Source organism: Variovorax ureilyticus, assembly GCF_037889935.1.
Taxonomy (GTDB): Bacteria; Pseudomonadota; Gammaproteobacteria; order Burkholderiales; family Burkholderiaceae_C; genus Variovorax; species Variovorax ureilyticus.
The window spans coordinates 224,260-279,339 of sequence record NZ_JBBKZU010000008.1 but is presented as its reverse complement, the minus strand read 5'-3'; the positions used below and the strand labels follow the sequence as shown (position 1 = coordinate 279,339).

Sequence of the window (55,080 nt, the reverse complement as noted above, 5' to 3'; positions counted from 1 at the left end):
CGATGCCTCGAACAACGAGCGCCGGCTGGTGGTCGACATCGGCGGCCGCTCGACGGAGATCATCCTCGGCCAGGGGCTCGCACCCGAGGCGATGGAGTCCTACCGCGTGGGCAGCGTCGCCTGGTCGATGAAACATTTCGCGAACGGCCTGTTCACGCCCGCCACCTTCCGCGCCGCCGAGGTCGCGGCGAAGGCAGTGCTCGATGACGCGCTCTCCACCTACGTGCCGGACCGCTGGGACGTGGCCTATGGATCGTCAGGCACCATCGGCGCGGTGGGTGACGTGCTCGTGGCCGCCGGCAACCAACCCGGGCTCGTCACGCGCGAGGGGCTGGACTGGCTGCTCGACAAGCTCCTGAAGGCCGGCAGCGCCGACCGCCTGCGCATCGATGGAATGCGCGAGGACCGCAAGGCAGTGATCGGCGGCGGTGTGAGCGTGCTGCGCGCGGTGTTCGACCTGCTCGAGATCGAAGAAATGCGGGTGGCCCAGGGCGCCCTTCGGCACGGCGTGCTGTATGAATTGCTGGAACGCGACGACGTCGTGGCCGATCTGCGCAGCTCCACGGTCGGCAGGCTGGCGAACCGCTTCGCGATCGACGCCGCGCAAGCGCGACGGGTGGGCGACACCGCGGCGGAACTCTTCCTGCAACTGGAGCCCCGCGCGCGCGGCGCGAGCACCACCAGCCGCCCCGGCCGGTCCCTCCGCAAGCTCGGCTGGGCGGCCAGGCTGCACGAGATCGGCACGCATGTGTCGCACAGCGACTATCACAAGCACGGCGCCTACATCCTCGACCACACCGAGGCACCCGGCTTCGCGGTCAACGAGATGCACTGGCTCAGCCAGCTGGTGCTCGGCCACCGGGGCAAGCTGCGCAAGCTGGAAATGGTCCTGGACGACGAGGCCTTCGTGTCGCAGTTGCTCGCCCTGCGCCTGGCCGTCATCCTCTGCCACGCTCGGCGGGACCCGGACCTCGAGGGGCTGAAGATCATTCACACCCCCGGCACCCGGCAGTTCACGATCACCACGCGGCCGGACTGGCCCGAGCTGTATCCCCAGTCGAGCCACCTTCTGCGGGAAGAGGTGGTCGCGTGGCAGCGGACCAACTGGCGGATCGATCTGGCCGGCGGACTCAAGGCGGCCGCCTGATGCGGCCCTGGGGATCGATCTACAGCAATTCCGGCGCCTGAACCGTCACCACGACGGTCTGAACGTCGCCGTCGCGTTCGCGGGTGCGGATCCACCAGACGGCGCCCTTGCGCACCGGACAGCTGTCCTGCTGCAGCCCCAGCAGCAGCGAAATCGCCTGCCCGAGCGAAGGCTGGTGGCCGACCATCAGCACCACGGACCTGCCGTTGGGCCAGCCCGCGGCGGAGAGCAAGGCATCGGGTGTGGTGTCGGGCGCCAGTTCGCTGCGCAACTTGTACTTGCGGCCCAGGGCAAGCACCGTCTGCTCGCAACGGCGCGCCGGACTGCAGACGATGCGGGTGCCTTCCGGCAGCTGGCGGTCGAGCCACGCGGCCATGCGCTTGGCCTGCTTTTCGCCGCGCGGCGTCAGCGAGCGCTGCATGTCGTCCATGCCCTCGACCCACTCCTCGGCTTCGGCGTGGCGCCAGAAAATCAGATCCATGGTGTCAGCTCCGTGGTGCGGCGCGCCGGAACCCGCGCGACGCATAACGATTCATGAGCGCCAATTGGGCGCCGTGCGCTTCGACATTGCGCGATGCCCCGTCCTCGCCTGCGTGGGTGTCCTTGTAGACACGGTGATAGACACCGTCGGAATCCAGGTTCCATGCATCGCGCCCGTCGTGCAGGTAGGCGACCAGGCATTCGTCGATGAGCCGCTGGCGCAGCACCGGATCGGTTACCGGCCAAGCCAGCTCGATCCGCCGGAGCATGTTGCGGTTCATCCAGTCGGCGCTCGACAGATAGAGCGATTCGTCGTTCCCCTGCCGGAAATAGAAGACGCGCGAATGCTCCAGGAAGCGGCCGATCACCGAACGCACCCGGATGTTCTCGGTCAACCCCGGCACCTTCGCCGGCAGGGTGCAGGCGCCGCGCACGATCAGGTCGATCTTGACGCCCTTCTGGCCCGCCTTGACCAGCGCGGCAATCAGCGCCTCGTCCGTCAGGGCGTTCATCTTCGCGACGATGCGCGTCGGCTCCTCGGCCGCTGCGGCCACACCCAGCGCGTCGATGCGTGCGATCAGGTTTCGGTGCAGGTCGAACGGTGCCAGCCACATCCGGTTGAGCTTGGGCAGACGGCTCTGGCCCGCCATGTGGACGAACACCGCCTCCATGTCCGCGGTGAGCAGCGGATCGGCCGTCAGGTGGCTGATATCGGTATACAGGGCGGCAGTTCGCGGGTTGTAGTTGCCCGTCGACAAGTGGCCGTACCGGCGCATCTGCTTGCCCTCGCGGCGCGTGACCAGCAGCATCTTCGCGTGGGTCTTCAGTCCGACCACGCCGTAGACCACCTGCGCGCCGATCGATTCGAGCATCTCGGCCCAGTTGATGTTGGCCTCTTCGTCGAAGCGCGCCTTGAGTTCCACGACCGCGGTCACTTCCTTGCCCCGGCGCACGGCCTCGCGCAGCAGATCCATCATCTGCGAATCGGCGCCGGTGCGGTAGATGGTCTGCTTGATCGCGAGCACCTGCGGGTCCTGAACCGCTTCGCGCAGGAACGCGAGCACGCCCTCGAAGCTCTCGAACGGCTGGTGGATCAGCACGTCGCCCTGCTGCAGCCGCTCGAAGAAGGACTGCCCCGGCGACAGGGCCACCGGGTACGACGCCTGATAGGGCTGGAAGCGCAACTGCGGCTCGTCCAGCAGGTCGATCATCTGCGCGACCCGCGCGAGATTCACCGGCCCGTGCACGCGATACAGCGCCTGCGGCGGGAGATCGAACTGCGCCAGCAGGAAGCTCGCGAGCGACTCGGCACAGCTCGACGACACCTCCAGCCGCACGGCCTGCCCGAAATGGCGATGCTGAAGTCCTTGCCGAAGCGCCGTGCGGAGGTTCTTCACGTCCTCTTCGTCGACTGCCATATCGGAGTGACGCGTCACGCGGAACTGGGAGAACTCGCCGACCTCGCGCCCCGGGAACATGCTCGACAGGTGCGCCCGCACCACGCTCGACAGCGCGATGAACAGCGTCTTGCCGCCCGAGACCTTGGCCGGCATGCGGATCATGCGCGGCAGCACGCGCGGCACCTTCAGGATCGCGATCGGGTTGTCGCGACCGAAGGCATCCTTGCCGCTCAGACGCACGATGAAGTTCAACGACTTGTTGGCGACCTGCGGGAACGGATGCGCCGGATCCAGGCCCACCGGAATGAGCAGCGGACGCACCTCGCGCTCGAAGTAGTCGTGCACCCATTTGCGCTGGATCGCATTGCGTTCGCCGTGCGAGATGACGTGGATGCCCTTGGCCGCAAAGGCCGGGATGAGCTCGTCGTTGTACAGCGCGTATTGCCGGCCCACCAGCGAATGCGCGGCGTCGGCCAGCCGCTCGAACGAATCGACGTTGTAGTTGCCCTTGCGCTCGCCGGCGATGTGCGCGGCCAGGTGCGGCGCGGCGCGAACCTCGAAGAACTCGTCGAGGTTCGAGGAGACGATCGTGAGATAGCGAAGCCGCTCGATCAGCGGCACTTCGGGGCGGTGCGCCCAGTCGAGCACACGCTCGTTGAAGGCCAGGATGCTGTGGTCACGATCCAGCAGCGTGAGCCCGGGTTTGACGGGGACGCTCAGGGTCTCGCCGGTTTCCGGCAACGGGGCAACGAACTCAGGATCAGCCGACACAAATACAACCATAGACCAAAACGCAACAGCTTATGACAGTTGCGTGACAGTCATGTGACTTTGTCGCACCGGCCTCAATCGGCCGGATTGCCCAGGAAGTGCTTGCGATAGCGCACCGGCAAATCCTCGATGCGCATCAGCATCGGCAGGTCGGCGGTGTTGAAGTCCGGGTCCCAGGCCGGCGGTCCGAGCACCTTGGCGCCAAGGCGCAGGTAACCCCTGATCAGCGCCGGCGGCTCGATGTCGAGTGAATCGTCCAGCCGGTGCACCGGCAGCGGCAACCGCGGCTGCACGTGATATTGAATTGGCGCGAGGTGCGTCTGCGACAGTTGGCGCCAGATGCTCGCCGCCGCGTCGCCGCTGGTCACGCCGTTGTGCCACATCGGGATGCTGGCGCAGCCGATCATGGTGTCGAGCCCGTTGCGGTTCATGAAGCCGGCCAGCGCGCCCCAGAGCGCGAGGATCACGCCGCCCTGCCGATGCTCCGCATGGACGCAGCTGCGTCCGAGTTCGACCATGCGCTGGCGCAGGTCGCGCAGCCGGGTCAGGTCGAACTCGGTGTCGCTGTAGGTGCTGCCGACCCGGCGGGCCTGCGCGGGCGTGAGCACGCGGTAGGTGCCGATCACGCGACCGGTGGCGTCGTCGCGCACCAGCAGGTGCTCGCAGAAGTCGTCGAACAGGTCCACGTCATGGCCTTCGACCGGCGTCGAGAGACGCGCGCCCATTTCGCCGGCGAAGACGTCGTAGCGCAGGCGCTGCGCGGCGCGCACTTCGTCCAGATGACGAGCCCAGGTCACGCTGATGCCGCCCGCCGCTTCGTTCGCCGCCGGCTGCACAGGCTGCGGCACGGTGATTGCATCGGAACGCTGCGAGGGGGTCTGGGCAGGCCAGAGCGCGGCACGCAGGCCGAGTTCCGAGAACGGAAACGTCGGTGTGGGCAGTTCTTTCATGCGGGGTCCCTTTCTTGCGGACGGAGTCTCGGCACCCGCGGTGAAACAAGCGTGTCAGTCCAGTGGCATTTGCGTGACTCGCACCAAAGCGGCCACATCGGCGTTTAATGCCGGGGATTCGCTCGAAGGAGCCTTGGAGTTTTCATGGCCAATGAAGTACGCATCGAGGTCGAGACGCGCCGCCATCAGATGTTTCCGGTGCTCGGCGCCGCGGACATCGAACGCATCCGCCGCTTCGGCACCATCCGTCACTATGAGGACGGCGCCTGCCTGTTCACGGCCGGCGAGCCCGGGCCGGGCATGTTCGTCGTGCTCGAAGGCGTGGTCGCGATCACGCAGCGCGACGGCCTCGGCCACGTGGTGCCGATCGAACGTCAGGGCCCGGGCCAGTTCCTGGCCGAAGTGGCGCAGCTTTCCGGACGGCCCGCGCTCGTCGACGGCCACGCCGAGGGCCGGGTCGAGACCCTGCTGGTGCCGCCGGAGCAGTTGCGCGCGCTGATCATCGCGGAAGCCGACCTCGGCGAGCGCCTCGTGCGCGCGATGATCCTTCGGCGCGTGGCGCTGATCGAATCGGGCGCAAGCGGGCCGGTCCTCATCGGCCCGCCGCAATCCGCGGCCCTGCTGCGGATCCAGAACTTCCTCGGCCGCAACGGACACCCTTACCACGTCGTCGATGCGACGCAGGATCGCGATGCCGCGGCCCTGCTCGAACAGTACGGCGAGGCGGAGCTGCTGGTGGTGTGCCCCGATGGCACCGTCTCGGTCAATCCGTCGGAGAACGCGCTGGCGCGCTGCCTCGGCATGGTCGACACCCTCGAGCGCCAGGAGCTCTTCGACGTGCTGGTGGTCGGTGCTGGTCCGGCCGGCTTGGCGACGGCGGTCTATGCAGCGTCCGAAGGACTGCGCGTCATCGTCGTCGATTGCCGCTTCTTCGGCGGACAGGCCGGCGCCAGCGCGCGCATCGAGAACTACCTGGGGTTCCCGACGGGCATCTCCGGTGGCGCGCTGGCCGGCCGGGCCTATGTGCAGGCGCAGAAGTTCGGCGTGGAGATGCTGATTCCGGCCCAGGTGTCGTCGCTCGACTGCACCATGGCGGAATCGAAAGGCGAGATCGCCGTGGAGTTGGTGGATGGCCGCCGGCTGCGTTCGAAGACGGTGGTCATCGCCAGCGGCGCGCGCTACCGCCGGCCCGAGGTTCCGCGCCTTGCGGACTTCGAGGGGCGAGGCGTCTGGTACTGGGCCTCCGCGCTCGAAGCGAAGCTGTGCGCCGAACAGGAAGTCGCACTGGTCGGCGGCGGCAACTCGGCGGGACAGGCCGCGGTGTTCCTCTCGCAGCACGCCGCCAAGGTCAACGTGCTGGTGCGCGGCCCGTCGCTCGCGGCCACCATGTCGCGCTACCTGATCGACCGCATCGAAGCCACATCCAACATCGCGCTGCGGCCTCACACGGAACTCGTGCAGTTGCATGGCGAGCCGGCCACCGGCCTCGACGGTGCCACCTGGCGCGACCGCCGCAGCGGCGAACAGCACGACTGCCCGGCCCGAAATCTCTTTCTCTTCATCGGCGCGGTGCCGGAGACGGATTGGCTCGGAGGCTGCGGCGTCGCGCTCGACAGGCACGGCTTCGTGCTGACCGGAGCGCAGGCGCGCGGGGGCTTTCCGGCCAAGGTGGCCGCGCCGCTCGAATCCAGCGTGCCCGGTGTGTTCGCGGTCGGCGATGTGCGCTCGGGCTCGGTCAAGCGCGTGGGCGGCGCCATCGGCGAAGGCGCGGCCGTCGTGGCGCTCATCCATCAGCATCTGGCGGCGAGCGAGGGCGCGGTGGCCTGAAGGCATCGCCTGCACGATCCGGCGACGGCGGCTATGCTGGCCGGCCCGTCATCAAACTCTGGATCCCGAGACATGTCTCATGCACCCATCGACGTCTATTCGTGGGCCACGCCGAACGGCCACAAGGTTCACATCATGCTGGAGGAATGCGGCCTCCCCTATCGCGCGCATCCGGTCAACATCGGCAAGGGCGACCAGTTCGAGCCCGCCTTCCTGAAGATCAGCCCCAACAACAAGATCCCCGCCATCACCGATCCGGAGGGGGCGGACGGCAAGCCGATCTCGCTCTTCGAGTCGGGCGCGATCCTCGTCTACCTCGCGGGCAAGACCGGCCAGTTCCTTCCGCAGGAAGACCGCGGCCGCTTCGCCGTGCTGCAGTGGCTCATGTTCCAGATGGGGAGCGTCGGGCCGATGCTCGGGCAGACGCACCACTTCCGCAATTACGCGCCGGAGAAGATCCCCTACGCCATCGACCGTTACTCGAACGAGACCAAGCGCCTCTACGGCGTGATCGACAAGCAGCTCTCGACGCACAAGTTCATCGCGGGCGACAGCTACACCATCGCCGATATCGCCATCTTTCCGTGGCTGCGCAGCTACGAGAACCAGGGCATCACGCTCGAGGACTTCCCGTACCTGAAGCAATGGTTCGACGGCATTGCGGCGCGGCCGGCGGTGCAGCGCGGCGTCAAGGTGCTTGCGGACCTGCGCACGCCGATCACGGGCGACAAGGAACGCGAAATCCTCTTCGGCAAGACGCAATATCAGCGCCGCTGACCGATTGAATCCGGAACGCCCCTTGAGTCAGGTTAGAATAGAAGGCTTGTCGGGGTGTAGCGCAGCCTGGTAGCGCATCTGCTTTGGGAGCAGAGGGTCGCGAGTTCGAATCCCGCCGCCCCGACCAATAAAAACAAGGACTTAGCGGAGTCCATTAAGCAACCGAGAATGCTCCGGGTAACACTGGGGAAACATCGGACCTCGCAAGATGGCTTCGCGGTTCGTCAGAAGTACCCTACGCGTGCTTCTCGACCTGCTAAAGAGTCATAAGCGCCCGCTCCACACAGCGCGCCAAACATCGTAGTTCCCTCCAAGTCCAAGAAGGCACCCTCGCCGCGTGGCGCTCCACGGCTTGGCGTCGCCTCCCCTGAGGATCCAGCCGCACGGACCCTGCGCCGGTAGACAAGGGAGTCGAGTTGGCGAAAACATCAGGGTCCTCAACTCGACTCAACAAGATTGAGCGCAGTTGCGAGCCCCCGCGAGTGGCTGGGCTGGACTTTCTGGAACGGCGACTGAAACCTCCTGTACATTCCTGCAAACAAAACTGGAGAGAGCGATGTTTAGAGCGGTTCGCCAAATTGTGATCCCGATGCTGGCAATGATTGGGCTTGCAGCCTTTGCCGAGCCAATACCGTTGATTTGCAGGAGTCCATCCGGCGACCACGAAATGTCTGTCGTCATTGACCCCGCGCGCCAGACAGTCCTGATGGATGGCTGGGCGGTCGAAAATGTGCATTTTTCCGACCAGAACATCTACTTCAGCTTCACAACGAAAAGCGGCCAAACCTGGTCGCACAACATCAAGCGTGCCACGGGCACGATGTCCATCATGGGATCGGACAAGTCATCCCCGCCCCCCTACCTGTGCCAGCGGGCCGCGCCAAACAAATTCTAACTTTCGGCCCTCGGGAATATGAGCACCGGCTACCGCAATTTCGTCGTGCACGATGACCAGACGATCGAGCCGATGTCCCAAAAGACGTTCACCGCCTTCTTCTTCCGGAACGAGCCCGCGCTGCCGCAGTTCGCAAACCAAGCGATCAACCTGGCCACCGTCTTTTACAGGCTCAAGAACCGAAAGCCAGAGCAGATCATCCAGCTCGAAAACCAACGATTTCACGTCACGGCGGACGGCTCACTGGATCAGGATCGCATCAACGAGGCGATCCTCCTCAAAATGAACCGAGCTGGTTGGGGCTCATCGTCAGGAGCTCCGACGAACCAAGGCCCGGTGATAGATGCCAGCGCCAGGTTCGACGAGAGGCGTTTGGCCCAGTACTACCCGCAGTTGTCTGGGCCAGCGCTGGGGCGCATTCTTCAAGCGCTGTTTGGCCGCGCAAGCAACTGAGCACGGCTTTTTTTGCTACGAACCCCAAAAGGGACGCTACAAAAGCTACAAAAGCCCCCGCGTCCACCGACAGGCAACCGCAGTCAACCATTGGCAACCATTGGCAAGTGGGCTGCCTGGTCCGCGATCACAGACGCTCAAGGTCGGCGATTCGCGCCTTGTACGCTGACACCAAGCACACCGCATCAGTGCACCGATTGCGCTCTTCTCGCAACCAGCGCTGCTGTGCCTTCTTGAGTTCCTGCCGATCGTCGGCCCTCTGCGCAGCCGAGCTGTAGCTTTCCGCTAGCACGGTGTCCAAGCGCGCGACCGCCGCATCGCTGCAGATTAGTTGCTCCACTTGGCTCCTCGCCTCTGCGCAATCGAAGCTCGGGCGAATCACTTCTTGACCGGTGGCGGCTGGAAAAGTTGGCGCGGATGGGGCGACAACCACCGTCGGTGCCTGCACTGTGGGACGCGGCTCATCTACTTGCGAAACTGGAGCTTGGACGGTCTGCTTTGGCTTCGGCACGAGCTTGTCGAACTCTTTATCAACGCCGGGCTTCGGGGCAAGGCCATCCGTGGAGGCGGAAACCTGCGGAGTCGGTTTGCAGGACGGCATCGCATTCAAGAGCGGCATCCCATAGAACCAAAGCCCAGCCAGATAGGCGACGCAAACCCAGAAAAACAAGAAACCGCGAAAGGTGCCAGGTGGCGCGGTCATGCTCACGACGTAGTTTTCAAAGACCGTCATCCGGTTCATAGCCATCACCTTAAGGAATGGCACGCTCACCCGCAGAATGGCAACTATGGCAAGCAGGAGAGCAACGCCGGCCAACAACCACGCCGCATAGCCAGGGCTGCAAAACAGATACTCGTAAATCGATGCCATTCTTTTGATCGTGATTGAAAGTCGGGATGCATCGAATGGTAGCCGCCCGCGTGCTTGGCAGGACGCGATGGCCTATGCCTCGCCGATCTGATCGACTCACACCGGCCTTATGGCGTGACCTCTATCACTGTCCCTATACGATCGTCTTGGGCGTTTCTCGAAGTTCGCCTTAGCTGGTTTCCATCCCTGAAGAAATACACGCAACCACGGTCGCCAGTGTTGAATGTCGCGCACAAGGCTCCGTCGTCCTTCAATTCCCAACGACCAGTTCCGGTGCTTGAAACGGAATAGTTGGTTGAGTACAACTCACCGTTTGCACGAAGATCCCATTTGAGTGAGCCAGACTCGCCTTTGAAGGTGTGGCTTCGACCCACAAGAAGTTGCTCAACTTCTGCCTTGCTCAACATCGCGCGCTGTTGCGACGGAACGCTTGAGTCTCTGGGCGGCCCCAGCCTTGCGAGCGGGCCATCCACATACTTGACGATCTTGTAGCGGATCTGCTTCCTGCCGAAGCTCTGCCCCGTCGCTACCGACATCTGTCCCTTGGAGTTGTAGGCAGTGCCAACGCCGACGCTCTGACCTTGTGACCAGCCGTCCTGAACGATCGCGGCGTCTCCGCCGGCTTTCTTGATCTCGGCAGGAATGGCAGACCGCATGCGCTGGTTGCCGAACAGGTTGTCGAAGTCCTCGATGGTCGCCACGCCGATGACCTGGTAGCGCCGAGGTGGGTCGCCGTTGTCCCAGATCTCGTAGCCGTCGATGACCTCCTTCGTCCCGCCTTGGCCCTCGACGATGTTGGCGCCCCGGCCTTCATAGGTTTGGTAGTTCGTCTGCGCGCAGCCGGCCGCAATGAGCGCGCACGCCAGGATGACCATTCGCATGTGGGAGCTCCTCCGAGTCTTGTTCGTGTTACGGGGATTCTCTGCGGTCCGATAAGCACGGACAAAACTTTTTATCGGTCGTTTTCGCAGGCTATCAATTCATCTGCGCCCCACACGCCTACTACATCATCATTCGAGCTAGGCGGAAGCCATGGGCCGTCGCGAGAACATCGCGCAGGTTGTTCGGTCCGCACAGATGGCCCGCGCCGCAAAGCACAAGAGTGCGCTTCGGCGATTTCGCCTCCCGGGCGATGATCTCAGCCCATTTTCGATTTCGAACCTCGAACAGGGCGCGACGCATTGCCTCCGTGGTGCCGATCCTCGCAATCCTTTCGAGCTTCGCCAGGTCATGCACCCGCCAAGCCCGCGCCTGAGCCTCAAAGTTTCTGGCTCCCTCGGCTGCATCTTGGCTGAGCACGAATCGGGTGGAGAAAAGCAAATCGTCGAGGGGAACGTCGTGCGCCGCCTGAACGAAATCTTCCGGCGTTTCCAGTTCAAGAACATCGCCCGATGAACCGAGCCACGCCCGCACCGCTGCCTCAATGCCATCTACCTTGGTTGGCGGCATGGCAAGGTTGTTTGCGAAAAGGCACACACTAAGGGCGCTGCAATGCTCCATATCGCCCAACTGCTCACGCGGCCAGTGAGGTTCGACGGAAGCACGGAGGTCGGCAGGGAGATCGCGCGCCATGAGTCGGGCTGGCTGCTTGAATATGTCGAAGCCCCGTTCGGCCTTCATCTCCACATAGATGCGCTCAGCCCATCCATAGATTTTTCGGACTGGCTCAACCCACCTTTGCGGGCCGGCTGGAAAGTAGTGCATCGTTCCAAGGATGCGGGCATTCGTGCCCGCGATTTCGTAAAGCATGCCCCCTCCGAAGTTTCAGCACCAGACTATCACCTGCCCTGTTGATCCACGCCGGGTGCGATGCGGAAAAACTAACGAATACCCAGTTCAATAACCAGTTGAACGCGGCCCTCCGTGGCTCTCTGGCTTCGGCTGGGAGATCTGTCTTTCCTTGGTGGGCGACAATCGACCCAAGAAGAAAGTGGATGGGTCTCCCGATGGAAAGAACTATAGGAGGCGCGCTTCCGGCGCAGCCTCGTGCCCGTGCGGCATCGCCGGCACTGGCATATATCCCGAGTCTTGATGGCATTCGAGGAATCGCGGTACTGCTCGTCATGGCAAGCCATGCCCTGGGGGTCTTCGGCGGCATGCTCGGCGTCGATGCCTTCTTCGTGCTGAGCGGGTTCCTGATCACGACGCTGCTGATTCACGAGTTCGACACCGGCACGTCGCTGGCTGTCTTCTACTGGCGCCGCTTCCTGCGCCTGATGCCGGCGTTGGTGATCGTGGTGCTCGTCGTCTATGCCGCGTACCCGCTGCTGCCCGGCACCGGCTCCGCCTCCCGAGAGTGCGAACTCTTGGCGCCGCTGATGGGGGTCGCGAACTGGACGATGCCGTTCGGGCGCGACTGCCCGCTCTACATGGGGCACTCGTGGTCGCTCGGCGTCGAGGAGCAGTTTTACCTGCTGTGGCCGGTCATCCTGTTCGTGTGCCTGCGCGTCGTCGGGAAAAAGGGAGCCATCGGCATCGCCCTGATGCTGGCCGGCGCGTGCGCTGCGTGGCGGGCATCCCTGAGCCTGAATGACGCGCCGATCGAGCGGATCTACTGGCCGTTCGACACCCGCTGCGACGGCATGCTGGTCGGCGCGGCTGCGGGCCTGCTGATGACCACTGAAGCGGCCGAGCGGCTCTTCGAGCTGGCGCGCAAGCTGTGGTTGCCTGCGACCATCGGAATCGGGGCGATGGTTGCGCTCGGGGTAGGGCACGAGCCGTTCTTTCGCGGCGGGTACACCGTGTTTGCACTCCTGTGCGCGATCGTGATCGTCGCCGCCTCGAGGACGACGAACGGGGCGCTCGATCGAGCACTCAGCTTCAAGCCGCTGGTCTACCTGGGCACGCTCTCCTATGGGTTCTACCTCTGGCACTACCCGGTGGTGCTGTACATCTCCCGCCAGGCCGGCGCCTTCTGGCCCAAGGTCGGCGTCATGTTCCTGCTGACACTGGGCGCTTCGTACGCATCGCGCCGGTTCGTAGAGGTGCCAATGCTCCGGCTGCGAACCGCAGTGCACCGCCGGCCTTGGCTGGGTTGGGTCACAGCGACCAGCAGCGCGCTCCTGATCTTGCTTGGGCTGTCGATCTTCTGGCCCTAGGCGGCCGGCGCTGAGCCCAATGAGACTCATCCCACATCAGCCGCGAACCAACCGTGTTATCGGGGCTTCTTGTTTGCCGGCTTCTTCGGCACCTTAGCGAGCTTCTTGAGGGCTTGCTGCTGCCTGAAGTCGAGCAGGCCGGGAACACGAGGGGTGCTGGGCTTCGGTGTCTCTCTGAACATAGCTGGCCTCCGTACTAGTTGGGTGCCGCGCCGGCTTCGCTACCTGCCCGCGGCGGGAACGGAACCAGGCTGACCACCATCAGATTGACGCCGGCAGCGCGCAGGGCAGCATGCTCGGCTTGCTGTTCCGGTGTCCCGTCTCCAGTCACCAGACGCACCGTGATCGATTCCGCCTCCTTCATATCGGCTTCCAGCGCCTCCAGACGCCGTTCAATGCTTGCTGCCAAGGTGTTCCCCTTCTACATCTACGACGACCCGTCGAATGAGGATGACATCAGCCCCGGGAGGAAGGCCAAGGCGCTTGAGAGCTTCAGCCGATGTCTCACCGACCAACATCCGGTAGGCACGCCTGTAGCCATAGCCGGAACGCTGCTCCAACTCGGCGATCCGCTTTCTCAGTTCCATGGGAGGACCTCACTTCTTCGCGTCTTCGAGGGCCGCGACGCGGCGTGCAAGCTCGTCCACCTCGGCCACCTTGGCAAGCGAACCAAGCGCCGTCATCAGGCTGGCAGCATGGGGCGCCGGAATCTCACCATCGGCAGCCGCCTGCAGCAGTGCATGCCCTTTCGCCGTCAGATCACCACCCGCGGGAAGCGCAATCGACTGAGGCAGCTCCATCGGCTTGATTGCGGGCAGCACGCGTTCGAGCAGAAGACGCGCCGCGCCGACATCGCCACCCTTGGCCTGCTCCATCAGCTTTGTAACGACATCAGGCACGCAGGCCCGGATCTGCTCGCGCAGTTCGTGCGCCTTGCTAGTACCTGGCGGGCGCCCCGCGGGGTTGCCAGACTGGCCCGGCTTCCACAGGTGAGCTTTCTTGTCTGCTGCCGGCAGTGCTTTATCAGCCTCCTCGCTGGTCTTCTTGGTCATTGGTGCTCCACCGCGCTTGCCGAGTCCCAACGCTGCAAAACGGGATCTGTCCAGACGGAGCTTTGGGCCTCTTCCCACTCGCGGCCGATCTGTGAGAGATCGCCGGCAACATAAACCAAGGGCCGGGCCTGCTCGAAGTAGCGCGCCTTCCGCTGGTCAAGGTTCGCTTTGGCCTGTGCGAGATCAAGGACGAACCCAATAGCCTCGGGCGTACCCTCGATCGAGGCGAAGACTTCCCGGGCACGGTCTGCGTCTTCGTCAGGCAGGTTCTTGGACGACAGAAGACGATCGATCACCGCGAGCTGAAACGCCCGAGCGTCGGAAACATGGCGGCAATCCGAGGAAGTCGCGCCCAAGCCGACCAAGACGCCGATAGACGCTGCCCTATGGCTTAACCCCCATTCACCAGCGAGATCGAAGGACCTGGCCGCATCAATGCTTCGCTGAAGAACGAGCGCTGTCCTGCCTGCCTCTCGAATCGGTGTCAGCGTGTTCTTGATCCACCTGTCGTTGAGGGCAATTGCCGCCTCGATATGGGGAAGAACGGCGGCACAGCCGGCACACTGCAAGCAAAGCGGCGCAATCTGCGCCTCGTCGGCTTTCACGCAAGCCTCCATCATGCGCGTCCGCCGTACAGGTTGTAGGGGTCGGCCCCGCCGTAAGCCAAGTACTCCTGCATGTCGCGATACTGCTGGGTTCCAGGCATCGGCATCGCTTGGCCATACTTGAAGGTGCCATAGCCCGCACCCCCTGCCGACTGCTGGAATGCTTGCAGCCATGCATCCGTGCCGGCCGAGTTGGTTCCGGCCACGCCGATACCGTTCGGCGACAGGAGTTGTCCGTAGTAGGCGTTCATCGGGTTCGTGACATCGAGGTTCACAAAGCTGGACTTCGGGGCCTCTGGCGCAGGAGCTGGAGCACTGGCATTCAAGTTCAAAGGTTGCGCCGGAGCGCTTTGCAGACTTCCAAGGAGCCCGCCGCTGCCGCCGTTCGAGCCAACACCATCGAAGTTGTAGGCGGTCGGCCGGGCGTTCGGATTGCTGCGATCAAAGCCCACTTGCTGGCTGCTCATCTGACCCAGGAGTGAGGGAATCAGCCCTCGCATGTACGAGGACTGATTCGCTTGGTTCTGGTACGCCTGATTCTGCGAGTCGCTGAACGGCTGCGCCGAGTACCGGTTTTGCAGCGCTTGCCCCGAGGTCAGGTTGTTCATGATCCACGGCTGCGCCTGAAGCCATGGGGACTTGTCCGTGGTCTGCGTGCCGGCGCCGCCGCCAGACGATCCGCCACTATTCAACGCGTGATTTGCAACGGAGCCGACGACGGCCCCTACTGCTGCTCCCCAAGGCATTTACCTACCCGTCCTTTCTGTGCGGATGCACACAATCATGGTGATTCGGTCCTTCTGGCTCTCGTTCGTCACCCAGTGGGAATGCGAGTTGTCGAACCAGAACACGTCGCCGGGCTTGGTCACCAAGGACTGCCCCTCGAAATGAAACGCTTGTTCCGGTGCGGCCTCGATCTGAATCGCAAACTTGTCGTAGTAGCGGGCATGCCAGCCCGGGTCCGTATGCGGTTTGCAGATCTGTCCCGGTTTGATGCGTGTGATCAGGACGCCGCCAAGGCGCTCGCCCTGGACTGCCGCCATCAGGGGAAACACAAGCTCTCGAACCGGCAGAACATCGGCGGACGGGAACCAGACCGGAGTCATGCGATCCGTCCTCACGCATCGTGGCTGGATCGGCATGTCTAGCCCAGATGTCGGAAAGGCCATGGTGTGGCGATTCCTCAGGCGCTGTACGCGCCGTGTTCTGGTCCCACAGTTCAGGATGGACCGCGAGCGCTTCACGCATAGGCGCGACATCAACCCCGGTCCACAACGGCAGGATTGGACTCATTGCTTTACTCCTGGCCGCTAGCGAGCCATTGCGACGTGATTGCGCTATTGGTGCCAATGCCATCGCTCACCCCCTCACCAAGACGGTGATGGAACTACCTGATTGCCAAGTTGAGTTAACCGCCGAGTTGTTGTAGCCAACAAAGGTCGCGTAGTGATAGCCTTCCGAGGGGTTCAACGGGCCGTTTGGAAAGACGTTCGCATAGTTCCCCCCAGCAAAACCCTGTCCCAATGCAGTCGTGATTGGAGTGCTCGTACCGTCGAGTCCAACTTGAGAAATGGCTACGACCGACCCAGAGGTAATAACAACGAAGTTGCTGCTGCAATAGCATGGGTCATTGGCGAAGCAGAGAAACTCCACGCGGCCGCCACCATTTAGCTCGATTGGAGTCGTTGTGGAGGTAGGCCCCGCATTCGAAGGAAGCGTGTTGTAGGCAGTGATTGTCCGAGGATTGAACCAAGACAGAACAAAACGCTGAGCTGCCGTATCAACCCAAGCCGGACCGGTGACGATCCGAGCCATCCCAACAAGGGTCCGAGAAGCATCCGCGGACTTGATCTCCATCCCGCTTGCCGTGTCGGTAGCGTGCGTGGTGGTCGATGCCTCAAGGGTCATCGTCCCCGCATTCATGTACGCATAAATGTAGTAGGTGGTTCCCACCGAAAGCGCAGCGGGAGCCAGCGTGACGCCTGCGGCAGGGATGGCATACGCAACCCCGTTGATGGTCAGGCCGTTCCCGCCATGCTTCCCGGCCTTGATCGTTAGGCATGCCGGTCCGGTCAGTTCTGAGCGAACTCCATCGACCAGAAGTTCGACAGTGCCCGAAGCCAGAATCGAGAGATGATCGTATTCGTGCTTGTGCTGAACCACGATCATGCCGGCGGGTATGCGCGTCTCTTTCGAGTACACGCCGCCACCGAAGTGATGCGTGATCGGCAGGTCGGCAAGCGAAGGGGTCTGATTCATGCCTACTAGGCTATGAGCCAGACCCGTCTATCTCCATGCTGTTGGGTGTCGATTGCTGCACCCTTAGTGCCGATGAATGGCGTTGCTCTACCAGCCCTCGCGCCGTTCCTCCAGCCAGGCTGCGAGATCCATCAATCGATAGCTCACACGAGAGCCGTTGACCGGACGGTTGTAGTAGATGGGGGCACCGCCCATCTGCCGCAGGTTCTTCAGCGACCCGGGCGCGTACCCGATCAGCGCCGCGGCATCCTTCTCGCTGACGCGCAGGTCTGCACTCATGACGATGTGCCGATCAGTCGCAGCCTTCAGGAGCATGCGCATCGTGCTTTCGACGAGCCGTTGCCGTTCCTCGGGAGATCGTCCCGGAAAGTCCCGCGCACTCATGCTGCAGCCTCGAAACCGGCGCACCGCTGGGGTAGCCTCACCAAGGCTTGAACGATGGCGCCAGCGCCCGCTATGGCCGGCACAGCACAGGTTTTGCCTCGCAGGTTGGCGCACTCCAGGCATAGACGCCGGTCGTCCATTTCCCGATCGCGCCGCATCAAGCTGTCCGACAAGGCTTCGGCGTCGGCGACACGGAGCCCCCTAGAACTGAATAGAGCCTGTCGCGCCAGCATGAGTTCGATCTCAGCGCCGGTCATGGCGCCGCTATGCGGCCAGCACCAGCGATCCATGTCCCCGGCGTCAAACGCCGGATCGTTCACCACGTCCGCCGACACCTCGAAATTCTGCAAAGGTGCCGGGGGTGGGGCTACAAAAGCTACGAAAGGGGCTTCTGTAGCTTTTGTAGCGTCCTCCTGGGCGCTCGTGCTGGTTTTCTTGAGCCTCGCCAGCCAGTTCATGCCACACCTCGCGGGTTGACTTCGTAGCGCTCGCTCGGCCTTCCTCCGGTCTGGACGACATCGCGCCGCAGCCAGTCATAGTCCGCCAGTACCTCGGCAGCCTTGCGCACAGCATCCGGAGTTGCCAGCCCGGCCCAATGCTTCACCGCCACCTCACGAGGCGTGAAGGATGACCCCAGGGCCCCCGCCCGAACCTTAGCCAGGAGGGTCTTGGCTGCGCCGGTCTCCGGGACCACCGCGGCGCTGTAGAGCCGTTCGGCGTGACTGCGGAGATAGTCGCTCCAGGCCAGCGCCCGCAAGAGATGCGCCTCGGCGATCGTGCCGGCGTCCGGCGAATCGATCATCGCAAACACCAGAGCAAGCGCCGGGATCAGCTTCCGATACTTGGAAAGGTGCGCCACCAGCGCCGGATGCATGTCCCCGCTCCGGATCTCGCGCTCGAACGGCTCGCGCCATTCGCTGAAAACCTCCTGCGCCTCGGCATCAAACCTCCATACCCTCGGCTCGTCGGTGGTCTCGATTTCGGCAAGCCGGTCGAACACATCGCCCGCCATCTGCTTTGCCGGCGTGTCGGGCCACTGATCAACGTTCTTGAAATCGCCACCGATGTCCGGCCACACCGCGAGCGCGAAGCGCTGTAGCAATCCGTCATCGCTAGAACCGCCCGAGACCGCATCGCGGACGTAGCTCTGGATCCGTCCCGGCTGGATGCCGCCGAGCATCGCAAGGCACACACGAGGAATACGCACGGTGCCTCGTCCGATGCGATCGAACGTGTATCCCTGATTGCCATCGTAGGCCTGCAGGTAGAACGCCCTGGCGCCCTCCTGGCCTTCCCGGTCCATCCCTTTGAGCAAACCATGGATCTCGTCGCGATAGGCCATGAAGCCCCACGGGTTCGACCTCATGAGTTCGCCCAGCTTTTCGACGGTTGCATCGTTGACGATGAATCGACGTTCTGCCGGGCACGGTGGCACCTCAGCAGGCTTGAGGAGCGCACGGGCCTTCTCCGGGTCCTTGGCTGCGATCTTGCGCGCCTCCTTGTCGTTGGCGTCGTTCGTCATCTCGGCAACCTTGGCGTCCAGCTCCCATGCCTCCTGCTCGGCCTCCCATTTCTCACGGGCGGCGGCTTCCAGGCGATGCAACGGGCGTAGCGATTCGCTCAGGGCTGGAGACTTCATCACGCCGGGGCTTCCGATGATGAGCCCCCAGAGGTTCGGCACTACCTGCCAATCGTCCTTGGCCTTCGGCTGGACGACAGCACGAGCACCGATCAGACTGGAGATTGCCGTGATCGCGCCGACTGCCGGAAAGTCAGGGGGGCATTGCATGCGATGCGCGATGTCCATCACCCATCCTCGGATTTGCTCCGGAAGAAGGTCGGGATCGAACGCCATCACGGGCGGCAGCGTGTCGGGCAATGCGGCCGGGATTGGCCAGCCTTCGAGCGAAGGCAAGGCACCATCAATCGAGCTGCGCACGATCGCGAGATTTTCTGGCGCAAGGTATGCATTCATGCCGGCACCTCCAGATTCACAGCGCCAGCCAGGCATGCAACATCGTTGAAGTCCGTATGCTTCGGGCCTCTCGGCAGTCCAGTGAAATCGGGGACCGCGACCAGTCCACCGACAGCAGCAGCAGCAGCGCGAGCAGCGGTCAATCCGGGGTTCATCGGCTCGCCGCTCTTCGGGTCCCGTGTCGCGTGATCGTCGTCGGCGGCAATGACGATCGGGAGGCTTGGATACTTGGCCCGCAGAGCGCGTGCCACCGGCTCAAGGTTGCCCGAGTTGAACGCCACAGCTACCGCGTCATTGGTTGCCTCATGCACCGTGGCCGCGGTTGCGTATCCCTCCGCGATGATGAGGCGTGCAGTCGGCCGCCCGATCGAGTGGTAGCAGGCTTTCACGTCCACCGGCCAGAAACAGCTTTCCGCCTTCGGCGTCGATTCCCTGCAGGCTCCACAGCTTGCCGGTGGCGTCTCGCATCGGTACCAACAAGACGTTCTCGATGTTCGAGATCTCGCCGGTCTCTCGGTCCCACTTTGGCCACTTGCCGACGCGGAGACCGTATGCCTTCGCGCACTTCGCCTTCAGGTACGGATGGCCAACAGCGGGGATGCCGAACGCCCACAACGAAGCAGCCTTCTCCGCCGCGTCGAGGTTTCGCTGCGCAGTCACTTGGTCGCGCAGGAGTTGCGCAGCCCTGATGCGTTCCTTGATGGCCTGGCGTTCGCCCGGCGTCAGCTCGTTGTCGGTCTTGGCGCACCAGTTCTGCGCCTCACCAGAGCGCCAGTTGCCGAAGGTTCCGGCGGGGATGTTGTCCATATGCAGGACATACCATCCGGCATCATCCTTGCGCTTTCCAGTTGGGCTGAAGCGGTGAAGCCGGCCGTCTGCGTGGATGTCATCAGGGGGCGTCATGCCCGCCGCGTCGATAGCACTACGGAAGAGGTCTACAGGGTCAGTCATTTGCTGCCTTTGATTTGTTCGAGGAGTTGGCGGGCCTGATCGAGATCGCGGATTGGGCGGAGCCAGCCCCAGCGGGTCACGTAGTAAGGGGCTTGGGTATCGCCGGGTGTCGCCCGGATCAGTGCATGTCCGAGCAGCGCGTATTCCGCCGCGAGCGTCGCGAATTGCTTGGTCTCGGTCATCGACGACCTCCAGTCCGCTTCAGGATCCGCTTCTCACGGCTGATCTCAGACGCAGTGAGGACGCGGCTCCCACACAGACCGCAATGACGTGTGAAGAGAGGCAGTGCCACCCCGCAGCCATCGCAATGCGTCACCGATTTGCCGGAACGCGCGCGCGTATCCAGCGCCGCCACAGCGGCTAGTCGAGCGAAGGGCATCAGTTGCCCCCAGTCGTGCTATCGGCTTTGCGCCAGTTATCGAGAGCGGTGGACTTGGGGTCACACATGGCTGAGCCCCCCGCGCTGGATAAGCCAATCGGCCGTGCCATAGGGCAACCAGCCCCGAAGCGCCAACACCACAATGGTCGCTTTCAAGATGCGCCGAGCGATGAGAAAATAGCCGTTCTGCTTATTACCTTGTGCCGCCTGGGCGTTGCCGCTCACGGCGGCTTTTTCTTGGGAGGTCATCGCGCATCACCTCCGTCCGGCAGGTTTCGGAGCTGGCTCTCAATGAATCGATCGAGGTCAGAGCGCCGGTAGCGGACGTGACTCCCGAGCTTGAAGTACGGCACCACCACGCGATTCGTGGAGCGCCACACAGCTAACGTGGTCTCGGGCACGTTGAGCAGTTCGGCGGTCTGCTTAGGCGTGAGGTTTTCGCCAGTGATGCGCTGGGCCGTCGCGACAGAGGTACTCACTTGGCACCTCCGATCAGCTTCCGGATCTCGGCAACGTACCAGGCGAGCCGGCCATGGATACGAATCGGCCGCAGGCCGCTTGGGAATGTTTCCTTGCAGGCCCAGACGCGCAGTGTCTGGGGGCTACGCTGAAGATAGTAGGCAGCTTGTTCGGTGGGCACGGTAGGCCGCGTGACAAGCTCCAGCGGTGGAAACTGCTTGGGGAAATGCGCGTGCAGGGCATGCGCGGTCTTAGTCTGCATGATGACTCCGGCGCCTCTCGGCGTTAGGTTTGGTCGCCAGACAAGACATAAATCCTTGTCTGGGGCTTTGGCAGAGCACTTTCGCGCTCTGTCTATGCCATCTTATTCATCAGCATTCATCGACGCCAATCACAAAAAAATGCAGAAGGTCAGGTTGGCGATTTCTTGTGATTCCCGATCTTTGACATGGCGTTCAGTACTGCGCGGTGATCCGCCACCTTGCGACGCCCGCCGTCCCTGCGCAACAGTTCTTCAAGCGCCTCGGTGTTAGGCACCCTTGCCCGTCCGGATGCCTCCTGCATCTCCGCTTGGACGATCAGCGCACGCTCAGCCATCAACACCGTCTGGGTCTTCTTCTGGGCGGCCTTTGGCCTGCCCCGCTTTCGACGAAGTTCCATCTGTTCCAGATAACCGAGCAGACTGGCCGAAAGCTCCGGGCTGTCTTTTCGCCGCCCTAACTTCGCCCGCAGCCCTGCCGCTTCAGCTTTGGCCTCCTCCAACATCGAGACCAACGAGTGACCCTGGCGCTCAAGCATCTCTGCGTACTCTTGCCACTGCTCGCGCGTCCATTCCTCCTTCGGCTGGAACATCCAGTCCGGCGACAGAATGCCTCTCGGTGGCGGCCAGATCGCCACGTCCGGTCCTAAGCCAAGATTGGCTTTGATGTAGATCATCCGCACCCCTCTGTGCGCCCTGAATGGATGCCAGCCCAGCCCGTCAGGGAAACGGGTTTTCGGGGATCAGCCTAGGGCCGGCAAAATCAAGTCTAGTCGGCTCGCCCCTAACGGCCCCTAGAAAAAATGGCGGAACCGAGGCGAGCGCGCACGCCCTTCACTTCTTCTTCCGCCGGTCCTGGCCTAGCACGCAGAGGGGCGCCCAGGCTCTGAAGCTTGGCGAGGCCGTGTACCCAGCATTGCCACCTTCGGCGATCTTTTTGGCAATGAAGTCCAGCCCCTTGATCATTCCGTATTGGGCGAGCTCCAACCGGTCAGCAAGGGAGCCTGTAACGTCGATGGTCGTTCCATCGTTGTAGGCATTGATGGTGATCTGGCCGAGCACTTCGCGCTCGTTCGTGGGCGCTCGATCATCGGCTGCCGCTTTCCTTCTGAACTGGATTACTTGGCCCATGACCGCCTCGCCTTGTTCAGTTGCAGGTTTGCTAAGCGAGATGCCGAACCGGCGATGTCCTCTGCTTCATCTGGGTCCTTGCACAGCTCCTCAAGCAGGATGCCCATGAGCTTTCTACTACGCTTGTCGAGAGCGCCGACGAGACTTCCGACCAGGAGGATTGCGGACTTCATATTCGGGCCGGATAGCAGAAGTCGGTCGCATCCCGCGGCAGTGAACATCGCCTCAAAGTCGATGCGAGGCAGTGCCGCTTCCGGCGTAGTGCCTTTGGGGATTGCTGCGCCGTATGTGGGCGCGATAATTTCCTTAGCCATGATGTGCAAGTCCTTCCACGGTTGTGCGCTGAAGTGGTTAGACGGTCAGGGTGTTCCACCACCTTGGCCGTCGCCTTCTTTTGCCTCAGATAAACGCACTTTCGCGCGTTCCGCCCTGAGGCACGGCGGATCTAGTCGGGCTCCACGTAGGTGGCATGTAGCCGTTTGATTTCCCCCATCGCTCCCAAGTACGCAGGCACCCACGCCGGTATGGGCGTTATGCCGTTCGTCCACCGACTGGGGGTGTTCTTGTCTACGCCGGTCTTGCGGCAAAAGTCGGACTGTTTCCAGCCCAGGTTTTGCAGCGCGGACGCAAACTCCTCGGGCGTCATGTGCTTGGCTGTTTCGTTCGTCATGGGAGTAAATATAGCAAACATTCCCCCAATGAGTACACTTTAATTTGTTTCGTACTCATATTTGACATAACGCCCGTTGTGCATGGCCGGGGATGTGAACAACTTTTCAGGCCCGCGCCCTTCTTCCGAGGGAAACCAGCACCTCGCCGCACTTGCTTAAATAATGGGCAACCCACGAGCGTTGCTCGGAGTCAGAGTTATCCACAAGCTGCAGAGTTGTTCGGTAGGGCGGCCCGGTATGACGCTACAGAACCTACGAAAGCCCTTTTGTAGCTTTTGTAGCGTCCCTGCTGGCGGTCTTGCATGTTCGCGTCCCCGGGCTTGGCGCGATGCCGGCAGGGGGCGTGCATCTTCTACAGTCATAGGATGAACGAACAATTCGACACGCTCGCCGACGTTGATCGCTATGTTGCGAAGCACGGCAAGGCGGCACTTCGCCTGCTCATTGCCGACGAAGTAATGCATCCTGCCAACTTGGATGTAGTCCTGCGTTGGCTTGCCGTTCGGGGCCAGATCGACGCGGACGCGGAGGCTGAAGAAGCATTGGATCTCCAACGGCGAAACACGGCTGCGTCCGAGCGTTCTGCCGACTCAGCGGCTCGATCAGCAAGAGCCGCATGGGCCGCGGCCTTCATAGCCCTAGGCGCGCTCGCCATCGCCGCTTGGCCTTTCATCAAGGAAAGGCTGTAGAGCCGTTGTAGCGTTTGACCGCTGACCGCACGGCCCCGCGCCCTTCTACTTGGCGCGGCGCGTTGTCGATGCCTTGGCCCGAGGCTCCGACGCCTGAGGCTTCGGAAACTGGATGACTTCAGCCGCGGGCTTCAGCCCCGCGGCCTCGAACATCGCAGAAGTCGCACGATCGACCGACTCTCGCACCGGGTCCAGATCCAGGCGCGCATAAATCGCCGTGGACTGCGGGTCTTGGTGGTTCAGGCTCTTGCCGATTAGGACCAGCGAAGAGCCGGTACGCGCCTGCCAACTGCCGAGCGTCCGGCGCAGATCATGGATGTGGAGATCCTTTAATCCTGCGCGTGCAAGGATGCGGCTCCAGGCGCTATGGGGCTCGCGAATGTGGTCGTCCTTCCCCTTCTTCGCCGCCTTGGTCCGATCGCTGGGGAACACGTACTGCGATCCGGCCTGCTTCTCGAAGCGTTGCTCTAGGATCTGCACCGCTTCTGGTGCAAGCGTCACAGTTTGGGCCTTCTTGTTCTTCTGGAGGGCGCCCGAAGTTCGCCATTCAGCTCGCGTCAGGCTGATGTCCGACCACTTCATCCCAAGCACGGTGGCGCGCCTCACGCCGGTGAGCAACGCGATCGTGAAGAAGTCACGGAAGGTTTCGTTGGGTTCGTCGGCAAGCGCCATGAAGAACGGGCCGAGTTCGTCCGGTTGCAAGAATCGCTCGCGCGATTCCGACTCGTACAGCGCATGTCCGCTCGCGGGGTTTTCTCCAACGAAATAGCGGCGCTTCTTGTCGATCGCGAAGTTGTACAGCGTGCGCAGCAGTTGCACGGCGCGATTCGCGGCTGTGCGACCGGTGATCCCGTTCTTCTTGTCCAAATCGCCGTTTGGCGGGATTGGCTTCTTCGGATCTGGACCGTGGCGACGGATCGCCTGGCGCTCCGCAACTTCGCGGCGCCGAGATTCACGTCGCGCCTGCACCTCCGCACTGCGCTGGGCCCGTCGCTTCATGATTTCATCCGGCAGGCTCAAGTGCCACCGCTCAACATCCAGCGGCTTGATGTCGGAAAGCCTCTTGCTGCCCCACCGTGGCTGGAGGTAGGCGCCCCAGATTTCCTCGAAGGCCTCGATCTTCTTTGAATGGGTTCTGGAGTACGTCGCGTAGTGATCCCAAAGCTCGGTAAGGGTCATCTCTCCCTTCTTGGCCTGCCTGACGGCCGTCACGCTTTCACCGGAGGCAAGGCTTCCCGCCAACTGGGTTGCGCGTGTCCGAGCCTCCTCCGGCTTCACCGCGGGGTACCTGCCGATAGTTTCGCGCTCCGGCCTGGCCGCACCCTTGGCCCGCCCGACGAACGAGAACGACTTGACACCGCTCGGTGTGACGCGCAGGTAGAGCCCTGGCACCTTCGAGTCCTTGAACTCCAGTCGCTCCTGTCCATGCGGCGGCGGCTCGATGGCGTCGATTTCCTTGATCGTGAAGTTGATGACTGGCGTCTTCTTCTTGCTTTTGGTCTCGGTCATGAGGAGCGATCTTTGAGTCCGGGTAACGTCAGGGTAACAGATTGCCGGAAGTCATCGAATATTTCCGTAACGCCAGAACCCGCATGAAACCTCATTTCCGAAGGGGGCGAAAGATTCCGAAATGCCCCGGAACCCTATACCACTCTACTTTGGGAGCAGAGGGTCGCGAGTTCGAATCCCGCCGCCCCGACCATCCAAACGAAATGCCCGCATCGACGCCTGTCGATGCGGGCATTTTTCATTTGCATTCGCACACCGCGCCCCGCGTACACACGCCCTGCGGATTGCCCGCCACGCGCGTCGTCACGCCCGTCTTGCAGCTTGCACGCTGCTGGTACGGGCAGCGGATCTCGCAGCCCAGACAGGCGCCGTCCACCGGCGCGTCGCAGTAGTGCCCCATCAAGGGCGGCTCCAGCGCGCTGCCGGCGGGTTTCCCCAGTTCGGCGCATCCACTCATCAGCGCCAGCACGGCCAGCAGAAGAGATCGCATCAGGAATCCCCACATGATGGTTCAGGTGCCGGCAGTATGGACGAGTCCAAGCTCGGGCAACACCTCACAATCCACCGATTGCGAACAACCTCCTGGAGATCACATGGACCTTCGACTGACCGGCAAACATGTACTCGTCACGGGCGGCAGCCGCGGCATCGGGCTGGCCTGTGCACGCGCGTTCCTCAAGGAAGGCGCGAAGGTCAGCATCGCAGGCCGGACGCCGACGCATCTCGAAGCGGCTGCGGCGCAACTCCTGGCGGAAGGTCATGCCGTCCGCGGCTACAGCGCGGACCTGAGCGACCCGCACGCCGCGCAGCACATGGTCGATGCGGTGCAGGCCGAGTCCGGTCCGATCGACATCCTCGTCAACTCCGCGGGCGCTGCCCGTCGCACGCCCTTTGGCGAACTGCGGCCCCAGAACTGGCAGGACGCGATGCAGGCCAAGTTCTTCACCTACATCAACGTGATGGACCCGGTGATCAAGCGCATGGGCGAGCGCGGATCGGGCGCGATCGTGAACGTGATCGGCATGGGCGGCAAGGTGGCGTCGCCGACCCATCTCGCAGGCGGGGCCGCCAACGCGGCGCTGATGCTGGCGACGGCCGGCCTCGCGGCAGCGTACGGACCGCTTGGCGTTCGCGTGAACGCAGTCAACCCCGCGCTGACGCTGACCGACCGCATGGCCGAAGGCATCGCGGCCGATGCGCGCCTGCGCAAGATTCCGGAAGCGGAGGTGCTGCGCGACGCCCAGTCGCGCATGCCGCTCGGCCGGCTCGCCACGCCCGAGGACATCGCCAATGCAGTGGTTTTTCTCGCATCGCCGGGCGCGAGCTACATCTCGGGCGCGATCATTTCGATGGACGGCGCAGCGACCCCGATGGTGGCCTGAGCAACGCAGCCCGGCCGCCCTGTGCGTGCCGCCTTAGAATCTCGCACCGCGCTCACTGCCCGTAGCTCAGTTGGATAGAGCACCTGCCTTCTAAGCAGGTTGTCGGGGGTTCGATCCCCTCCGGGCAGGCCAATTCAATCCGCTGCGCTCGCCATCGATCGGCAAGCATGGCCCTCCTGTCGGACCATCAAGGCGCAGTCACCTTGCTCCAGGACGAGTCCGGGTTGAAGACCTTCATCTCCCCCGCGATCGTCGCGCCGTTGGGCCCCAGGTCCTTCTGATAGAGCACACCGCTGTGGCTGATCATGAAGGTGGTCACGCCGGTTTCGCCGTACTGGATGGGCCACGCCACCAGCGCGAAACCCGCACGCATCCGATTGCCGATGATGTAGTCGTAGGCACCACCCGGTGCGTCCTTGCCCTGGGCGGTCAGGATCTTGTAGCGGTAGCCGTAATAGCCCTCCCCGGGCTTGACGGAACTGAAGCGCGGCCCGAGCGGGCTTTCGCCTTGCGCATCCGCCGGCCAGTACAGGCCGTCACGGCGACCGGGCGTGCTGGCCAGCTTCTGCGCGTAAGAGAGGACACCATCGCCGTCCCGGTCGCGCTGGGCGTATTCCTTTTGCGCGTCGAAGTAGGCGAGCACGGCCTGCATCGCGGACAGTTCGTTGCGTCCGATGCGCCGCGTGCGCATCTCGTCTGCGCCAGCGGCCGGGTCGAAGCGCCAGCTTCCGTCTTTCAGGACCAGCGGGACGGGCAGCGTCCATCCGCCCTCTCCCACGGTCAGCGCGGCCTTGTCCGTTCCGTTGGACACCACGCCATGCTTCTTGTCCCACGCGGCGAGGAAGGCCTGAAAATCACTCTGGCCGATCGCGTCGCGAGGGACAAAGCGGCGCCAGTCCGGGCCAAGCACTTTCTCGAGCGCCTTCACATCGTTGCTCGCGATGGCATCGTGAAACGCCCGGGTGGCGGCTTCGGCGCTGGCATAGGCCTGCTGGGCGTTCGCGACTCCCGGGCCGAGCAGGGTGACGGTCACCGCCATGGCCAAGGCGAACGGGGCGAGTAGACGGTAGGTCTGGATGCACATGGTCTGTCCTTTCTGCTTCCGGCCTATCGGCGTCCGCCACCGCGTCCGCCACCCCCACGACCACCACCGGAAAAGCCGCCTCGCCCACCGCCGCCATAGCCTCCGCCGCCATAGCTTCCACCGCCATAACTGCCGCGTCCCGCCGATTGCCGCTGCATCGATTGGCGGCTGCCACTTCCGCGGTCCATCTGCTGGCGCGCCTGGCCTGCATCGCCCACCCCGCGGAACGCACTGTCGCCCCCCGCCCCGCCGAACCCACCCCTGTCGCCCCTCGAAGCGGCCTCGGCGCGCTGGCGTGCGCCCGGGTCGTTGCGCAGCTGCTCGCGCCCTGCGCCGGGGTCCATGCCGCGCTGCTGCAGGGTGTTCTGCGCCTGCTGTCGCTGGCCGTCCCGGCCCCGGAAGTCGCCGCGGTTTTCCGCACCCGGGAGGCTCTTGCCGAACTGCTGCTGGCTGCGACTGTCGCGATAAGGCACGCCGCGCCGGTTCTCGGGGTTGTGCTGGAAGCGGTTCTGGTTGGCCGCGATCTGGCGATTCGTATTGATGCTGTTGTAGCGGTTGGTGTTGATGTTGATGTCGCCGCCACCCCAGTTGGCGTTGCCCCAGAGGGCGCCCACCGCCGCCACGCCGATGCCGAAGGCAAGCGCCGACCCCGCCCAGTACCCGGGGTAGTAGCCCGGGTAGTACATCGACGGCGGATACCAGTAGTAAGGCGGGTAGGCCGGATAGGGCCACGTGCCGTACACCACCGCCGGGTTGTAGGTGGGCACGTAGACCGTCTGCGGGTTGGTGGGCTCGATCTTGATGACGGTCTGCTGCGTCTGGGGCTCCTGCTCGACCGTCACCGTCTGCTGCTCGCTGGTCTTGAGGCTGCCGGCCTGCTGGGCCTTGCTCCGCAGCCGCTGCGCGGAGTCGAGCACGTCCTTGGAGGAAGCCAGGAAAGCGTCGCCCAGGTTCTGCACCCAGTCGGGCTTGTCGCCCATGGCCTGGATCACCTGGGGAAAGGCCACGAGCGACTTCACGCTCGGGTCCCAGGGCTTGTCCTCGACCCAGCGCACCGCGGCGTCGCCGGACTGCTGGGGATTGGCCTTCGACCACTTGGCGGCATCGGCCACGTCCGCCGGATAGGTCGAGGCCATCAGGACCTGTGACAGCAAGGAGTCGGGATACAGCGCGATGGGCGCCATCAGCTGATCGATCTGGGCCTGACTGAAGGTGCCGTCCGGTGCGGCCGTCGCGGCAGACACGGCGGCGCCGGGCGCACGCTGCGTGCTGGTCGTCGTCGTCGTGACGGTCGTTGGCTGTTGAACGGCAACCGGAACGGGATATGTGCATCCGGCGACAAGCACCGACAGCGCCAGCGCGCAGGGAAGCGGCGCGGTCGGTGGAACAAGAGGCAGGTTCATCTTTGTGTCCTCAAGCGGCAGTCAGCCCGGTGCCTCATTTTTGACAGCCCAGGCGCAATTGAACATTGCCCCTTGGGGCAATGCAGCGCGCACCGGGAGGCAAGACGACTCCCCGAAGGAGCAACGCCACCCTCCCCGCTTTCCGTCAGCGATCGGGATGACGACTCGGGCCGACGAGAAGACGACGGTCGGCGTTCCGGATGTCCTTGCACCCGCTCATGGCCAGCGCACTGTCGATCTCGCTGCGCAGCATCCCGATCGTCCGGCCGGCGCCTGACATCCCGCCGACCGCCGTGCCATAGAGCAGCATCCGACCGATCATCACCGCCTTCGCACCGGCGGCGATCAGCTTCAGCACATCGCTGCCCCGCCTCACGCTGCTGTCAGCGAGGATGGTCATGCTGTCGCCTGCGGCCCGCACGATCTCCGGCAGCACCTCGATGGGCGCTACCGCGCTGTCGAACGTACGGCCCCCATGATTGGAGACCACGATGCCATCGGCTCCGAGTTCGCGCGCGAGCACCGCGTCGTCCGGGTGCAGGATGCCCTTCAGCACGAGGTGCCCCTTCCACCGTTCGCGCAACCAGCGCATATGAGTCCAGCAGAGGTCGTCGCAATAGGCGAGCGGTTTGCCGGGCGCGAAGATCGTGTCGCGGTGCCCCGGAGGGTAGTTCGCATACGAAGGCACTCTGCCGGAAGCGAGATAGCGGCCAAGCACGCCGAAGGCCCATCGGGGATGCAGGGCGACGTCGCAGACGTTGCGCGGCGAGAACCTGAAGGGCATGCCGAAACCATTGCGCAGGTTGTACTCGCGCTTGCTCGCAACCGGACTGTCGAGCGTGACGACCAGTGTCCGCACGCCCAGGTTCCATGCCCGCGCCAGCAGCGCACTCACGAGCGCTTCGTCCTGCCACACGTAGACCTGGAACCAGACGTTCCCCTCGCTCGCCTGGACGATGTCTTCGAGAGAATTGATGGCCTCCAGCGCCGCGCAGAACGGCAGCCCGTTCGCCGCCGCCGCCTTCGCCAGTTCGACCTCTCCGCGAAAGCGCACCAGCCCTGCACAGGCAGTCGGTGCGGCAACGATGGGCATGTCGCACGCCTGTCCGAACAGACTGACCGCCTGCGAACGGGTGCCGCCGCCGGCCAATACGCGCGGGAGGATACGCACCGCGTCGAAGGCCTCACGGTTGTGCCGAAGACCGGTCTCATCCTCGGTGCCCCTGTCGATGTATTCGAAGATGGCGCGAGGAAGCCGGCGCTTCGCGAGTTCCCTGAGTTCTGCGTGGTTCAGAAAGGCGTCCATGCTCGCGTATGTTTTTTGCGTCGCTTCTGGTTTCGGCGAAAGCGTTCGCGCAACAATGCTAGACCGAATGTAACGAGCCGTCTCCAAGTTCAGTCGCACTCCTACAAGCACTCTGGCGCAGCGATGCCCAGAATGCATGCGAACCAACTCTGTAGGGGCAACTTGTGTGATGCGTGCATCCGATAGCATGACCTTGCGCCAATGTGTGGCCAGACATGCACATGCGACGCCTTCAGCACCTGCTTTGCTCGCGCCCGGCTCCTCCGTCGTCACCTATGCCGATCTGTCGGATGCCGCCACGCGTGCGAAGGTGTGGCTGACGTCGAAAGGCTTGGGCGCGCGTTCCCGTATCGCCGTCTGCCTGCCGCATGGCATCGCGCTCGCGCTCACCGTTGTGGCCATGGGCTGCCACGCCACCGTGGTGGCACTGCATCCGGGGTTGACGGAGACCGAGCTGGCTGCCTTGCTGGCCGACGCGCGCGCCGATGCACTGCTGGGTTGGCCGGGCGATCCGCTCGCGGCGCGCCTCGCTCGGCAGCAGCGGATCACGTACCTCGCGCTAGATCTCGAACGCTTGCTGTCGGGCCCGACGGAAGTGAGCGACGTCGAAACCGACGCCTGCGCCGGTCCGCTGCCGGATGACACGGCCTTCGTTCTCTTCACCTCCGGCACCACCGGGCAGCCCAAGCGCGTACCGCTCACCCACCGGCAGGTTCTGGCTTCCGCCTGCAACATCGCGCAGCACCTTGCCCTGACCCCGGACGATCGCGGCCTGTGTCTGATGCCGCTCTTCCACAGCCACGGCCTCGTGGGAGGACTGCTTGCGCCGCTCGCGGCCGGATCGTCCGTCGTGTGCACACCCGGGTTCGACGGCGCTGCGTTCATGTCGTGGTTCGCCGAGTTCGCACCCACTTGGTACACCGCCGCCCCGACGATCCATCGGGCGATCGCCGATCTGGCGGACGAGGCCGGCGGCGCGCCATCGACTCACAGGTTGCGTTTCATGCGCTCTGCGTCCTCGGCGCTGCCGGCCGGACTGCAGCAGCGCCTGGAACACCTCTGGGGCGCGCCGGTCATCGAGTCCTATGGCATGACCGAGTCTGCAACCCAGATGGCCAGCAACCCTTTGCCACCCGGATTGCGCAAGCCCGGGTCGGTCGGCTTGCCCGCAGGCGCCGCATTGCGCGTCATCGACGACGACGGCATCGATCAGCCGGCCGGAAGCGTCGGCAGCATCGTGGCCCGCGGGCCCGTGGTGTTCAGCGGCTACGAGGACGCGCCGGAGGCGAACGCTGCTGCGTTCAGGGATGGCTGGTTCGTCACCGGCGACCTTGGCTGGTTCGATGCGGACGGCTATCTCTACGTCGTCGGCCGCAACGCCGACACCATCAATCGCGGCGGCGAGAAATTCGCGCCCTTCGAGATCGAACGGGCGCTGCTGCGCCTGCCCGCCGTGGCCCAGGCAGCCGCGTATCCGGTGCCGCATCCGACGCTGGGCGAAGACGTGCATGCCGCCGTGGTGCTCATGCACGGCAGCAACGCTCATCCGCACGCTATTCGCACGGCGCTCTTCGGGACGCTCGCCGCCTTCAAGGTCCCCACGCGCATCCACGTCCTCGACGAGATTCCCGTCGGTGCCGGCGGAAAGCTGCAGCGGCGCCGGCTCCACGAGAGCATCGAGTGCACAGCGGCCGCATCGAGCGGCGCCCCGCGCGCTCTCAGCGCCATCGAGGCACGCGTCGCGATGCTCTTCGCCGGCCTGCTGGGCCGTCAGGTCACCCGTCCCGACGACAACTTCCTTGCGCTGGGCGGCGACTCGCTGTCGGCAGCGCGCCTGGCGCAATGGGTCAACGAGACCTGGGGCGTCGACATGTCCGCCTCGGCCGTGCTGGCCGCACCCACTGTCGGCGCCTTCGCGGCGCTGCTCCTTGACGCCATCGACGAGGCCGATGCCCTCGGCGATGCCCTGCAGAACGAGATCGATCAACTCACCGAAGGGGACATCGATCGACTTCTCCACCACGGCGCCTAGCCGCCACCTTTGCTGCCACGCCATGGATGAAGCTCTTGACGCGAATCGACCACTGCAGGAAACCTGGGATATCGACATGGCCGTCGTGCGGCGTCGCCTGCTCGCGCGAAAGCTCCAGCAGCAACATGCCCAGCCGGCGCCCCGCACCGAATCCGGGCCGCAGCAGGACGCACCGCTGTCCTTCGCGCAGGAGGGACTCTGGTTCCTCGATCTGCTGGCGGTCGGCAGCGCCGCCTACAACATCCATTCGATCACGCGGCTGCAAGGGCCGCTGGACGCCGGGCGCCTCGAACAGGCCTTGCGTGCGCTGATCGCCCGCCACCCGAGCCTGCGCACATCCTTTCACGCGACCGAACAGGGACCGGTGCAACGCGTCATGCCTGTCGCCGAAGCCCAGGAGCGCTTCCGCGTCACGCACGTGGATGCAACAGAGCGGAATGCATGGGCCGACGAGCACATCGCCGCCAGCATCGCGAGCCCCTTCGACTTGTCGCAGCCACCCCTGCTGCGCGCCGAGCTGCTGCGCCTCGCGCCGGCGCATCACGTGCTGGTGCTGGTGATCCACCACATCGTCGCGGACGGCTGGTCCATGAGCATCCTCCACCGCGAACTCGGTCAGCTCTACGCCGAAAGCGACGCACCGCCGGCGCTGCCCGAACCGGCCCTCGACTTTTGCGAATACGCGCGACAGCAGCGGGGGCGATACGAATCCGGCGAGATGGGCGCTGCGCTGGACTACTGGCGCAAGAAACTGCACGACCTGCAGACCCTGCGACTTCCCACGGACAGACCTCATCCCCCGCAGGCCGGCTCCGCAGGCCGGACCCTGACGTTTCGCATCGACGACGGACTCTCGGCGGCACTGCGAGCCTTCGCGACGCAGCAGGACGCCACGCTTTTCATGGCCCTGCTCGCGGCCTTTCAGTCGCTGCTCGTGCGCTACACGGGCCAGAACGACATCGCCGTCGGCGTACCGCTCGCAGGACGCGACGACCCGCGTGCGAGCGACGTCGTCGGCTTCTTCGTCAACACGGTCGTCCTGCGGGCCGAGCTCGGCGCAGAGCCTTCCTACATCGACCTGGTGCGGGTGAGCCGCGAGGCAACGCTGGAGGCGCTGACGCATCAGTCGATGCCGTTCGACCGGTTGGTCAGCGAACTCAGTCCCGTGCGCGATGCGAGCCGCAACCCGCTCTACCAGGTGTCCTTCGCGCTGGAGAACTTCAGCCACCGAGTCCTTCGGCTCGAAGGCCTGCACACCCAGCGGCTGGCCGTGCCATTGCAAAGCGCCAAATTCGACCTGTCGCTGAACGTGATCGAGACCGGCGCATCCCTGGAAGCCGAGATCGAATACCGCACCGACCTGTTCGATGAACAGAGCATCGCGCGCCTGGCAAGGCATTTCCGACGGCTTCTGGCGGCCATGGTGGCGCAGCCCGACCGCCCGGTGGCCCGGCTGCCGCTGCTGGACGAGGCCGAGCGGCAGCAGCTGCTCGTCGACTGGAACGACAGCGCCCGTCCCTTCGCCAGCGACCGGCCTGTGCATTTGCATGTTCGCGACCAGGCGCTTCGGACGCCGCAGGCGATCGCGCTGCGCTTCGGGCGGGAGGCCATGAGCTATGCGCAGCTCGACGCCTTGTCGCAGCAGCTCGCCGGGCGGCTGCGGACCCAGGGCGTGGGAGCGGGCGCCGTGGTCGGCCTCTGCATGAAGCGCAGCTTCGGCCTGGTGGTCGGACTGCTCGCGATCCTCGAGGCCGGCGGGACGCTGCTGCCGCTCGATCCGGACCATCCACCGGGCCGGCTGAGCGCCATGCTCGCCGATGCCGCGCCCGTGCTCGTGCTCGCAGAGGCACCCTTCGACGTGGTTCTTCGGAAACTCGGTGCGCTGCCCACGCTCGATATCCTCGAGATGAAAGCGGACGCCGGCGAGATGCCACGCGAGCCGCTGCCCGCATTCGATGAACCCATTCGCCCCGAGCATCTCGCCTACCTCGTCTACACCTCCGGCTCGACCGGCACGCCCAAGGCCGCGCAACTGACGCACAGGGGCCTTTCCAATCACGTGCTGTGGATGAACGACGTGCTGCGGCTCACGCCGGAAGACCGCGTGCTGCAGAAGACTTCGCTCAGCTTCGATGCGTCGCTCTGGGAGTTCCTGTCGACCTTGAGTTCGGGCGCGGAGCTGGTTCTCGCGCAACCCGACGCGCACCGCGACATGCCCCTGCTGGCCGAGACCATTCGCAAGCACGGCATCACGGTCGTCCAGTTCGTGCCGTCGGAGATGCGCATGATCCTCGACGAGCCGGCGCTGCAACGCCCCGTTCGCCTGCGCTATGTGCTGAGCGGGGGCGAAGCGCTGGACAGCGCGCTGGCCCGCGCGTTTCGCGCGAAGCTGCCCGGCGTCACGCTCGGCAACTTCTACGGGCCCAGCGAAGCCACGGTGGACAGCGCCTGGTACGAGCTGGGCGACCGGCTGCCGGAACGTCGCATCGTGCCCATCGGCCGCCCCATCGCCAACGCGCAGCTCTATGTGCTGGATGCCTGGCGCGAGCCGCAGCCGATCAATGTCGCGGGCGAACTCTACGTGGGCGGCGCAGGCGTCGGCCATGGCTATCTCAATCGCCCCTCGGAAAGCGCCGAGAAGTTCGTGCCGAACCCGTTCCGGCCCGGCGAACGCATGTACCGCACCGGCGACCTCGCCCGATGGCTGAACGACGGTGTCGTCGAGTTCATCGGACGCAACGACCATCAGGTCAAGCTGCGCGGTTTCCGCATAGAACTGGGTGAGGTCGAGGCCGGCATCCTCGCCTGCCCTGGCGTGCGTGCCGCCGCCGTGCTGCTGCGCGAGGATCTGCCGGGGCACAAGGAACTGGTCGCCTACATCGTGGGCGAGGATGAAGCGGAACTGGACGTGGACGCGTTGCGCTCGGAACTCAAGGCGCGTCTGCCCAGCCACATGATCCCGGCCGCCTTCGTGTCCTTGTCCGCGCTGCCGCAGTTGCCCAGCGGCAAGATCGACCGGGCCCGCCTTCCGCAACCCGACCCCGACGCGGCGGTCTCCAACCTGCTCGGGCCGCGCTCGCCGATCGAATCCCTGCTGCTGGAAACCTGGCAGGCGGTGCTGGGCCGGTCCGGATTCGGGGTCCGCAACAACTTCTTCGACCTGGGCGGGCATTCGCTGCTCGCGACCCAGATCGTTTCCAGGATCGGCGCCACGTTCAAGGTCGATGTGCCGGTCCGCAGCCTGTTCGAGCACCCGACGATCGAGGCGCTGGCCGCGGTGGTCGAACGGCTGCTCGTCCATTCGGCGGGCGGCGAGGCGACAGGCACCCGTCCCATCGCCGTGGTGTCGCGCGCGCAGCCCGCGCTCGTTTCCTTCTCCCAGCGGCGCATGTGGGCCCTGCACGAGATGGATCCGCGCGGCGCGGCCTACAACATGCGCGAGGCCTTGCGACTGCATGGCCCGCTGCGGCGCGATGTCCTGCGCGCCGCGCTCGACGAACTGGTCGCCCGCCACGAAGCCTTCCGCACCACCTTCGAGCTGGCCGGTGCCGAGCCCATGGCCGTCGTCGGGCAGCCGCAGGCCGCGAACCTGATCGAGGTGGATGCGCGCGAATGGCCCGAACCGACGCGGAAGGCTCGGCTCGAGAGCGAGGCCCGGCACATCGCGGCGCAGCCTTTCGACCTGGTGCTGGGTCCGCTGCACCGCTTCGTCCTGATCCAGCTCGGCGAGCAGGACCACGCCCTCGTGCTGGTGATGCACCACATCATCGGCGACGCATGGTCATGGGGCATCGTCCTGCGCGAGCTGCAGGCGCTCTATCGCGCAGGTGCGCAGGGAAAGCCGCCGCCCCCGCCGCCGGCGCGCGCGATCGACTTCATCGACTACGCGAACTGGCAGCGCAGGCACATCGACGACGAGGTCCTCGCGCCGCAGGTGCGCTACTGGCTTCGGCAGCTTGCCGGCATGAGCCCGCTCAACCTGCCGGCCGACACCTCCGCGGTGCAGCGCTTCACCAGCCAGGGCGCGCGCGTGCGGCAGGCGTTTTCCGCCGGCTGGCTCTCGCAGATCCAGCGCTTCAGCGCACGACACGGGATGTCGCCTTTCATGACGCTGCTGGCAGCCTTCCAGTGGCTGCTCTCGCGCTATTGCGGGCAGGACGACGTCGCGGTCGGCACGCCGATCGCCGGCCGCACCCGCGTGGAGGCCGAGGACGTGATCGGCTCGTTGATCAACACGCTGGTGCTGCGTTGCGTCGTGCGGCCCGGGCAGAGCTTTCGGGAGCTGCTGCAGGAGGTGCGCGAAACCTGCCTGTCGGCCTTCACCCACCAGGAAGTTCCGCTGGACGACCTGGTCGGCTATCTGCGCGAGCACGGCCAGGGCGGGCGCATCCCCGAGGTGCGCGTCATGTTCAACGTGCTCAACACGCCCAGCCCGCCGTTGGCGTTCGAGGGGCTCGACGTCGACTACATGCCGCTCGGCCTCGGGGCGACGCAGTTCGACCTGGCGCTGACCATCGACACCGAGGGCGAACGCGCCCTCTCCCTGAGCTATTCCACCGAGTTGTTCACGGAGGCGGCCATGCAGGCCTTGCTGGGCAACTACCTGCATGTGCTGCAGCGCCTCCTTGACGAACCCGACCGGCCGATGCGGGAGCTTTCGCTTTCGAGCCCCGAGGAACGGGCCAGGCTGGCCGCATGGAACCGGACCGCACGCCCCTACCCGCGCGACCACACGATCAATGACCTGCTGGCCCGACAGCACGGGGCCGAAGGCACCGCCGTGCTGCAGCTTCCAGGCGATTCGACGAGCTATGCACATCTGTGGTCGGACGTGCATCGTCTCGCGCGTGCGTTGCGCCAACGCGGCGTGCACAGGGGCAAGCGGGTCGGCCTCTGCCTGCAACGAGATCCCGGCATGGTGGTGGCGCAGCTTGCCGTCCTCGAGGCCGGGGCTGCCTATGTGCCGCTCGACCCCTCCTACCCGCGGCTGCGGCTGCACGAGATGGCCCGGCACGCAGGACTGTCGCTCCTGCTGACACGCGGCGACCTGTCCGGGCTGTGGCACGGACTGTCGCTGCCGACGCTCCTGCTGGACGAGGCACGGCACGACGCGACGCCCGACACCGCATTGCCTCCGGATGCCGAACGCGACGCCCGGCCGGAAGATCCGGCCTATGTCATCTATACCTCGGGCTCCACCGGCAAGCCCAAGGGCGTCACGGTGCCGCACCGGGCGGTGGTGAACTTCCTGCTGTCGATGCAGCATGAACCGGGCCTCCGCAAGGAGGATGTCCTGGTCGCGGTGACCACATTGAGCTTCGACATCGCGGTGCTCGAGTTGCTGCTGCCTCTGTCCGTCGGCGCCACCGTGGTGCTTGCCACCCGCGAGCAGGCCACCGATGGCGCGACCCTGCGAGTCTTGCTCGAACAGTCGGGTGCGACCGCGATGCAGGCAACGCCGGCGACCTGGCAGATGCTCGTCGACGCCGGCTGGAACGGCGCGGCCGGCTTCAAGGCACTGATCGGCGGCGAGAGCCTGAGCGAGCATATGGCGCAGGCCCTCTGCGAGCGAAGCGCCGAGCTGTGGAACATGTACGGCCCGACCGAGACCACCGTCTGGTCCACCTGCTGGAAGGTGCCGGAGGCGCCGGGCGCGATCTCGATCGGAAGACCGATCGCCAACACCACCGTGCACGTGCTCGACGAGCACGGCCAGCCTTGTCCCATCGGTTGCTCCGGCGAGATCTTCATCGGCGGCGAGGGGGTGACGCTGGGCTACCTGAATCAGCCCGAGGCGACGGCCGAGCGCTTCGTTCCGGACCCCTTCAGCGCCGCCCCCGGCGCTCGGCTGTACAAGACCGGGGACCGCGGCCGATGGCGCCACGACGGCCTGCTCGAGCACCAGGGGCGGCTCGACTTCCAGGTAAAGGTGCGCGGCCACCGCATCGAACCCGGCGAGATCGAAGCCCAGTTGAGGGAACTGCCCCAGCTCTCGCAATGCCTGGTGATGGCGAGGGAGGACCTGCCGGGCGACGTGCGCCTGGTGGCCTACGTCATTGCGGCGGAAGGGGCCGCGATCGACGCCGCGCGCCTCAAGGACCATCTCAGGGGCCGATTGCCGGAGTACATGCTGCCGCAGCACTACGTGACGCTGCAGGCACTCCCGCTCCTGCCCAACGGCAAGATCGATCGGCACGCGCTTCCTGCGCCCCAGCCCGAATCGCGGGCCAGCCCGGTGTTCCGCCGCGAGGGCCGCACACCTGCCGAAGCCGCGCTCGCCGGCGTGTGGGCCGAAGTGCTGGGCATGGACGTGGACCAGATCGGTCCGCGCGACAACTTCTTCGATCTCGGCGGCGACTCCCTGAAGGCGGGGCGCACGATCATCCACTTCGAGCGCGCCTCGGGCGTGCGGCTCGAAACCCAGCGCATGATCTTCGAGACCCTGGCGCAGATGGCCCGCGGCATCCAGCTGTCGCATGCGGAGATGCCGGTACCCGCGGCAGAGGCCACCGGAGATTCGTGGTTGAAGCGGCTGTTCAAGAGCAAGAGCCGGCTGTGAGCGCAGCCGGGTCGGCTGCCTGGCGGAAACGGTCGCCAAGAGCCACCGGCGCCCCTACACTGGCGGCCCGACCGATTGCGCCGCCTCCGCCTCGCCGCCTGAGCGAACGCGACCTCCCCCGGCGCCGCAAGCGAACCTGTCCACGACCCGAGGAAACCCCATGCTGAAGCTCCTGTTCCGATGGCTCGCGATCGCTCTTGTTGCCGGCGCGGCGCACGCGCAAGTCCAGCCCTATCCACCCGGCTTCAAGACGCAGGAACTCGCCATCAATGGCACCACGCTGCATGTCCGCGTCGGCGGCAAGGGGCCGGCGGTCACGCTGATTCACGGCTACGGCGAGACCGGCGACATGTGGGCGCCGATGGCCGCCGACCTGATGAAGGACCACACCGTCGTCGTGCCGGACCTGCGCGGCATGGGCCTCTCGGCGCACCCGCCCGGTGGCTTCGACAAGAAGAACCAGGCCGTCGACATCGCGCAGGTCCTGGACAAGCTCAAGATCGACAAGACCGATCTCGTCACCCACGACATCGGCAACATGGTCGGCTTTGCCTTCGCCGCGCAGTATCGCGACCGGGTCGGGCGATTCGTGCTCATCGATGCGCCGGTCCCCGGCGTCGGCCCGTGGGAAGAGATCCTGAAGAACCCGCTGCTCTGGCACTTCCGCTTCGGCGGTCCGGACATGGAGCGCCTCGTGGCAGGCCGCGAGCGGATCTACCTCGACCGCTTCTGGAACGAGTTCTCCGCCGACCCGAAGAAGTTCGACGAAGCCTCGCGCCGCCACTACGCGAAGCTCTACGCGCGGCCCGGCGCCATGCACTCGGGCTTCGCGCAGTTCGCCGCCTTCGATCAGGACGCGATCGACAACAAGGCGTTCCTGGTCCAGGGCAAGCTCACCGTGCCGGTCCTGGCCGTGGGCGGCGAGAAGTCGTTCGGACCGACCATGGCGGTGGTCATGCGTGCCGCTGCCGACAACGTGACCGAGGGCATCGTGCCCGCATCGGGCCACTGGATCATGGAAGAGAACCCCAAGGCCACCGTCAAGCTGGTGCGGGAGTTCCTGAACGGCGCGAGCTGAGCCCGCGTTTCGTCCATCACGGCTTCAGCTCGATGAGCTGGCTGCGCGAGACGCCTGAGGGGCTGCGCGCCCCGATCAGCGCCATGTTGCGCATGATCTCGGACGCGAGGATGTCGATGGCATGCCGCACGCCGGCCTCGCCCGCCACGGCGCCCGCATAGTTGAACGGCCGCCCCACGAAGACGAACTTCGCGCCCAGCGCGAGCGCCAGCAGCACGTCGTTGCCGCGGCGAAAGCCGCTGTCGATCATCACGGGATAGTCGCCGTCGCCGAGCGCGAGGGCGACCTTCGGCAGCATGCGCATCGGCGAAGCGGCACCGTCGAGCTGCCGCCCGCCATGGTTCGACAGGATGATGCCGTCCGCCCCCTGCTCGCGCGCCAAGAGCGCATCGCGCGGATCGAGGATGCCCTTGACCACCAGTCGGCCCTTCCAGCGTTCGCGGATCAGCCCGAAGTGCGCCCAGTTCAGATGGTCGCGCGCACCGAAGTCGCGCATCACGCTGGACGACAGGATCGGCGCGCCGCGCGCGGCCTGCGAGTTCTCGAAATGCGGCATGCCGTGCAGAAGCAGCGTGCGAAGCGCCGTCTTGCAGAGCCACCCCGGATGCGTGATGCCTTCCAGCGCCAGGCGCAGGCTCGGGCGCAGCGGCGTGGAGAAACCGGCGCGGATGTTGTTCTCACGATTGCCCGACACGGGCGTGTCCACCGTGACCACCAGCGTGCCGAAGCCGGCGCGCTCCACGCGGTCCAGCAGCTTGAGGATGCGCTCCGGCTCGCCCGGCACGTAGGCCTGGAACCAGGCCGCCGGATTGGCGCGCGCGACTTCTTCCATCGGGATCAGCGAGGTGCCGCTCAGGATCATCGGCACGTTCGCGGCCGCCGCGGCCCGCGCCTGCACCAGGTCGCCGCGGTAGGCCGACAGCGCGCTGATGCCCATCGGCGCGATGCCGAACGGCGCCGCGTACCGGTGGCCGAGCAAGGGGGTGGCCAGCGTGCGCGATGCGGTGTCGACGAGGACGCGCGTCACCCACGCGTAGTCTTCGAATGCACTGCGATTGCCGCGCAGCGAGCGGTTCGTCTCGCATCCGCCGGACACGTACGCGAAGATGGGCTTGGGCAGGAAGCGCCTCGCCGCATCCTCGAAATCGTCCAGCGACAGCACGCGCCGCAACGGGCGCGGCAGCTTCTTCGCCGCGTTAGTGTTCGGCGCCGAAGAGCTCGGCGCGGCGACGTCGTCCAGGCTTGGCGAGACCGGCGTCACGGCTGCGCTCACACCGGCAGGCCCTTGGCGCGCAGCGTCGCGTCGAAGCGCTCGGGATCGGATTGGCCCGCCGCGTTGTCGGCGCGGATCTTTGCCTCCTTGACCAGATGCGCGCGGCAGCGCACGAGGACGTCGGCGCATTCCGAGGCGGGGATGGCAATGACGCCATCGGCATCGCCGACGATGAGGTCGCCGGGCAGCACGGCCATGCCGGCGCAGGCGATCGGGATGTTGATTTCGCCCGGGCCGTCCTTGCTCGGGCCGCGATGCGTGTGCCCCTTGGCGAAGATCGGCATGCCCTCCTCGGCCCATTCGCACAGGTCGCGGACCGCGCCATCGATCACGAGGCCGCCGAGCCGCTTGAAGACGCAGGTGGTGCGGACCAGGCCGCCCACGAGCGCCTGCGAGACATCGCCGCCGCCATCGATCACGAGCACGTCGCCGGGCTGCACCATCATCAGCGCCTTGTGGATCATCAGGTTGTCGCCCGGACGCACGCGCACCGTCACGGCCGGACCGCACAACACGGTGTCGAGCCGCGCGTGGTACTGGCGCAAGCCGACGGTGCCGATGTTGCGGCTCATCGAGTCCCCGATCGCCGCGACCGGGATGTCGCGGAAGGCGGCCACGATCTCGGCCGAGGGCCCTTCGGCGCGCGGATGGATGCGATAGCCGGCGGGCCATTGGACGGTGGGTTCGGTGCTCATGGAATCTCCGGAAACGATGCAATGCGGAAGGGATGGAATCAGGAAAAGACCTGCGGATTGACGCAGGCGGAGGCATCGGCCGGCGTACCCCGCAACCAGCCGAGCACATTGCGTGCAGCCCCACTGGCCATTCCGGCGAGTGCGGCCGGGGTGGACCCGCCCACATGCGGCGTCAGCACGACGTTCGGCAGTGCGGCGAGCGCACTGCCTGCCGGCAACGGCTCGATCGCCATGGTGTCGAGGCCAGCAGCATGAAGTTGCCCGCTCTGCAGCGCGGCGACCAGCGCCGGTTCGTCGACCACCTCGCCGCGCGCCGTGTTCACGAGGATCGCGCCGCGTCGCATCGCGCCGAACTGCGCCGCACCGAGCATGTTGCGCGTGTGCCTGTTCAGCGGCACATGCAGGCTGAGCACATCGACCACCGGCAGCAAGGCGTCGAACGAAGGCATCAAGCGCACGCCTTCGACGGGACTTGCTCCATCGGCCAGTGCCGGATCGAAAGCCACGACCTCCATGCCGAGCGCCTGGCACACCGTGGCAACACGCTGGCCGATCTGCCCGAAGCCGACCAGCCCGAGGGTCTTGCCGTGCAGCTCGATGCCATCCTGCGCCCGCGACCAGCGTCCGGCGTGCAGCTCGGCGTCCATCCAGCCGATGCGCCGCGCTGCGGCGAACATCAGGCCCAGCGTCATCTCCGCCACCGATTGCGCGTTGGCGCCCGGCGTCACGTACACCGGGATGCCGCGCGACGTGGCCGCGTCGACATCGATGTTGCTCACGCCGACGCCGTGCTTGGAAATGACCTTGAGCGACGGGCACGATGCGATGGCCCGGGCGGAGAGCTGCACCGTGCGCGAGATCACCGCGTCGACCGGCTGCGTCGCCATGATGTGCTCGACATCTTGCGCACTGTCCGGATCGGCGAGATAGAGGACCCGCGCGCCCGCCTGCGCCAGCAGGTCGGCACCCGCCTTCGCGAGCTTCGGCGCCGTGACCAGGATGGTTGGATTCACTTGTGCTTCTTCCCTGCCCGCGCTCAGTCGAGCTTGATGTTGGCTTCGCGGATCAGCGCGCCCCACTTCTGGTGCTCGCTGCGGATGTAATCGCCGAACTGCTTCGGCGTGGATTCGGCCGCGGCGGTGCTGCCTTCCAGCGCCAGCTTCTCGATGACGTCGGGCCGCTTGAGGATCTTCTGCACCTCGCTGTTGATGCGGTCGACCACCGCCGGCGGCGTGCCGGCCGGCGCGACGAGACCGGTCCAGGTGATCGCATCGAAGCCCGGGTAGCCCAACTCGGCGACCGTGGGCACCGAGGCCAGCTGCGGCACGGTCTTCAGCCGTTGCGGCGAGCTGATCGCCAGCGCGCGCACCTTGCCGCCGGCCAGTTGCGGAATCGCCACCGGCGTGTTGGCGAAGTTCAGCTCCACCTGGTTGCCGAGCAGGTCGGTCATCGCCGGGCCCGCGCCCTTGTACGGCACGTTGAGGATCTTGATGCCCGCGCGGCGTTCGAGCATCTCGCCCGCCAGGTGGCCGACGGTGCCGTTGCCGGCGAGCCCGATGCGCATCGACTCCGGCTTGGCCTTCGACGCGGCGACCACGTCGGCCAGCGTCTTGTAGGGCGACGACACATTGACCAGCAGCACCACCGGCTGCGACGCGACCGGCGCGATCGGCGCGAAGTCCTTCAGCGGGTCGAAGGGCATCTTGGAGTACAGGGCCGGATTGATCGCGAGGTTCGCGGTCTGCCCGAGGCCGAGGGTGTAGCCGTCCGGCGCGGACTTCGCGACCGCATCGAGCCCGATGTTCCCGCCCGCGCCGGGCTTGTTGTCGACCACGATCGTCCAGCCGGCCTGCGTGGTCAGCTTCTCGGCGAGGAGGCGCGCGACGAAGTCCGTGCCGCCGCCGGGCGGGAAAGGAACGATCAGCTTGATCGGCTTGGAAGGCCAGGCCGTCTGCGCGAAGCTGCCGCAGGCCACCAGTGCAAGGGCGGCGCCCGCGATCCAGCGTTGTGAACGATTCATGTGCATGTCTCCAGGTCTCCTGTTGGTAGGCCGGATTGTCGAAATCCAGACTCATTCCGTCCATTCGATAATGTTCATCTTTCGATTCCTCGGAGATATGAATGGACGTCCAGCTTCGCGACCTGAGGTATTTCGAGGCGGTGGCCGAACTGGGGCACATCGGGCAGGCCGCGGAAAAGATCGGCCGCACGCAGCCGGCGCTGACCAAGGCGATCCAGCGGCTGGAGGAAGCCTTCGGCGCCGCCCTGTTCGAGCGCCGGGGCCGCGGCATCCGGCTCACGCCGGTCGGCGAAGTGCTGCTGGCGCGCGCGCGGGTGCTGCGCGGCGCCACGGAAGAGGCGCTGCGCGAGGTCGGCGATTTCGCCAAAGGCAATGCGGGCCACGTGCGCATCGGCAGCGGGCCGATCGCGGCGGACCATGTGCTGCCCGAAATCTGCAGCCTGCTGCTGGCCGAAGCCAGCGAGACCACCATCGACATCACCGTCGCGCCGAGCATCGCCTTGCGGGAGCAACTGCGGGAAGGCGCGATCGACCTGCTTATCGGGCTGATGCCCCAGCACGACGACGACTTCGTGGCCCACTCGATCGTGGAGGACGTGGTCGTGGTCGCGACCAGCCCGGATCACCCGGTGTTCCAGCTGCCGAAGATCACGATGGAGTCGCTGCTCCAGTGGCGCTGGGTGCTGCCGGTGAACTCGATCGTGAGCCGGCAGTGGCTCGATGCGGCTTTCCGCTCGCGCGGCCTGCCGACGCCGACGGCGCAGATCGACGCCAACTCGATCCCGCTGCTGCCGCGCCTGATCGCACGCACCCACATGCTGAGTTTTCTCTCGCGACACACGCTGAATGCGAGCGGTGCGGCGAATGCGCTGCGCGAGGTCCCGTTGAAGGAGACGACGCTGCGACGCCACCTGGGCGTCACCTATCGCAAGGAAGGCTATCTGTCGCCTGCGGCTCAGCGCCTCGTGGCGCTGCTGCGCACGCGCGGCAAGCGGCTCTACACCTCAGCGTTGGCGTGACGGCGCGGCGTCGGGCCTTGCGGCTCGTGTGCGGACATCCTTCGCGAGCATCCACGCGGCGGCGGTGGTGGCGAGGATCCTGGCGATCGGCGTGACTTGCATGTGAACGGACAGAGGGCAGCTCATGGATGACCGCGAATCTACCGGCCGCACATGGCAGTGCGATGACGGTCGATCGCCCTAGGCCAAGTCGCACAGGCACCCGATGGCTCGACCGACAACCGCCCCTTGGCCGTGCCTCGCATATTGGGTCGTGCCCCTTCAAAGGAACGACGATGAAAAAGGAAAGCGCGCCGCCGAAGCATCCGAAGACCGACGCACCCGGCAAAGCCCCCGGCAAGACGCCTGCCAAAGTACCCGACGCCGATCTCGAATACGAAGACACCACGCACGACGACGACAACGTCCAGCAATCCAGCAGCAGCGACACGAGCGTGCCGCCCGACACCCGCTGAGTCTTAGCCTCGAAGCACTCACCGGGCCGATGCGGATGGCGCATCGGCCCGATTCATGTCCAATGCGCTGCTCATCATCAACAAGGGATTGGCAGCATGAAGCTTGGCAAGGTCGTTCTCGGGGCACTGGCAGCGGCCGTCGTGGCCGGTGCGGCGGGTTGGTTCAGCCTGGACAAGGAGACGCGCGGCCTGCTGGCCACGCTGCCCACCAACCGCGACGTGCTGTTCTGGAGCCAGTCGCAGCGCGATGCGGCGTTTCGTGCGCTCGACCGGCTTCCCTTCCTGGCCAAGGCGCGCGCGGTGCCTGCCAGCGGCCATGCGTCGCCCTTGCCGCCGGGCCCGCCGCTCGCGCTTGCGCTCGACCTGGACGCCTACATGGCGCAGCAGCGCAGCGCGGCGATCGTGATCCTGCAGGATGGCAAGGTGCGGCTGGAACGTTACGGCCTCGGGTTCGATCGCGACGGGCGCTGGACCAGCTTCTCCGTCGCGAAGTCGATGACTTCAACGCTGCTCGGCGCCGCCGTGCGCGACGGGCACATTCGCAGCCTCGACGACAAGGTCAGCGACTACATCAAGGAGATGAAGGGCTCGGCCTACGACGACGTCAGCATCCGGCAGCTGCTGACCATGACCTCCGGCGTGCGCTGGAACGAGGACTACGGCGACCCGAACTCGGACGTCGCCCGCTTCAACAACCACCAGCCCGAGGAAGGCGTCGACGCGCTGGTGAGCTACCTGCGCAAGCTGCCCCGCGCCGCGCCGCCCGGCACCCGGTGGAACTACAGCACCGGCGAAACCAACCTCGTGGGCATCCTGCTGAGCCGCGCGACCGGCAAGACGCTCGCCAGCTACCTGTCGGAAAAGATCTGGAGCCCGGCCGGCATGGAACAGCAGGCCACCTGGATCCTGAGCCGCACCGGCCAGGAAATCAGCGGCTGCTGCCTCCAGGCCGCCACGCGCGATTTCGCGCGCTTCGGGCAGTTCGTGCTCAGCGGCGCGAAGGTCGGCGGCCAGCCCATCGTGCCGGACGACTGGCTGGCGCAGGCGACGACGCGACAGGCCGACATCGGCCGGCCGGGCCGTGGCTACGGCTTCCAGTGGTGGACCTACGACGACGGCAGCTTCGCCGCGCGCGGCATCTTCGGCCAGGGCATCTTCATCGACCCGAAGCGCAAGCTGGTGATCGCATCCAACAGCGACTGGGCCGGCGGCGCCAACAACCGGGTCGACGTCGACGCCCGGGAGGTCTTCTACAAGGCCGTGCAGAAGGCCATCGACGACGAAGCCGCGGGCAAAGGCAAGAGCGACGGCTGAGTGCGCGGGCGCTCCGCGCCAAAGCTGCGTGGCAACGCCTTCTTCACGCACAAACGTACAGGGCTTCGTCCGACACCCCGAGGGAGCACAAGGCGTCACAACCTGTATCTGCGATCTTCCGCAGGATCGGTGGAGTGCGTGATGAGCGTCATGGAAGCCTCGGCATTGGAAACACGTCACAGCTACCGGCGCTTCTTCGCCTGGACCGCTGCGATCTCCGTGGTCCTCATGCTCGCGATGATCGCGCTGGAGGTGCTCTTCCCGCAGGGCCTCAGGTTCTCTCCGCAATCGTCGGCCGCGCTGGCGGACGCGCTGGGAAGCCGCAGCGCCGCGATCGACATCGATTTCTATGATCTCCAGCTCCTGATCATGGTTCTCGCGCTGGTGTCCTGCGTCGCCTCGATCGTCGGGCTCCTCATCGTGGCCTTCATCGACTCGATCGAATCGCGCAAGGAGCGTCGGCGGCACGCCATCGAAGCCCGGCTGCGGCATCCCATCGCCTGGAACGGCAAGGAAAGCGCGCCTGCACGCCGGCCGTCACGCAATGCCGGACTGCGCGCGTTGCGCGAAGCGGTGCACGAACTCGAATAGACCCGCTCGGCTCTCGGCCGAGGTGCATCGCAGGGTCCTTTGCGGCTTCGCGCCGACGATCCACAATGGACTTCATGACACTGACGGTTGCACAAAAGCGCGCGGCCTTCCGCGCCCTTCATGAACAGGGATGCTTCATCCTGCCCAATCCGTGGGATGTCGGGAGCGCGCGCTTCCTGCAGAGCCAGGGCTTCAAGGCGCTGGCGACCACCAGTTCGGGGCACGCCTGGTCGCAGGGCCGCCGCGACGGCGCGCAGACACGCGAGGCCGTGCTCGCGCATCTGCGCCAGCTGGTCGCCGCGACCGATCTGCCGGTGAACGCCGATTTCGAGAACGGCTTCGCGCGCGATCCGCAAGGCGTGGCGCAAAGCGTGCGCATGGCGATCGACACCGGCGTGGCAGGCCTGTCGATCGAGGACTCCACGGGCGACCCGGCGGCACCGCTGTTCGAGCTCGATGTGGCCGTGGCGCGGCTGCGCGCAGCGCGCGGCGCGATCGACCAGGAAGGCGGCGACACGCTGCTCGTCGGCCGCGCCGAGAACTTCTTCGCCGGACGTCCCGATCTCGACGATGCGATCCGGCGGCTCAAGGCCTACGCGGACGCGGGCGCGGATTGCCTTTATGCGCCCGGCATTCGCACGCGCGAGCAGATTGCGGCGGTGGTCGCCGCGGTCGCGCCGAAGCCGGTCAACCTGCTGGTCGGCGCGACCAGCGAGTTCACGCTCGCGGACATCGAAGCCATGGGCGTGCGGCGCGTGAGCGTCGGCGGTGCGCTTGCGCGTGCGGCATGGGGCGGCTTCATGCGTGCCGCCCGCACGCTGGCCGAAGGCCGCTTCGACGGGTTTGCGGATGCGGCCTCGGGCGCCGAACTCAACGACCTCTTCCGCTGATCGGACCGACCCGTCGCCTCACGGCGCCTGCAGGCGCTTGAGCAGCTCCAGCGTGGGAAAGCCATCGGCGACGAGGCCCCCGCTGCGCTGGTAGCTGCGCACCGCGGCGCGGGTCGCCGGGCCGAGCAGGCCATCGGGCTCGCCGCTCGAGAAGCCTTGCTGGTTCAGCGCCGTCTGGAGATCGCGCAACTGCGTTCGCGTGAGCGGCGTCAGGTCGCGCGGCCATGGCGCCTGAACCCCGGGGCCGCCTTCGAGGCGCTGCGACAGCAGGCTCACCGCGAGCGCGTAGCTGTCCGAGTTGTTGTAGCGCAGGATGGCCCGGTAGTTGGGGCCGACCAGAAACGCCGGCCCGCGCGCTCCCGCAGGCAACAGGATCGCGCCATCGGCGAACTCCGGCAGCGGCCTGCCATCCATCGTGCGCACGCCTTCGGCGGCCCACTGGCTGCCGGATCGGCGCAGGCTCGAATCGGCGCGGCTGTAGTCGAAGCCCGCGGGCAATTGCACTTCGGTGCCCCAGGGCTGCCCGCGCTGCCATCCGGAGCTCGCGAGGAAGTTCGCCGTGGACGCCATGACATCGGCCATGCTGCCCCAGATGTCCCGCTTGCCGTCGCCGTCCGCATCGACCGCGTAGCGCAGGAAGTTCGACGGCAGGAACTGCGTCTGCCCCATCGCGCCGGCCCATGAGCCGATCATGTGCGCGTGGTCGATGTCGCCGTTCTCGATGATCCTGAGCGCCGCGCGCAATTCACCCCGCGCCCAGTCACGACGGCGGCCTTCGTAGGCGAGCGTGGCCAGCGCATCAATGGCCGGCGTGTTGCCGTAGTTGCTGCCGAAGTTGCTCTCGATGCCCCAGATCGCCGCGATGATGCTCGCCGGCACGCCATAGCGTGCCGAAGCCGCATCCGCAGCTGCACGGATCTGCGCGAGCTTTTCCTGGCCGGTCGCGACCCGCTGCGCGGACACGGCCGTGTCGAGGTAGTCCCAGACAGGGCGGACGAATTCGGGCTGCGCGCGATCGAGTTCGACGACGCGCGGCAGGTACTGCACGCTGTCGAAGGCATCGCGCAGCGCGGCTTCCCCGACGCCGGACGCGCGCATCTCGGCGCGGAAGTCCTTGACCCACTGGGCGAAACCCTGTTCGGGGCCGGGCTGGTTCGTCGCCGCGGGCGCCTGCGGCCGCGACGGTATCGGGGACGGCATCGACGGGGTCTGAACAGGCGCGGACGGCGCGACCGGCGGCTCTTGGGTGGCGCAACCCGCAACGGTTGCGACAGCAAGCGCGGAGGCAGTGCGCCGTGCGCAACTCAGCCATGAGGCATTGGTTCTCTGCATCCTGCGCATTCTCTCGCGAGGCGCGAGCTGCCAACCGATCAGGCACCCCGTGACGCGAGTCGCGCCATCAAGGCGCTCACGAGCGGATCGATGCACGACGGCGGAAACGGCGACACGCTGCTGACGTTGATCTCGCAGAGCACGTAGCGTTCGGCCTGCCCCGCAGTCGGCTCGCCGAACATGAAATCGCAGTCCCAGAGCAGCGGCAACTGTGCACGGGTCAATCCGACGCGCGTTCGCAGCATCTCGATCCATTGCGTTTCGAGCAACCGACGGAGCGCCTGGAACTGCGGCAGATCGGCAACGTGATAGAGCCTCGGCCCCGGCGTCGGCGCCGGCTTTCCCGGCTGCGCGGGATACAGGGCATTGATCGCCTGGTGACCGAAACCGGCCACGCGGTCTTCGACGAGATAGGCGCGCACCATGCCGTCGACCAGTCGCGGCTGCCAGGCCTGGTCGATCATGTGACCTCCGTTGGCGGGCTCGAAGTACGGCGCCATGCGCTGCAGCAATGCCGGCATGTCGATTCGTTCCTCCTCGCTTCCACGTCTCGCATGCCGCACGCGAAGCAGTGGCGAGCCTTCGATGCCCTCCACCCGCCACACACCGTCGCCGCTTTGACCCCGGTACTGCTTGAGCACGCGCGCCCCGAAGCGCAGGCGATCGGCCAGTCCGGCTGCGAGCTGCCCGAGACTCTCCACCCGAACCGCATCGCTGCCGAATGGCAGATCGCGCACGTCGACCAGCACGTCCTTGGTGCCCAGGCGCAGGATCGTGTCCGGATGGGTGCTCACGAGAACCCCGGCCTGCGCGACCTCGCGCAGCAAGGCGTCGAGTCGATCCCGTTTTCGACCACTCTCGATCGGATTGCACCAGACGAGCACGGCGTCGACGCGCCGCAGTTGCGCGGCCACCTCATCGGCAAAGTCGTCGTGGTAGACAGCCGGTTGCGCAGCGACGCCGGCCGCCGCGAAGGCCGCGAACAGTGCGGCGAAGCGGCTCTCCGCAGGATCGCTGCGGTCGCGCATCGGCCGATCGCCCGGATAGAGCAGGGCCACGGACATCGGGCGCAGTGCTCGCATGACGTTCATCCTCGCTGCCTCTCGCTCACCAGTCGGCCCGACGCGATCCAGCCATCGATGCCTCCGCGGAGAAACTGGGCGTCCAGGCCGGCCGCGCGCAGTCGCATTGCGGTCGAGCGTCCGACTTCATGCCCGTAGACGCAGTAGACGACGACCGGCTGACCTCTGGGCAGTTCGTGGCTCCATTCGCCTACTGACTTGGGGTCGCGCCACCTCGCGCCGGGGATCATCGAGTCCGCCTGCTCGAAGACACCGGCGCGGCGGACATCGAGCACCAGCGCACCCGCGAGCGAATCCCTCTCGGCAGCATAGGGCTCGCTCGCGTCATGCACGGCCGTCTGGTAGCGCTGGTAGACGCCACCCCAGTCGATGCGACCCACGAATGCGTCGATGCCGACCGCGCCCTGCCCGCGCATGTCCAGGGCAAGGATCGGAATGCCGCGTGGCTGTGCGTCCTCTGCCGTCCATTGATTCAACAGCGTGCCTTCCATCGGCAAGAACGCGAGCAGCGTCCGGCCCGAGCCGTGGGCCGATGCACAGGCGACGAAATCGTCACGCCAGCGCTCGAAGCTGCCGAAGTTCGCATCAAGCGCCAGCTTCATCGCGGGCGGGGAGGGAATGGTCTGTACAGACATGGCCGGCTCCTGTGCATCGTTGTCATGGGTGGACGGTGAGCGGATAAAGCACCAGCCCGGCGATCGCGGCGACAACCACCACGACGGGCTCGGGTACCTTCTTGAAGCGCCACAGGACACCGATGGTGATCAACGCCAGCGCCGCCGTGGGGAGATCGGTGATCGACTGCCGGCCGATGACGATCGCCGCTCCAGTGATGGCTCCGATGGCCGCCGCGGTCACACCGTCGACGAAGGCCACGATGGCGGGGCGCTTGCCGTGCTTCTTGAAGTACGGCGCGGGAAGGATGGTGAACAGATAGCACGGGACGAACGTGCCCGCCGCCGCGACCACGGCCCCCCAGAAGCCGGACACCAGGAAGCCGATGAACCCGGTGGTGATGACCACCGGCCCGGGCGTGATCATCGCGACGGCCACGGCATCGACGAACTGGCGCTCGGTGAGCCAGTGATGTTCCTGGACGACGCCCCCATAGAGGAACGGCACGATCGCCAGGCCGCTTCCGAACACGAAACTGCCGGCATAGGCGAAGAACGCGCCGAGCTGTCCCAGCCTGTGCCAGTCGAGCGTGTCGATCGCGAAAAATGCCGCAAGGGGCGCTGCGATGCTGTTCACGGTGCCTCCGGAGAGGAACTTCGGCGGCGCGCGCCACAGCCACACCAGCACGCCGGCGCCAAGGAATATCCACACGATCTCGGACTTGGTGATGACCGTGACCGCCGCGCTCACCAGGAAGATCACCCACAGGAGCTTGTCCTTGCCGATGTTCTTCGTCGTGAGCTTGTAGGCGCTCATCGCGATGATCCCGATCACCGCCGCACCGACGCCGTAGAACACGGCCTGCATCCATCCGATGCCGCCATAGGCCTTGTAGACCGCGCCGATGGCGACAACCATCAGGAACGACGGCAGCACGAACGCCAGGCCGACCAGCGTCGCGCCGAGAAAACGGTAGTGCACGAAGCCGAGGTAGATGGCCAGCTGCGCGGCGAGCGGGCCGGGCATCAACTGCGCCAGGGCCATGCCTTCCTTGTATTCGCCTTCCGAAATCCAGTGCCTTCTCTCGACGAGGTCGCGGTACATGTAGCCGACCAGTGCGACGGGCCCACCGAATCCCCAAGTGCCCAAGGCCAGCATGTAACGCACGAGCTGCCACATCGAATAGGTGGGCAGCGAAGGCTTGACCTCAGTCATCTCGTTGTTCTCGGTCATTTCGTTCCCGACCTGTCGTTGCTTGCGCCATTTCGTTGGGCTTCGCGCTGGAAGTGCGCGTAGATCGAATCGAGCACCGTGCTCATCTCGGCCAGCAGCGCGTCGTCGTCGGCCAGACGCTCGCGCGCACCTGCCATCACGGCTTCGAAACCCTTCGCTTCGGGCACCGGCTCGCCCCCGACGTCCAACGCGTGGACCATGGCGCCGAGGCGCACCAGCGCCGGATCCGCCTCGAGGCCAAAGCTCGCCATCAGCGTTTCGAACGTGACCCGATCGCCCACGTGCGTGAAAGCCGCGCCGTCGAAGTCGAAGCCGAGTGCGCGCTTCGGGCAGTCCGAAGGCTTGGCCAGCCACTGAAATCGGGCGTCCCGGTCGATGAAGCGACGGATGAGCCAGGCGCTTGCAACGCGGTCCACCCACAGGCGGCGGCGAGTGGCCCACAGACGGCCCTGGTAGTGACCCATGTCGAGCCGCGGAATCCCGCCTTCCGTCCCGTGCGGTTCGTCGGGGGAGAGCAGCGACTCGATGCGCTTGTTGAAATCGCTCCATGCCGCGTCTGCCTCCGCGCTCGCATCGCCCGGGAAGAAGTCGATGGCTCGCGCGGCATCGAACTCACGCTGGAGCTTGCGCTGCAGGCGCGCGAGTTCCGGTGCCCCCATCGCCGCGATGCCGCCATGGGCCTCCTTCCAGGCCTTGCGCAGCTCCGCATAGTCATTGCTGCGATCGAACAACTGGCGGTAGGCCATGGCGTCTTCATCGGAGCGAGGCTGAACGGACATCAGCCAGGCGCTTCCGCCTTCGCGCAGGCACTCGTCGCCGAGTTCCTGCAGGGCCTGTTCGTGCTCCGGCCGCCCGGGAAGCAGATGCGCACCATCGCGCAGGGCGGCGCATCCGAGTGCCTTGAGTCCCCGCCAAACCCGCATGCGCGCTGTCGCGCTCGAGGTCGGCAAGGAGACGATCAGCAATAACCACGACGAGTCCGCTGGATTCATGTAGATTATCCTACATCAATGTAGACTCTATTACATGCTTTCGACCCTACTGGCCTCAGGGAGTCCACGAGCCTGCGGCAATTCGCGCCGCCGAAGGACGGGCGCGAGCACGCTGGTCGCGTTCAGCGCTCTCCTCGCGGGTGTCGTTCAGCTGGCGACGGCTCAATCGCTGGTACTCGAGCGCCGTATCGAGTTGCCCTCCGTCGGGGGACGCCTCGATCACATGGCCGTCGATCTCGAAGGTCAGCGGCTTTTTGTCGCAGCTCTCGCAGCCGATTCGTTGGAGGTGATCGATCTGCGCGAAGGCAAGCGAGCCAGCAGCATCGGCGCGCTTCATGAGCCGCAGGGCGTGCTCTATCTGGGGTCCCTCAAGCGTCTCCTGGTTGCGAACGGCGCTGGAGGCGGCGTCCAGGCGTTCAACGATGCCAAAGCGCCGGTCACCGCCAGCCAGGCGTCGCTCGATGACGCAGACAACCTCCGCCAGGACCCGTCCAACGGCGACGTGTACGTCGGCGCCGGCAAGGCGCTGGTCAGGCTCGACCCCGACACCCTGCGGATCCTGCAGCGAATCACCCTTGCAGGACATCCCGAGTCGTTCCAGATCGAGCGCGGCAAGAGCAGGATCTACGTCAACGTTCCCACCGCAGGTCACATTGCCGTGGTCGATCGCGAGAGCGGCAAAGTCGCTGCGACCTGGCCTCTCAAGGGCGCCGCGCGCAACTTCCCGATGGCGCTGGATGAACAAGGTCATCGACTCTTCGTCGTGACCCGTTCGCCGGCGCTACTCGTCGTTCATGACACCGGCTCCGGCAGTGAGATCGACCGCGTTCCTGTGTGCGGCGACGCCGACGATCTGTTCTTCGACTCTGCGCGACATCAGATCTACGTTGTGTGTGGTGAAGGCCAGGTCGCGATCGTTCGTCCCAAGGGACCACACCTCGCAGTGTCGGAGCGTGTGCCGACAGCGCAAGGCGCGCGCACGGGCCTGTTCGTACCCAGCCTTTCCAGGCTCTTCGTTGCCGTTCCGGCGCGCACTTCACACGCAGAGATTCGCGCCTATCTCATCCGGTAGCGGCGCGGACTTCAACCTCGGAGAATCGCCCCATGAACACTCTTCCCGCTGTCCGCGGCGGCCTTCTCGCGCTGCTGGCGGCCACGCTCTTCGGCGTCAGCACGCCATTCGTCCAGCGAGCCGGCGCCGGGCTCGGGCCCTTCTCGACCGCGGCGCTGCTCTATGCCGGGGCGGCCGTCATCGGCGCGCTCCTTCGCCAGCCGGTCGAACGAGAGGCGTCCGTTCGCCGGGGCGACCTCGGCCGGCTCGCACTCATGGCGCTCTTCGGCGCCGGCATCGGGCCCGTGGCGCTTGCCTGGGGCCTGCAGCACACGAGCGGCACCAGCGCATCGCTCATGCTGGCGCTCGAAGCGCTGTTCACTGCGGTGCTCGCCCGCCTGCTGTATCGCGAAGTGATGGATCGCCGCGTGTGGATGGCGATGCTCCTGCTGCTCGCCGGCGGGGTTTCGCTCGTGCTCGATCGGGGATCGACTGGCGGCATGCAGGGGCTCGGTTTGCTCGCGGTGCTCGGCGCCACGGCGGCCTGGGGCGTCGACAACACGCTGTCGCGCCCACTGGCGGAACGCGATCCGGGGCAAGTGGTTTTCGGCAAGTCGCTGATGGGCGCGACGATCACTGCCACGCTCGCCATCGTGGCCGGCGAGCCGCTGCCCGGCTGGCC

General features: G+C 65.6%; 57 protein-coding genes and 2 tRNA genes (2 of these 59 cut by a window edge). 20 read left to right on the top strand and 39 right to left on the bottom strand.

From position 1 onward, the window contains the following. Positions 1-1,147, top strand: the 3' portion of a protein-coding gene (locus WKW77_RS20110; RefSeq protein ID WP_340358637.1) for a Ppx/GppA phosphatase family protein. It extends 389 nt beyond the left edge of the window; 1,147 of the gene's 1,536 nt are visible here — the last part of the coding sequence; its start codon lies beyond the left edge, outside the window; the stop codon is at positions 1,145-1,147. A gap of 19 nt (positions 1,148-1,166) precedes the next feature. Here WKW77_RS20110 and WKW77_RS20105 read toward each other — a convergent pair whose 3' ends face one another. The 3 genes from WKW77_RS20105 to WKW77_RS20095 form a co-directional block, all read right to left on the bottom strand. Continuing rightward, a complete protein-coding gene (locus tag WKW77_RS20105) occupies positions 1,167-1,628 on the bottom strand; it encodes a SixA phosphatase family protein (protein ID WP_340358636.1) in 462 nt (153 codons plus the stop codon). Between the two features lie 4 nt (positions 1,629-1,632). Continuing rightward, positions 1,633-3,768 carry a polyphosphate kinase 1 gene (ppk1, locus tag WKW77_RS20100; protein WP_340358672.1) on the bottom strand — a complete coding sequence of 712 codons (2,136 nt, stop codon included), beginning with the start codon at positions 3,766-3,768 and terminating at the stop codon, positions 1,633-1,635. A 104-nt stretch (positions 3,769-3,872) separates the two neighbouring features. Then, positions 3,873-4,748, bottom strand: coding sequence for a GNAT family N-acetyltransferase (locus tag WKW77_RS20095; RefSeq protein ID WP_340358635.1), 876 nt, complete (start codon positions 4,746-4,748; stop codon positions 3,873-3,875). A 144-nt stretch (positions 4,749-4,892) separates the two neighbouring features. Here WKW77_RS20095 and WKW77_RS20090 point away from each other — a divergent pair, with 144 nt between their 5' ends. The 5 genes from WKW77_RS20090 to WKW77_RS20070 all read left to right on the top strand — a co-directional run bounded on the left by WKW77_RS20090 (position 4,893) and on the right by WKW77_RS20070 (position 8,700). Continuing rightward, the gene (locus WKW77_RS20090) at positions 4,893-6,575 is read left to right on the top strand and encodes an FAD-dependent oxidoreductase (protein WP_340358634.1); all 1,683 of its coding nucleotides are present in this window, start codon (positions 4,893-4,895) and stop codon (positions 6,573-6,575) included. A 72-nt stretch (positions 6,576-6,647) separates the two neighbouring features. Further along, positions 6,648-7,352 carry a glutathione binding-like protein gene (locus WKW77_RS20085; RefSeq protein WP_340358633.1) on the top strand — a complete coding sequence of 235 codons (705 nt, stop codon included), beginning with the start codon at positions 6,648-6,650 and terminating at the stop codon, positions 7,350-7,352. A gap of 50 nt (positions 7,353-7,402) precedes the next feature. Next, positions 7,403-7,479, top strand: a tRNA-Pro gene (locus WKW77_RS20080). Between the two features lie 429 nt (positions 7,480-7,908). Beyond that, on the top strand, positions 7,909-8,247 hold the full coding sequence (locus WKW77_RS20075) for a hypothetical protein (protein WP_340358632.1): 339 nt from the start codon (positions 7,909-7,911) through the stop codon (positions 8,245-8,247). 18 nt (positions 8,248-8,265) lie between these two features. Further along, positions 8,266-8,700, top strand: a complete 435-nt coding sequence (locus WKW77_RS20070) for a hypothetical protein (protein WP_340358631.1) — start codon at positions 8,266-8,268, stop codon at positions 8,698-8,700. Between the two features lie 127 nt (positions 8,701-8,827). Here the strand turns inward: WKW77_RS20070 and WKW77_RS20065 are convergent, their stop codons facing one another. The 3 genes from WKW77_RS20065 to WKW77_RS20055 all read right to left on the bottom strand — a co-directional run bounded on the left by WKW77_RS20065 (position 8,828) and on the right by WKW77_RS20055 (position 11,320). Then, positions 8,828-9,571 carry a lysozyme inhibitor LprI family protein gene (locus WKW77_RS20065; RefSeq protein WP_340358630.1) on the bottom strand — a complete coding sequence of 248 codons (744 nt, stop codon included), beginning with the start codon at positions 9,569-9,571 and terminating at the stop codon, positions 8,828-8,830. 107 nt (positions 9,572-9,678) lie between these two features. Continuing rightward, complete coding sequence (locus tag WKW77_RS20060; protein WP_340358629.1) at positions 9,679-10,452, bottom strand: hypothetical protein; 774 nt, start codon at positions 10,450-10,452, stop codon at positions 9,679-9,681. 121 nt (positions 10,453-10,573) lie between these two features. Continuing rightward, complete coding sequence (locus WKW77_RS20055) at positions 10,574-11,320, bottom strand: TraB/GumN family protein (RefSeq protein WP_340358628.1); 747 nt, start codon at positions 11,318-11,320, stop codon at positions 10,574-10,576. 185 nt (positions 11,321-11,505) lie between these two features. Between WKW77_RS20055 and WKW77_RS20050 the strand changes: the two genes are divergently transcribed. Next, entirely contained in the window at positions 11,506-12,669 is a 1,164-nt protein-coding gene (locus WKW77_RS20050; protein ID WP_340358627.1) for an acyltransferase family protein, read from the top strand. 196 nt (positions 12,670-12,865) lie between these two features. Here WKW77_RS20050 and WKW77_RS20045 read toward each other — a convergent pair whose 3' ends face one another. From WKW77_RS20045 to WKW77_RS19955, 19 genes are all read right to left on the bottom strand, one after another. Continuing rightward, complete coding sequence (locus tag WKW77_RS20045; RefSeq protein WP_340358626.1) at positions 12,866-13,078, bottom strand: hypothetical protein; 213 nt, start codon at positions 13,076-13,078, stop codon at positions 12,866-12,868. Then, a complete protein-coding gene (locus tag WKW77_RS20040; protein ID WP_340358625.1) occupies positions 13,062-13,256 on the bottom strand; it encodes a hypothetical protein in 195 nt (64 codons plus the stop codon). Before WKW77_RS20040 ends, WKW77_RS20045 begins: the two co-directional genes overlap by 17 nt. A gap of 9 nt (positions 13,257-13,265) precedes the next feature. Beyond that, entirely contained in the window at positions 13,266-13,721 is a 456-nt protein-coding gene (locus WKW77_RS20035) for a DUF5681 domain-containing protein (protein ID WP_340358624.1), read from the bottom strand. Continuing rightward, complete coding sequence (locus tag WKW77_RS20030; protein WP_340358623.1) at positions 13,718-14,326, bottom strand: hypothetical protein; 609 nt, start codon at positions 14,324-14,326, stop codon at positions 13,718-13,720. The genes WKW77_RS20035 and WKW77_RS20030 overlap by 4 nt, the downstream gene beginning before the upstream one ends. A gap of 11 nt (positions 14,327-14,337) precedes the next feature. Then, a complete protein-coding gene (locus WKW77_RS20025) occupies positions 14,338-14,934 on the bottom strand; it encodes a hypothetical protein (RefSeq protein WP_340358622.1) in 597 nt (198 codons plus the stop codon). Between the two features lie 138 nt (positions 14,935-15,072). Continuing rightward, entirely contained in the window at positions 15,073-15,432 is a 360-nt protein-coding gene (locus WKW77_RS20020) for an aspartyl/asparaginyl beta-hydroxylase domain-containing protein (protein ID WP_340358621.1), read from the bottom strand. A 253-nt stretch (positions 15,433-15,685) separates the two neighbouring features. Beyond that, positions 15,686-16,585: a hypothetical protein gene (locus tag WKW77_RS20015; protein ID WP_340358620.1), complete on the bottom strand. Its 900-nt coding sequence runs from the start codon at positions 16,583-16,585 to the stop codon at positions 15,686-15,688. A gap of 87 nt (positions 16,586-16,672) precedes the next feature. Beyond that, positions 16,673-16,906: a hypothetical protein gene (locus tag WKW77_RS20010; RefSeq protein WP_340358619.1), complete on the bottom strand. Its 234-nt coding sequence runs from the start codon at positions 16,904-16,906 to the stop codon at positions 16,673-16,675. 59 nt (positions 16,907-16,965) lie between these two features. Next, on the bottom strand, positions 16,966-17,427 hold the full coding sequence (locus tag WKW77_RS20005; RefSeq protein ID WP_340358618.1) for a hypothetical protein: 462 nt from the start codon (positions 17,425-17,427) through the stop codon (positions 16,966-16,968). Further along, positions 17,424-18,944, bottom strand: coding sequence for a YfjI family protein (locus WKW77_RS20000; RefSeq protein ID WP_340358617.1), 1,521 nt, complete (start codon positions 18,942-18,944; stop codon positions 17,424-17,426). Before WKW77_RS20000 ends, WKW77_RS20005 begins: the two co-directional genes overlap by 4 nt. Then, positions 18,941-19,255, bottom strand: a complete 315-nt coding sequence (locus tag WKW77_RS19995; protein ID WP_340358616.1) for a toprim domain-containing protein — start codon at positions 19,253-19,255, stop codon at positions 18,941-18,943. Before WKW77_RS19995 ends, WKW77_RS20000 begins: the two co-directional genes overlap by 4 nt. Further along, positions 19,248-19,895, bottom strand: coding sequence for a primase/helicase family protein (locus WKW77_RS19990; RefSeq protein ID WP_340358615.1), 648 nt, complete (start codon positions 19,893-19,895; stop codon positions 19,248-19,250). Before WKW77_RS19990 ends, WKW77_RS19995 begins: the two co-directional genes overlap by 8 nt. Continuing rightward, positions 19,892-20,077, bottom strand: coding sequence for a hypothetical protein (locus WKW77_RS19985; RefSeq protein ID WP_340358614.1), 186 nt, complete (start codon positions 20,075-20,077; stop codon positions 19,892-19,894). The genes WKW77_RS19990 and WKW77_RS19985 overlap by 4 nt, the downstream gene beginning before the upstream one ends. A 257-nt stretch (positions 20,078-20,334) precedes the next feature. After that, entirely contained in the window at positions 20,335-20,523 is a 189-nt protein-coding gene (locus WKW77_RS19980; RefSeq protein ID WP_340358613.1) for a hypothetical protein, read from the bottom strand. After that, positions 20,520-20,753, bottom strand: coding sequence for a helix-turn-helix domain-containing protein (locus WKW77_RS19975; protein WP_340358612.1), 234 nt, complete (start codon positions 20,751-20,753; stop codon positions 20,520-20,522). Before WKW77_RS19975 ends, WKW77_RS19980 begins: the two co-directional genes overlap by 4 nt. After that, positions 20,750-20,995 (bottom strand): hypothetical protein, encoded by a 246-nt coding sequence (locus WKW77_RS19970; protein ID WP_340358611.1) that lies wholly within the window; start codon positions 20,993-20,995, stop codon positions 20,750-20,752. Before WKW77_RS19970 ends, WKW77_RS19975 begins: the two co-directional genes overlap by 4 nt. Positions 20,996-21,144: 149 nt before the next feature. Further along, complete coding sequence (locus WKW77_RS19965) at positions 21,145-21,669, bottom strand: hypothetical protein (RefSeq protein WP_340358610.1); 525 nt, start codon at positions 21,667-21,669, stop codon at positions 21,145-21,147. Positions 21,670-21,826: 157 nt separating this feature from the next. Then, positions 21,827-22,123, bottom strand: a complete 297-nt coding sequence (locus WKW77_RS19960; protein ID WP_340358609.1) for a hypothetical protein — start codon at positions 22,121-22,123, stop codon at positions 21,827-21,829. Beyond that, the gene (locus tag WKW77_RS19955) at positions 22,111-22,437 is read right to left on the bottom strand and encodes a hypothetical protein (RefSeq protein ID WP_340358608.1); all 327 of its coding nucleotides are present in this window, start codon (positions 22,435-22,437) and stop codon (positions 22,111-22,113) included. The genes WKW77_RS19960 and WKW77_RS19955 overlap by 13 nt, the downstream gene beginning before the upstream one ends. A gap of 722 nt (positions 22,438-23,159) precedes the next feature. On the opposite strand from WKW77_RS19955, the gene WKW77_RS19950 reads away from it, so the two are divergent. Further along, positions 23,160-23,483 carry a hypothetical protein gene (locus WKW77_RS19950; RefSeq protein ID WP_340358607.1) on the top strand — a complete coding sequence of 108 codons (324 nt, stop codon included), beginning with the start codon at positions 23,160-23,162 and terminating at the stop codon, positions 23,481-23,483. Positions 23,484-23,528: 45 nt separating this feature from the next. Here WKW77_RS19950 and WKW77_RS19945 read toward each other — a convergent pair whose 3' ends face one another. Continuing rightward, positions 23,529-24,992 (bottom strand): tyrosine-type recombinase/integrase, encoded by a 1,464-nt coding sequence (locus WKW77_RS19945; protein WP_340358606.1) that lies wholly within the window; start codon positions 24,990-24,992, stop codon positions 23,529-23,531. Positions 24,993-25,230: 238 nt separating this feature from the next. Next, a complete protein-coding gene (locus tag WKW77_RS19940; RefSeq protein ID WP_340358605.1) occupies positions 25,231-25,482 on the bottom strand; it encodes a hypothetical protein in 252 nt (83 codons plus the stop codon). Between the two features lie 103 nt (positions 25,483-25,585). Between WKW77_RS19940 and WKW77_RS19935 the strand changes: the two genes are divergently transcribed. Beyond that, positions 25,586-26,374 (top strand): SDR family NAD(P)-dependent oxidoreductase, encoded by a 789-nt coding sequence (locus WKW77_RS19935; RefSeq protein WP_340358604.1) that lies wholly within the window; start codon positions 25,586-25,588, stop codon positions 26,372-26,374. 55 nt (positions 26,375-26,429) lie between these two features. Next, positions 26,430-26,506, top strand: a tRNA-Arg gene (locus WKW77_RS19930). A gap of 55 nt (positions 26,507-26,561) precedes the next feature. Here WKW77_RS19930 and WKW77_RS19925 read toward each other — a convergent pair. The 3 genes from WKW77_RS19925 to WKW77_RS19915 all read right to left on the bottom strand — a co-directional run bounded on the left by WKW77_RS19925 (position 26,562) and on the right by WKW77_RS19915 (position 30,167). After that, positions 26,562-27,413 (bottom strand): DUF2950 domain-containing protein, encoded by an 852-nt coding sequence (locus tag WKW77_RS19925; RefSeq protein ID WP_340358603.1) that lies wholly within the window; start codon positions 27,411-27,413, stop codon positions 26,562-26,564. Positions 27,414-27,481: 68 nt separating this feature from the next. Next, positions 27,482-28,861, bottom strand: a complete 1,380-nt coding sequence (locus WKW77_RS19920; protein ID WP_340358602.1) for a DUF3300 domain-containing protein — start codon at positions 28,859-28,861, stop codon at positions 27,482-27,484. Positions 28,862-29,006: 145 nt separating this feature from the next. Further along, positions 29,007-30,167, bottom strand: a complete 1,161-nt coding sequence (locus WKW77_RS19915; protein ID WP_340358601.1) for an alpha-hydroxy acid oxidase — start codon at positions 30,165-30,167, stop codon at positions 29,007-29,009. Positions 30,168-30,372: 205 nt separating this feature from the next. Here WKW77_RS19915 and WKW77_RS19910 point away from each other — a divergent pair, with 205 nt between their 5' ends. The 3 genes from WKW77_RS19910 (at position 30,373) to WKW77_RS19900 (ending at position 39,836) form a co-directional block, all read left to right on the top strand. Further along, a complete protein-coding gene (locus WKW77_RS19910; protein ID WP_340358600.1) occupies positions 30,373-32,199 on the top strand; it encodes a non-ribosomal peptide synthetase in 1,827 nt (608 codons plus the stop codon). A gap of 22 nt (positions 32,200-32,221) precedes the next feature. Next, positions 32,222-38,758 carry an amino acid adenylation domain-containing protein gene (locus WKW77_RS19905; RefSeq protein ID WP_340358599.1) on the top strand — a complete coding sequence of 2,179 codons (6,537 nt, stop codon included), beginning with the start codon at positions 32,222-32,224 and terminating at the stop codon, positions 38,756-38,758. Between the two features lie 160 nt (positions 38,759-38,918). After that, positions 38,919-39,836: an alpha/beta fold hydrolase gene (locus tag WKW77_RS19900; protein ID WP_340358598.1), complete on the top strand. Its 918-nt coding sequence runs from the start codon at positions 38,919-38,921 to the stop codon at positions 39,834-39,836. A gap of 16 nt (positions 39,837-39,852) precedes the next feature. On the opposite strand, the gene WKW77_RS19895 is transcribed toward WKW77_RS19900, so the two are convergent. The 4 genes from WKW77_RS19895 to WKW77_RS19880 are packed head-to-tail and all read right to left on the bottom strand — an operon-like array spanning position 39,853 to position 43,824. Further along, the gene (locus WKW77_RS19895; RefSeq protein ID WP_422823234.1) at positions 39,853-41,109 is read right to left on the bottom strand and encodes an alpha-hydroxy acid oxidase; all 1,257 of its coding nucleotides are present in this window, start codon (positions 41,107-41,109) and stop codon (positions 39,853-39,855) included. Continuing rightward, positions 41,106-41,804: an RraA family protein gene (locus WKW77_RS19890; protein WP_340358597.1), complete on the bottom strand. Its 699-nt coding sequence runs from the start codon at positions 41,802-41,804 to the stop codon at positions 41,106-41,108. The genes WKW77_RS19895 and WKW77_RS19890 overlap by 4 nt, the downstream gene beginning before the upstream one ends. Before the next feature lie 38 nt (positions 41,805-41,842). Further along, positions 41,843-42,817 (bottom strand): hydroxyacid dehydrogenase, encoded by a 975-nt coding sequence (locus WKW77_RS19885; RefSeq protein ID WP_340358596.1) that lies wholly within the window; start codon positions 42,815-42,817, stop codon positions 41,843-41,845. Positions 42,818-42,840: 23 nt separating this feature from the next. Continuing rightward, a complete protein-coding gene (locus WKW77_RS19880) occupies positions 42,841-43,824 on the bottom strand; it encodes a Bug family tripartite tricarboxylate transporter substrate binding protein (RefSeq protein ID WP_340358595.1) in 984 nt (327 codons plus the stop codon). A 101-nt stretch (positions 43,825-43,925) separates the two neighbouring features. Between WKW77_RS19880 and WKW77_RS19875 the strand changes: the two genes are divergently transcribed. From WKW77_RS19875 to WKW77_RS19855, 5 genes are all read left to right on the top strand, one after another. Continuing rightward, complete coding sequence (locus WKW77_RS19875; RefSeq protein WP_340358594.1) at positions 43,926-44,843, top strand: LysR family transcriptional regulator; 918 nt, start codon at positions 43,926-43,928, stop codon at positions 44,841-44,843. 275 nt (positions 44,844-45,118) lie between these two features. Beyond that, positions 45,119-45,298: a hypothetical protein gene (locus WKW77_RS19870; protein ID WP_340358593.1), complete on the top strand. Its 180-nt coding sequence runs from the start codon at positions 45,119-45,121 to the stop codon at positions 45,296-45,298. Between the two features lie 96 nt (positions 45,299-45,394). Continuing rightward, positions 45,395-46,612, top strand: coding sequence for a serine hydrolase domain-containing protein (locus tag WKW77_RS19865; protein WP_340358592.1), 1,218 nt, complete (start codon positions 45,395-45,397; stop codon positions 46,610-46,612). Positions 46,613-46,753: 141 nt separating this feature from the next. Next, a complete protein-coding gene (locus tag WKW77_RS19860; RefSeq protein WP_340358591.1) occupies positions 46,754-47,203 on the top strand; it encodes a hypothetical protein in 450 nt (149 codons plus the stop codon). A 74-nt stretch (positions 47,204-47,277) separates the two neighbouring features. Further along, positions 47,278-48,093 carry an isocitrate lyase/PEP mutase family protein gene (locus tag WKW77_RS19855; protein ID WP_340358590.1) on the top strand — a complete coding sequence of 272 codons (816 nt, stop codon included), beginning with the start codon at positions 47,278-47,280 and terminating at the stop codon, positions 48,091-48,093. A gap of 18 nt (positions 48,094-48,111) precedes the next feature. On the opposite strand, the gene WKW77_RS19850 is transcribed toward WKW77_RS19855, so the two are convergent. The 5 genes from WKW77_RS19850 to WKW77_RS19830 are packed head-to-tail and all read right to left on the bottom strand — an operon-like array spanning position 48,112 to position 53,347. Then, positions 48,112-49,425 carry a lytic murein transglycosylase gene (locus WKW77_RS19850; RefSeq protein WP_340358589.1) on the bottom strand — a complete coding sequence of 438 codons (1,314 nt, stop codon included), beginning with the start codon at positions 49,423-49,425 and terminating at the stop codon, positions 48,112-48,114. A 38-nt stretch (positions 49,426-49,463) separates the two neighbouring features. Then, complete coding sequence (locus tag WKW77_RS19845) at positions 49,464-50,507, bottom strand: Cj0069 family protein (protein WP_340358588.1); 1,044 nt, start codon at positions 50,505-50,507, stop codon at positions 49,464-49,466. A 5-nt stretch (positions 50,508-50,512) separates the two neighbouring features. Further along, a complete protein-coding gene (locus WKW77_RS19840) occupies positions 50,513-51,142 on the bottom strand; it encodes a rhodanese-like domain-containing protein (RefSeq protein WP_340358587.1) in 630 nt (209 codons plus the stop codon). 22 nt (positions 51,143-51,164) lie between these two features. Then, the gene (locus tag WKW77_RS19835; RefSeq protein ID WP_340358586.1) at positions 51,165-52,355 is read right to left on the bottom strand and encodes a chromate transporter; all 1,191 of its coding nucleotides are present in this window, start codon (positions 52,353-52,355) and stop codon (positions 51,165-51,167) included. After that, positions 52,352-53,347 (bottom strand): chromate resistance protein ChrB domain-containing protein, encoded by a 996-nt coding sequence (locus WKW77_RS19830; RefSeq protein ID WP_340358585.1) that lies wholly within the window; start codon positions 53,345-53,347, stop codon positions 52,352-52,354. Before WKW77_RS19830 ends, WKW77_RS19835 begins: the two co-directional genes overlap by 4 nt. 34 nt (positions 53,348-53,381) lie before the next feature. On the opposite strand from WKW77_RS19830, the gene WKW77_RS19825 reads away from it, so the two are divergent. Both WKW77_RS19825 and WKW77_RS19820 read left to right on the top strand, forming a co-directional pair. Then, positions 53,382-54,419, top strand: coding sequence for a YncE family protein (locus tag WKW77_RS19825; protein WP_340358584.1), 1,038 nt, complete (start codon positions 53,382-53,384; stop codon positions 54,417-54,419). 32 nt (positions 54,420-54,451) lie between these two features. Continuing rightward, positions 54,452-55,080 carry the 5' portion of a DMT family transporter gene (locus WKW77_RS19820; RefSeq protein WP_340358583.1) on the top strand. 418 nt of this gene lie beyond the right edge of the window, so 629 of the gene's 1,047 nt are visible here — the first part of the coding sequence; its start codon is at positions 54,452-54,454; its stop codon lies beyond the right edge, outside the window.

What these genes read in the sequence shown, in the direction of transcription:
- WKW77_RS19960 (WP_340358609.1), bottom strand. Translation starts at nt 22,123, where the DNA reads ATGGGCCAAGTAATCCAGTTCAGAAGGAAAGCGGCAGCCGATGATCGA.
- WKW77_RS19830 (WP_340358585.1), bottom strand. Translation starts at nt 53,347, where the DNA reads ATGAATCCAGCGGACTCGTCGTGGTTATTGCTGATCGTCTCCTTGCCG.
- WKW77_RS20060 (WP_340358629.1), bottom strand. Translation starts at nt 10,452, where the DNA reads ATGCGAATGGTCATCCTGGCGTGCGCGCTCATTGCGGCCGGCTGCGCG.
- WKW77_RS19875 (WP_340358594.1), top strand. Translation starts at nt 43,926, where the DNA reads ATGGACGTCCAGCTTCGCGACCTGAGGTATTTCGAGGCGGTGGCCGAA.
- WKW77_RS19865 (WP_340358592.1), top strand. Translation starts at nt 45,395, where the DNA reads ATGAAGCTTGGCAAGGTCGTTCTCGGGGCACTGGCAGCGGCCGTCGTG.
- WKW77_RS19940 (WP_340358605.1), bottom strand. Translation starts at nt 25,482, where the DNA reads ATGCGATCTCTTCTGCTGGCCGTGCTGGCGCTGATGAGTGGATGCGCC.
- WKW77_RS19835 (WP_340358586.1), bottom strand. Translation starts at nt 52,355, where the DNA reads ATGACCGAGAACAACGAGATGACTGAGGTCAAGCCTTCGCTGCCCACC.
- WKW77_RS20040 (WP_340358625.1), bottom strand. Translation starts at nt 13,256, where the DNA reads ATGGAACTGAGAAAGCGGATCGCCGAGTTGGAGCAGCGTTCCGGCTAT.
- WKW77_RS19855 (WP_340358590.1), top strand. Translation starts at nt 47,278, where the DNA reads ATGACACTGACGGTTGCACAAAAGCGCGCGGCCTTCCGCGCCCTTCAT.
- WKW77_RS19825 (WP_340358584.1), top strand. Translation starts at nt 53,382, where the DNA reads ATGCTTTCGACCCTACTGGCCTCAGGGAGTCCACGAGCCTGCGGCAAT.
- WKW77_RS20005 (WP_340358618.1), bottom strand. Translation starts at nt 17,427, where the DNA reads ATGAACTGGCTGGCGAGGCTCAAGAAAACCAGCACGAGCGCCCAGGAG.
- WKW77_RS20050 (WP_340358627.1), top strand. Translation starts at nt 11,506, where the DNA reads ATGGGTCTCCCGATGGAAAGAACTATAGGAGGCGCGCTTCCGGCGCAG.
- WKW77_RS19925 (WP_340358603.1), bottom strand. Translation starts at nt 27,413, where the DNA reads ATGGCGGTGACCGTCACCCTGCTCGGCCCGGGAGTCGCGAACGCCCAG.
- WKW77_RS19990 (WP_340358615.1), bottom strand. Translation starts at nt 19,895, where the DNA reads ATGACTGACCCTGTAGACCTCTTCCGTAGTGCTATCGACGCGGCGGGC.
- WKW77_RS20085 (WP_340358633.1), top strand. Translation starts at nt 6,648, where the DNA reads ATGTCTCATGCACCCATCGACGTCTATTCGTGGGCCACGCCGAACGGC.
- WKW77_RS19950 (WP_340358607.1), top strand. Translation starts at nt 23,160, where the DNA reads ATGAACGAACAATTCGACACGCTCGCCGACGTTGATCGCTATGTTGCG.
- WKW77_RS20105 (WP_340358636.1), bottom strand. Translation starts at nt 1,628, where the DNA reads ATGGATCTGATTTTCTGGCGCCACGCCGAAGCCGAGGAGTGGGTCGAG.
- WKW77_RS19905 (WP_340358599.1), top strand. Translation starts at nt 32,222, where the DNA reads ATGGATGAAGCTCTTGACGCGAATCGACCACTGCAGGAAACCTGGGAT.
- WKW77_RS20070 (WP_340358631.1), top strand. Translation starts at nt 8,266, where the DNA reads ATGAGCACCGGCTACCGCAATTTCGTCGTGCACGATGACCAGACGATC.
- WKW77_RS19900 (WP_340358598.1), top strand. Translation starts at nt 38,919, where the DNA reads ATGCTGAAGCTCCTGTTCCGATGGCTCGCGATCGCTCTTGTTGCCGGC.
- WKW77_RS19920 (WP_340358602.1), bottom strand. Translation starts at nt 28,861, where the DNA reads ATGAACCTGCCTCTTGTTCCACCGACCGCGCCGCTTCCCTGCGCGCTG.
- WKW77_RS19870 (WP_340358593.1), top strand. Translation starts at nt 45,119, where the DNA reads ATGAAAAAGGAAAGCGCGCCGCCGAAGCATCCGAAGACCGACGCACCC.
- WKW77_RS19970 (WP_340358611.1), bottom strand. Translation starts at nt 20,995, where the DNA reads ATGCAGACTAAGACCGCGCATGCCCTGCACGCGCATTTCCCCAAGCAG.
- WKW77_RS19840 (WP_340358587.1), bottom strand. Translation starts at nt 51,142, where the DNA reads ATGTCTGTACAGACCATTCCCTCCCCGCCCGCGATGAAGCTGGCGCTT.
- WKW77_RS19845 (WP_340358588.1), bottom strand. Translation starts at nt 50,507, where the DNA reads ATGCGAGCACTGCGCCCGATGTCCGTGGCCCTGCTCTATCCGGGCGAT.
- WKW77_RS19955 (WP_340358608.1), bottom strand. Translation starts at nt 22,437, where the DNA reads ATGGCTAAGGAAATTATCGCGCCCACATACGGCGCAGCAATCCCCAAA.
- WKW77_RS19965 (WP_340358610.1), bottom strand. Translation starts at nt 21,669, where the DNA reads ATGATCTACATCAAAGCCAATCTTGGCTTAGGACCGGACGTGGCGATC.
- WKW77_RS20065 (WP_340358630.1), bottom strand. Translation starts at nt 9,571, where the DNA reads ATGGCATCGATTTACGAGTATCTGTTTTGCAGCCCTGGCTATGCGGCG.
- WKW77_RS20010 (WP_340358619.1), bottom strand. Translation starts at nt 16,906, where the DNA reads ATGCGCATGCTCCTGAAGGCTGCGACTGATCGGCACATCGTCATGAGT.
- WKW77_RS20020 (WP_340358621.1), bottom strand. Translation starts at nt 15,432, where the DNA reads ATGACTCCGGTCTGGTTCCCGTCCGCCGATGTTCTGCCGGTTCGAGAG.
- WKW77_RS19980 (WP_340358613.1), bottom strand. Translation starts at nt 20,523, where the DNA reads ATGACCTCCCAAGAAAAAGCCGCCGTGAGCGGCAACGCCCAGGCGGCA.
- WKW77_RS19935 (WP_340358604.1), top strand. Translation starts at nt 25,586, where the DNA reads ATGGACCTTCGACTGACCGGCAAACATGTACTCGTCACGGGCGGCAGC.
- WKW77_RS20015 (WP_340358620.1), bottom strand. Translation starts at nt 16,585, where the DNA reads ATGAATCAGACCCCTTCGCTTGCCGACCTGCCGATCACGCATCACTTC.
- WKW77_RS19880 (WP_340358595.1), bottom strand. Translation starts at nt 43,824, where the DNA reads ATGAATCGTTCACAACGCTGGATCGCGGGCGCCGCCCTTGCACTGGTG.
- WKW77_RS19890 (WP_340358597.1), bottom strand. Translation starts at nt 41,804, where the DNA reads ATGAGCACCGAACCCACCGTCCAATGGCCCGCCGGCTATCGCATCCAT.
- WKW77_RS20090 (WP_340358634.1), top strand. Translation starts at nt 4,893, where the DNA reads ATGGCCAATGAAGTACGCATCGAGGTCGAGACGCGCCGCCATCAGATG.
- WKW77_RS20035 (WP_340358624.1), bottom strand. Translation starts at nt 13,721, where the DNA reads ATGACCAAGAAGACCAGCGAGGAGGCTGATAAAGCACTGCCGGCAGCA.
- WKW77_RS19945 (WP_340358606.1), bottom strand. Translation starts at nt 24,992, where the DNA reads ATGACCGAGACCAAAAGCAAGAAGAAGACGCCAGTCATCAACTTCACG.
- WKW77_RS19860 (WP_340358591.1), top strand. Translation starts at nt 46,754, where the DNA reads ATGAGCGTCATGGAAGCCTCGGCATTGGAAACACGTCACAGCTACCGG.
- WKW77_RS20075 (WP_340358632.1), top strand. Translation starts at nt 7,909, where the DNA reads ATGTTTAGAGCGGTTCGCCAAATTGTGATCCCGATGCTGGCAATGATT.
- WKW77_RS19850 (WP_340358589.1), bottom strand. Translation starts at nt 49,425, where the DNA reads ATGCAGAGAACCAATGCCTCATGGCTGAGTTGCGCACGGCGCACTGCC.
- WKW77_RS20025 (WP_340358622.1), bottom strand. Translation starts at nt 14,934, where the DNA reads ATGAACAACCTGACCTCGGGGCAAGCGCTGCAAAACCGGTACTCGGCG.
- WKW77_RS20055 (WP_340358628.1), bottom strand. Translation starts at nt 11,320, where the DNA reads ATGCTTTACGAAATCGCGGGCACGAATGCCCGCATCCTTGGAACGATG.
- WKW77_RS19915 (WP_340358601.1), bottom strand. Translation starts at nt 30,167, where the DNA reads ATGGACGCCTTTCTGAACCACGCAGAACTCAGGGAACTCGCGAAGCGC.
- WKW77_RS20095 (WP_340358635.1), bottom strand. Translation starts at nt 4,748, where the DNA reads ATGAAAGAACTGCCCACACCGACGTTTCCGTTCTCGGAACTCGGCCTG.
- WKW77_RS19985 (WP_340358614.1), bottom strand. Translation starts at nt 20,077, where the DNA reads ATGACCGAGACCAAGCAATTCGCGACGCTCGCGGCGGAATACGCGCTG.
- WKW77_RS20000 (WP_340358617.1), bottom strand. Translation starts at nt 18,944, where the DNA reads ATGAATGCATACCTTGCGCCAGAAAATCTCGCGATCGTGCGCAGCTCG.